The sequence below is a fragment of the Bradyrhizobium iriomotense genome, from assembly GCF_030160715.1.
Lineage (GTDB): Bacteria > Pseudomonadota > Alphaproteobacteria > Rhizobiales > Xanthobacteraceae > Bradyrhizobium > Bradyrhizobium iriomotense.
On sequence record NZ_BSOW01000008.1, the window covers coordinates 170970 to 226690 of the forward strand.

Consider the following 55721-nt stretch of genomic DNA (forward strand, 5'->3'; position numbering starts at 1 on the left):
CGATATCCCTGATCAGAGTGCGAATGAGCGGGCGGCCAGACAGCCGCCCGCTCGAGATCATCAGCGATAGATGCGCTTCAACTGCCGTTCTGCTTCCGCAACCGCACCCTTGGCGTCCTTCGTGCCGGTGCAGTAGTTGGCGAACATGTCGACGACGATGAAGTCGGCGATTGCGGTTGCCGCCTTCTCGCCCACCGTACCGATGCCGGACGCCGGCAGGGTGCGCTTGGATGCCTGCGCGAACACGGCGTTCTTTGGATCGGCCGTCCAGACCGGCGCGCTTTCATACGCATTCAGGGTCTGTGTCAGGTAACCCTGCGCCCCATCCAGCCACTTCTCGTAGTTTTCCTTCTCCAGCATGAAGGCGATGAAGGCCTTCGCCGCGTTCGGGTATTTGGTGAAGTTGAAGGCGAGGATCGGCAGAGCAAGCTGCAATTCGGACGGCTTGCCGACCGGCCCGACGGGGTGCAGCGCGTGATAGGTATCTTCGGCAAGCTCCTTCTTGGTGGGGTCGGTCTTGGCCGCGACATAGATCGAGATGCCGTTGAGGGTGCAATAGAGCTCGCCGGCCAGGTACGCCTTGTTGTTCGAGGAGTCGTTCCAGGACGGGGTCCCGGGGATGAAGGTTTCCGAGAGCGCCTTGCAGTACTCCAGCGCCTTCACGGTCTCGGGCGAGTTGATGATGATCTTGTCGTTCTGGTCGACTGTGTAAGCGCCGTGGCCCCACAATATCCAATGCAACCAACCATTGGCGTCGCCGCTGGCATGCCCGAGAGCGAAGCCGGCAGGCGTGTTGTTCGCCTTGAGCGCCTTGCACATTTCGAGGAAGCTGGGAAAGTCCTTCGGGAACTCCTTGAAGCCGGCCTTGTCGGTCGCCGACTTGCGGTAGGTCATGTAACCGCCATTGGTCGCGACCGGAATGCCCAGCCAGTCGTCGCCAAGCTTGCAGGTCTTGGCCGCCGCATCCGTCCAGCCGCCGTATTTCTTGCCGAGATAATCGGCAACGTCATTCATCTTCAGCACTTTGGTCGGGAAGAGCTGCGGCAGCGTGTGCAGACCCCAGGCGAGATCGAGCCCGGAGCCGGTATTGGCCGCAACGGATGCCTTCGGCTGCACGTCCTCAAAGGACTCGCTGAACACGTTCATTTCGGTGCCCGTCGCCGTCTTGAATGCCGCGACCATCGCGTTGAACGCATCGTCTTCCGCCGGCACGAAGCGCTTCCAGCGCATCACCGTCAGCTTGGCGCCCGACTCGGCCTTCCACGGCGATTCCGCCGCCCAGGCTTTCGCGAATTCGAACAGTGCAGGCCCAGTCAATGCGCCGGTTGCAGCCAGCGCCGTTCCGCCTTGAAGCAGTGCCCGGCGGGTAAAGTCTCGCATGTCGTCCTCCCAATGAAACTTTTTTAGTTCTTTGAAGTCTGGCCTACGCGTTCAGCCGTTTTCCTGTCCCCTCGTCGAACAAATGCACCAGCGACGGATCCGGCTTCAGCCGGACCTTGTCGCCCGGATTGAACTGATGCCGCTCGCGAAACACGGCAACGACCTGCTCGCCGCCGAGCTTTGCGAACACCTGCGTTTCCGAACCGGTCGGCTCGACCACGACGATCTCGGCTTCAGCGCCGTCGTCGGCGATCGTGAAATGCTCGGGCCGCACGCCGTAGACCGCGGGCTTTCCGTCGGACGCGGTCGGCGCGCTCTTGAGCGGCAGCTTGACGCCGTTCGGGCCCTCGAAGGTCGCCACCCCGTTTGAGCGCACATGGCCTTTGAGGAAGTTCATCGCCGGCGAGCCGATGAAGCCCGCGACGAACTGATTTTCAGGCTTGTCGTAGAGCTCGAGCGGCGTGCCCATCTGCTCGACGATGCCGTCGTGCATGACCACGATCTTGTCGGCCATGGTCATGGCCTCGATCTGGTCGTGGGTGACATAGACGGTCGTGGTCTTGAGCCGCTGGTGCAGCTCCTTGATTTCGGTGCGCATCGCGACGCGCAGCTTGGCATCGAGGTTCGACAAGGGCTCGTCGAACAGGAACACCTGCGGGTCGCGCACGATGGCGCGGCCCATGGCGACGCGCTGGCGCTGGCCGCCGGAGAGCTGGCGCGGATAGCGATCGAGCAGCGGCGTCAGCGCGAGGATCTCGGCGGCGCGCTTGACGCGCTTGTTGATCTCGTCAGAGCCCGCGCTGCGCAGCTTGAGCGAGAAACCCATGTTGTCGGCGACGGTCATGTGCGGATAGAGCGCGTAGTTCTGGAACACCATCGCAATGTCCCGCTCCTTGGGCTGGACATTGTTGACGACGCGCTCGCCGATCGAGATCGTGCCGGAGGTGATGTTCTCGAGGCCTGCGAGCATGCGCAGCAGCGTCGACTTGCCGCAGCCGGAGGGGCCAACAAGAACGACGAACTGACCGTCCTCGATCGGAATCGTAACGCCGTGCAGGACTTCAAAATTGCCGAACGATTTCCGCACGTCGCGGATGTGCACAGACGACATCTAGATCCCTCCTCACTGGTCCGCAGCGCCCAACAAGCACCGCTACCGCCTTTTCTTCTGAGGCTCCACCCAACGAGGCCCCATTTGCAAGGCGGCATTGTCCGCAGTTTGCGCGGTTTTGGCAATTTGTCTTTGGTTAGTCTGAGCTGGTAGCGCTGTCAACGTTCCTTTGTTTGCAGGGAGGGCTGTGCTAAGAGCAACAAATGGGACGAAAACGCACCAAATCGGGCAAGATCCGGCTGGCGGAGGTCGCCGAGCTCGCCGGAGTGAGCCCAATCACCGCGTCCCGCTTTTTCCGAAATCCCGAAGCATTGTCGGTCGCCAAGCGAGCGCGAGTCGAGAGCGCGGCGCGTGAGCTCGGCTATGTGCCAAATCTCGCGGCACGTGCATTGGCCTCGCAGCGCACGGAAGTGATCGCGGTCCTGATCCCCTCCCTCACCAACAACGTTTTCTCCGACGTGCTGCGCGGCATCTACGATGCGTCCGAAGGCAGCCGCTACTCGATCCAGCTCTCCAACACCCGCTACAGCATCCTCCAGGAGGAGAAGCTGCTCCGCCTGTTCCTGGCGCAGAAGCCGGCCGGGCTTATCGTCACGGGCATCGACCAGACGACCGAATCGCGCGCGATGCTGGAGGCAGCCGATTGCCCGATCGTGCAGATCATGGAGCTTGGGCCCGCCCCCGTCGACATGATGATCGGCTTTTCACACTATGATGCGGCGCGCGCGGCGATCGCGCACCTGTTCGCGCAGGGCTGCCGCCGGGTCGGCTTCGTCGGCGCGCGGATGGATCCGCGGGTGCAGCGGCGGCTCGACGGCTATGTCGCGGCCATGAAGGACGCCGGCCTGTTCGACCAGCGCCTGGTCGTGACAACGGCGACGCCGACCTCGGTGACGCTGGGTGGAACGCTGTTTGCTGACCTGCTCGCGCGGGAGCCGAACATCGATGCGGTGTTTTGCGCCAATGACGACCTCGCGCTCGGCGTGCTCTTCGAATGCCGGCGCCGGGAGATCACCGTCCCCGATCAGATCGCCATCATCGGCTTCAACGACCTCGAATTCATGGCGAGCGCGGTCCCCACCCTCACCAGCGTGCGCACCAACCGCTACGAGATGGGCCGGACTGCCGCCACCATGCTGATCGAGGCGATCGAAGGCCGCCGTCCGGAACAGCCGGTGCTCGATCTCGGCTTCAAGGTGATCGAGCGGCAGAGCTCGCTTGCGCAGCGCGCCGACAGCCAGCCGGCACTTTCCGGAATGGTGGCGGGTCGAACAAAATGATAGCGTTACCAAGCACCCATGACTAGTATCGCACTTGTGAGGAAACGACCGCCATCAGGCGAGCTGCGGAACGCGGGCTTGCGCTGTTGGGCATCGCACAAGCCGACACGACCGACCGACGCCTGTGCGTTCGCATTCTAGGAGATACCAATGACAAAAAAACCAACCAACGGGCACGCGCCCACAACCAATGGCAGCCGCCGGCGCCTTCGCTCCCAGGAATGGTTCGACAACCCGCATAACCCCGGCATGACCGCGCTCTATATGGAGCGCTATCTGAATTTCGGCCTCACCCGCGAGGAACTCCAGTCCGGCAAGCCGATCATCGGCATCGCGCAGACCGGCAACGACCTCTCCCCCTGCAACCGCCACCACATCGAGCTCGCGCACCGCGTCCGCGAAGGCATCCGCATGGCTGGCGGCATCGCGCTGGAGTTTCCGACCCATCCGATCCAGGAAACCGGCAAGCGGCCGACCGCGGCGCTCGACCGCAACCTCGCCTATCTCGGCCTCGTCGAGGTGCTGTTCGGCTATCCCCTCGACGGCGTGGTCCTGACCACCGGCTGCGACAAGACGACGCCGGCCTGCATGATGGCGGCGGCGACCGTCAACCTGCCGGCGATCGTGCTGTCGGGCGGCCCGATGCTGAACGGCTGGCATGACGGCGAGCGCACCGGCTCGGGCACCATCGTCTGGAAGTCGCGCGAGCGGCTCGCCGCCGGCGAGATCGACTACGAGGAGTTCATGGAGATCGTGGCCTCGTCCGCACCGTCGGTCGGCCACTGCAACACCATGGGCACGGCCTCGACCATGAATTCGCTCGCCGAGGCACTCGGCTTCTCGCTGCCGGGCTGCGCGGCGATCCCGGCGCCCTATCGCGAGCGCGGCCAGATCGCCTATGAGACGGGCAAGCGCATCGTCGAGATGGTCTGGGAGGATCTGAAACCCTCCGACTTCCTGACCCGCAAGGCGTTCGAGAACTGCATCGTGGTGAATTCGGCGATCGGCGGCTCGACCAATGCACCGATCCACATCAACGCGCTCGCCCGCCACATCGGCGTCGAGCTCTCGATCGACGACTGGCAGAAGTACGGCCATGACGTGCCATTGCTCGTCAACCTCCAGCCGGCCGGCTTCTATCTGGGCGAGGAATTCCATCGCTCCGGCGGCGTGCCGACCGTGGTGCGCGAACTGATGAAGCACAAGCGCATCCATGAGGACGCGCTCACCGTCAACGGCCGCGGCATCGGCGAGAACTGCGCGAATGCGCCCAAGCCCGACCAGGACGTGATCTGGGCCTACGACAAGCCGATGGTGAAGGATGCCGGCTTCCTGGTGCTGCGCGGCAACCTGTTCGATTCCGCGATCATGAAGACCTCGGTGATCTCCAAGGAATTCCGCGACCGCTATCTGAGCAACCCGAAGGACCTGAACGCGTTCGAGGGACGCGCGGTCGTGTTCGAGGGGCCGGAGGACTATCACGAGCGGATCGACGATCCCTCGCTCGACATCGACGAGCGCTGCGTGCTGTTCATCCGCGGCACCGGCCCGATCGGCTATCCCGGCGGCGCGGAAGTCGTGAACATGCAGCCGCCGGCGGCGCTGATCAAACGCGGCATCCACTCCCTGCCCTGCATCGGCGACGGCCGGCAGTCCGGCACGTCGGGTTCGCCCTCGATCCTCAACGCTTCGCCCGAGGCGGCCGCCGACGGCGGGCTTGCGATCCTGCGGACCGGCGACAAGGTGCGCATCGACCTCAACAAGGGCAGCGCCAACATCCTGATTTCGGACGAGGAAGTGAAGAAGCGCCACGCCGAGCTGAAGGCCAATGGCGGCTTCAAGCATCCGCCGAACCAGACGCCCTGGCAGGAGATCTATCGCAACACCGTCGGCCAGCAATCGACCGGCGCCTGCATGGAGCTCGCCACGCGCTACCAGAACGTCGCCGGCACGTTCGGCGTGGCGCGGGATAATCACTAACAGCGCGTCATTGCGAGGAGCGAAGCGACGAAGCAATCCAGACTGTCTCCGCGGTGAGATTTCTGGATTGCTCCGCTTCGCTCGCAATGACGGCGCAATGGGCAGACTCAAGGTGAGGAGAAAAACAAAATGGCAGACCGCCTGAAGGGGAAGCGCGCTGTTGTCACCGCTGCGGCGGCGGGCATCGGGCGCGCATGCGCAATCGCATTCGCGCGTGAAGGCGCAACCGTCATCGCCACCGACATCAACGAAGGCGGCATCGCTACCTTAAGCAAGGACGGCGTCGCCGAGACGGCAAAGCTCGACGTTCGCAACACCGCCGACGTCAACGCCTTCGCCAAGCGCATCGGCAAGATCGACATCCTGCTCAATGCGGCGGGTTTCGTGCACAACGGAACCATCCTGGATTGTTCGGAAGAAGACTGGGACTTCTCGTTCGACCTCAACGTCAAGTCCATGCACCGGACCATCAAGGCGTTTCTACCGGCGATGATTGCGGGCGGAGGCGGCAGCATCGTCAACATCTCGTCTTGCGCAGCGCTGAGGCCGCCGGCCAACCGATATGTCTACAGCGCGTCCAAGGCGGCGGTGTCGCTGCTGACGCGCGCCGTTGCGCTCGACTTCATCACGCAAGGAATCCGCTGCAACAGCATCTGCCCCGGCACCGTCGAGACACCCTCGATGCTCGACCGCGCCGCCGCCGTCGGCCCGCAGGGCAAGGAGATGTTCATCGCCCGCCAGAAAATGGGCCGGCTCGGCACCGCAGAGGAAATCGCGGCCACGGCGGTCTATCTTGGCAGTGACGAAAGTGCGTTCACCACCGGCGTCGACCTCGTCGTCGACGGCGGCTTCATGCTCTGACTAATCCTCATCCCGAAGTGGCGCAGAGCGCCGCCTCGAGGGATGGGCCACGGGCTTCATGGTTCCAGACGCGCGCTGAGGGCGCGCTCCTCGCCGTGAGGGAGAGAAGAAGGAATTCTGGCATGAACAAGATCGACCTCAACGGCCGCTGCGCGATCGTCACCGGCGGTGCGCAGGGCTTTGGCCGCGCCATCGCCGAGCGTTTCGTCGCCTCCGGCGCCAAGGTCGCGATCTGGGATTTTGACGCTGATCTCGCCGAGAAGACAGCCAAGGCAATCGGCGGCGACGTTCGCGTCATCAAGGTCGATGTCGCCGACACGGCCGCAGTCGACCAAGCCCGCGACGCGACCCTTGCCGCCTTCGGCAGGATCGACATCCTCGTCAACAATGCCGGCATCGCCGGCATCAACAAGACGGTCTGGGAGACCGATCTCGAGGAATGGCGCAAGGTGATGCGCATCAACCTCGACGGCCCCTTCATCTGCTGCAAGGCGATCGTGCCCACAATGCTCAAGCAGAAATACGGGCGGATCGTGAACATTGCCTCGATCGCCGGCAAGGAAGGCAATCCGAACGCGGCGCACTACTCGGCTTCCAAGGCCGGCCTGATCGCGCTGACGAAGTCGCTCGGCAAGGAGCTTGCCGCGCACGACATCCTGGTGAATGCCGTGACGCCGGCGGCCGCGAAGACCGCGATCTTCGACCAGCTGACGCAGCAGCACATCGATTTCATGCTGTCGAAGATCCCGAAGGGCCGCTTCGTGCTGGTGGAAGAGCTCGCCGCGATGGTCGCCTGGCTGGCTTCGGAAGACTGCGGGTTTTCGACCGGTGCAGTGTTCGATATCTCCGGCGGCCGCGCCACCTATTGAGGCTGTCATGATCCGGGAAGGCGGATGCCTGTGCGGCGCGGTGCGGTTCAAGGCCGAAGGCGAGCCGCTGAACGTTCGCGTCTGCCATTGCCGCAACTGCCAGAAGGCCATGGGCTCCCCCTTCTTTGCCCGCGCGCTGTTTCCACAGACCGCGCTGACCGTTGAGGGAGAGACTGGACGCTATCCATCGTCGGAGAACATCGATCGTGTTTTCTGCAAGCGCTGCGGCACGCGGCTGTTCTCCTGGCGCCGCAACGGCACCGCCGCAGGCGTAGCGCTTGCCACCTTCGACGACCGCAACGCCTTTTCGCCGACCGAGCACATCTGGGTGTCGGAGAAGTTGAGCTGGCTGAAGCTCGACGACGGCCTGCCGCAATTCCCCACGACCGTCCCGGCCTGACCGCAAACTGTCGAGGAGCCGCGCCGACGGTTCGCCACCGGGCTGAATCGTGATAGTTCGGACCCTCAGGGCGCCACGAACTGGAACACCTCCGCTTGAACGTCTCCCTCTATGACCTCTCCGTCTGGGTGATCCCCCTGGTGATCGCCATCACCTTCCACGAGGCGGCGCACGGCTTTGTCGCCTACCGGCTCGGCGACAACACCGCCTGGCAGCTCGGCCGCGTCAGCTTCAACCCGCTCCGGCATATCGATCCGTTCGGCACCATCATCCTGCCGGCGATGCTGCTGTTTGCGCATTCGCCGTTCCTGTTCGGCTATGCCAAGCCGGTGCCGGTGAATTTTCGCAATCTGAACAACCCGAGGCTCGACATGGTCTGGGTGGCCTTGGCTGGCCCCGCGACCAACATTCTGCTGGCGCTGCTTGCGGCCCTGGCATTCCACGCCCTCCCCCTCGCGCCAGCAAACGCGGCGCAATGGATTTTCGACAATTTGAAGAATTCGCTCCTGATCAACGTGGTGCTGGCCGTGTTCAACATGATGCCGATACCGCCGCTCGACGGCGGGCGGGTCGCGGTCGGGCTCCTGCCGCGGCCGCTCGCCCTGCCGCTGGCCCGGCTCGAGCCGTTCGGGATGCTGATCCTGATCGCAATCCTGATCCTGCTCCCCCTTGCAGGTTCGCAGTTCGGTCTAAATCTTGATGTTATCTCGGCAATACTGCGAACGTTGACCGGATATGTGATTCAGGCCGTTCTCTTCCTGACCGGCAACGCGTAGTTGAAGCAGGACAAACCCAGAGAACCCGAAGGGCCAGAGGCCACCTTGGTCAAAGCTGCCGACATGCTGATCGCGCGACGAGCCGACACCCGCGCCCGCGCCGATTTCGCCACCTGGAAGATGATGGCCAAGCTCAACGGGTTGTCCGCGCTGCCTCCAGAGGCCCAGGAGTTCCTCGCGAGCTACAAGAGGCTGCTGGGGCAGATGAACGAGGACGAGGCTACCGAGGCCACCATCGCCTCGGTCTACAAGGCCTACTATGCCGAAATGGGCGGCGCCGGAACTCCGCCCGATGTTCGCCCCCGGGCCAGCGAGCCCGTGAAGGACAATGTTACCGCCTTCCGCCGCCCGGCGCCCAAACCGAAGAAGGCCGGCACGTTCGGGGTGGCGGCGTTCGGTGGAACCGAGAAGCGGCCACTGCCGGTGGCGCTGATCTTCGCCTGCTTGGTCGTGGTCTACGTCGCGATCCGCTACTACTGGCGCTGAGCCGACTTTTTCTTCGTCTCTCGCGGCGGGAAGGTCACGTCGAGCGTGCGCTCGAACTTTTCGTCCGTCAGTCCGGCCGGCGGTTGCGGCACGGGGTCCGAGCGACGGATCATCGAGACCGCCGCCGTATCGAAGGCTGCGTCTCCCGAAGACTCCACCACGTCCACTGAAAGCACGTTACCCTTGCGGTTGAGGACGAGGGTGACCTTGACCTTCTGGGACTTGGGTTCCTTGCCCTCCGGGTAGACCTGGTGCAGCTTGAAGTGCGCGCTGATCTTGCGGTTCCAATCGGCAGTCAGCTTCAGGATGTCCTTGCCGATCCCGAGCACCGGCGCCATGGCCTTCTCGGCCTCACGGGTCGCATCGTCAAGCTTCTGTCGCGCCGAAGCGATCGACAGCGGCGTTGCCTCGGCAGCCGGCGTCTCGATGGCCGCTACTTTCTGGCTCTCCTCGTCCGGCTTTTTCGCGTTGTTGTCGGTGACGACCCGGTCGGCGTCGTCGACGTCCTGGTGCTGGTCCTTGGGAAGGTCCGTTTCCTTCACCTCCGCCTTTTGTTCGGGCATCGCCCGCTGTTCCTGCAAGGCCTCGCTGTCAGGTCCGGGCGGAAGTTCGGACTCGGGAGCATCGGGAGAAGCCATCTCGACGGCGAATTCCGCACCGGCCGCGCCCAGACCATCGTCGCCACCATCCGTCCGCAAATTCGCCAGCGCCAATGCAGCGCCACCCAGATGGAGCCCGAGCGCCGCCACTGCGGCCCAAACCCACAGCCGCCGGGATGGTCTTGGTTCGATCTCGAGATCGGACATGGCAACGGCCTCTAGGGCTTCGCGGGCTCTGCCACGGGCGCCCCTGGAGAAACCGGGACACCTTCCAGCGTAACCAGCTTCACCTTGGAATAGCCACCCGAACGCAACAGCTCCATCACGCCCATCAGTTCGCCATAGGGCACCGTGCGATCGGCGCGCAGGAAGACGTACTTGTCCTTGCTCATGTCCGACAAGCCGTCGAGCGAGGCGGCCAGGTTGGCGCGCGTGACCGGATTCTCCCCGATGGCCAGCGTCAAATCGGGCTTGATGCTGACATAGGTCGGCTTGTCCGGCTTCTTCTGCGGCGTGGCAGTGGAGGTCGGCAGATCGACAGGCAGGTCAACCGTCGACAGGGGCGCTGCAACCATGAAGATGATCAGCAGCACCAGCATGACGTCGATGAACGGCGTGACGTTGATCTCATGCGTCTCCGAGAAGTCCGCATCGTCGTCGAGATCATTGTCTGCGATCGAAGCGCCCATCGCCTACTCCGCCGCTGCGCGCGAATGAACGCTGCCGTGGCTGCGGTCGAGGTCGCGCGAGAGCAGCCGCGCCGCCGCACCCGAAGCGCGGCTGACGAGCTCGAGATAACCCTTCGTCATGCGCGCGAAGTGATTGTAGATGATCACCGCCGGGATCGCCGCGACGAGACCGATCGCGGTCGCCAGCAGCGCTTCTGCGATGCCGGGCGCGACGACCGCAAGGTTCGTCGTCTGCGACTTCGAGATGCCGATGAAGCTGTTCATGATGCCCCAGACGGTGCCGAACAGGCCGACGAAGGGCGACGTGGCGCCGATGGTCGCGAGCACGCCCATGCCGATCCGGATCCGCCGCGACTCCGCGCGGGCGATCTCGGCAAAGCTCGAGGCGGCGCGTTCCTTGATGCCGGCGTCGCTCGAAATCCCTGCGGACGCCCTCGCCTCACGCAGCGCGGCCGCAAGGAATGACGGCAGGATGCCTTCCTTGGCGCCGAGCGCAAACTGGGCCTCTGCAAGCGAGCGTGCGTCGGCGATCTTCTTCAGGGCCGAACGCAGCCTGCCCTGCGCCAGCGTCAGCTCGATCGATTTCGCGATGAAGACCGTCCAGGTGACGAGGGACGCGAAGGCAAGCCCGATCATCACCGCCTTCACGATGATGTCCGCCGACATGAACATCACCCAGGGCGACAGCTCCTTCATCACGGGCATCACGGGCGCAGTCGATTTCTGCGCACGGCTGGCATCGGCCGACGCCGCCTCGGACGCAGGCGCGGCGGGAGCAGCCGTCGCCGCCGGTGCGACGGGCGATGGCGCCGCCGTCGCTGCCGCCGGAGTGGCCGGCTGGGATGCGGCCGGCGGCGTTGCCGTCTGCTGCTGCGCCGAAACGGGGACTGCGAGGGCGATCACCGCGATCATCACGGTTGCGGCAAAGCTTGCTCGGAAGGGTGTGGTCTTCATACTTCGGCCCAGTAGCGAATGAGGTTGTGATAGATACCCGTCAATTTGACCGTTTCGGGGTCGTCGCGCCCAAGCCGCTGCGCCAGCGCCTGAATGGCAGTATCGAGGTCAAAGATCAGGCTGCGGGCCTGGTCATCCCGTACCATGCTCTGCAGCCAGAAAAAAGACGCCACCCGCGCGCCCCGCGTCACCGGCGTGACGAGATGCAGGCTGGTCGAGGGGTACAGCACGCAGTCGCCTGCCGGCAACTTAACTTCGTGCGAACCGTAGGTGTCCTCGATCACGAGTTCGCCACCGTCATATTCCTCCGGCTCGGCGAGGAACAGCGTGACCGACAGGTCGGTGCGGATACGAAGGCCGGTCAGGCGATCGCCGCGGATCGCATTGTCGACGTGCAGACCGAAATGGTGCCCGCCGCTCGCCGCATAGCGGTTGAACAGCGGCGGGAAGATCTGGAGCGGGATCGCCGCCGCGAGGAAGCGCGGGTTCGACGCCAGCGCCGAGATGATGCGGTTGCCGAGCGTGCGCGCGACCTCGCTGTCCGGCGGCAACTGCTCGTTGCGCTTGACCATTGCCGACTGCGCACCCGCCGTCGAGCGGCCATCCTCCCACTCGCTTGCATCCATGATGCGGCGGAAATCCGCCACATCATCTTTGCTCAGGACGCCGGGTAAGCAGGTCAGCATGATCAGAACTTGGCCGAAGTCACGATGTAGAACGCCCGCCCCGGCGCCACCGCCACGAATGGCGTCGCACTGCGATAGAGCGTGTCGTAGTAGAGCTTGTTGGTCAGGTTCTGCGCATAGAGCTTCATGGTCCAGTGCTGGTCGATCTTCTTCTCGACGAACGCGTCGAAGCGCCAGTAGCTCGGGATCAGCGTGCCGGTGTTGGCGCCGAAGGTGCCGCCGTAGACCTTGGAGCGGAACACCGCCTGCCCGCCGACTTCCCAGTCGCCGTCGAACTTGTACTTGGAGAGCAGGCTGAACGACTGGTGGGCGACGTTGGCGAGCGGCAGGCCGACATTGCTCGCAATGTTGCTCTTGGTCACCTTCGACTCCATCAGCACGATGCCGCCGAAAATGCTCCAGCGGTCGGTGAGCTTGCCGCTGGCCTCGATGTCGATACCCTGGATCTGGTACGCCGCGTTCGACGTCAGCGTGCTCACGCCATTCACCGTCACGGTTTCGCGGGCATTGTCCTTGGTGGTCTGGAACAGTGCGCCGCTCACCAGGAGGTGGCGGTCGAACAGCTCCCACTTGGTGCCGACTTCGGCAGCCTTGTTCTGCTCGGGCCCGAGGATGACGCCGCCCGGCACGGCCCCGCCGTAGTCCGCGGCGGTACCGTCGAGCTCGGAGCCGAACGGATTGGTCGAGGTCGCGTAGGCAGCGTAGAGACTTCCGATCGGAACAGGCTTGTAGACGATGCCGCCGTTGTAGTTGACGAAATTCGAGCTAACCCGGCTCGATTTCGCTGCGATCGACGAGGTCAGGTCGTAACCATCATAGCGCACGCCGCCGTTCAGGATGATCGTGTCTTCCCAGTTCGCGGTATCGAGAACATAAATTGCCTTGCTGTCGACATTATAGCGGGTCGGGTCGCCGCCCAGCACAGGGTTGAAGGGGCCGGTGTTGTAGGTATAGCTCGGCGCATAGATCGACTGGTTCGGCAACGCGCCGTTGCTGTTGAACCCCGAGCCGAACGCCTCCGACGCAAGCCCGTTGTAGCGGCCAATCCCGACGCGTTCGTTGGAAACCTCAAGGCCCGCTACCGCCGTGTGCTTGACCGACCCGGTGTCGAACTTGAAGGTGGCATCCTCCTGGTTCGCCACGACGTCGACCCACTGGTTGCGGCTCTGCGCGCTCGCAGTGAACGTCCATTTCGTCGGATCGGGATTGGTTGTGATAGGCGACTGCGGCAGCGTACCGATATAGGCCAGCGTCGACTGCTCCATACGGGTTCGGCTGGTCAGCGTGATGTTGTCGGTGGGCTTGTACTCACCCGTCAGCGTGCCGAAATCCTGCCGAGCGGTCTGCCAGTCGCGGTTGATGAAGCCGTACCAGTTCTGGCGCGGGATCCCGGCCTCGGTGACCGGCACGTTGCCCTGCTTGTAGTAGGGCACGCCGAAATCCGGCAAACCGCTGAGATCGGTATGCACGTAGTTCGTCGTAATCTTGATGTCGTTGGTCGGCGTGTACTTGGTCGAGATGAAGCCGCCCCAACGATCGTCGGTCACGTAGTTGCGGCCGGCGACGTTGGCATCCTGGAACAGGCCGCCCGTGCGCACCGAGAAGGTCGGGCTGATGACCTGGTTGACGTCGAGGGTGACGCGCTTGGTGCGGTCGGTGCCAAACGTGGTTTCTGCATTGGTGAAGTTCTGGTCACCTGCCTGCTTGGTCACGATGTTGATGGCGCCGCCCGCGGTGCCACGTCCGGCGTAGGACGAAGCAGGTCCCCGCAGGATTTCGAGCTGCTCGGTGAAGAAGTTCTCGCGGATGCTGACGGCGGGATCGCGAATGCCGTCGATGAAGACGTCATTGCGCGCATCGAAGCCGCGGATGAAGAAGCGGTCGCCGAACGCGTTGCCGCCTTCGCCCGAGCCGAGCGTCACGCCGGCGGTCGAGCGGCCGATCTCCTTCAGAGTCGTGGCGTTCTTGTCTTCCAGCACTTCCTTGCTGAGCACGGTGATGGTCTTGGGCGTGTTCAGCAGCGGCTCGGGAAACTTGCCCGAGGCCTGCACGTGATCGACCTTGTAGGGAGCTGCCGGGTCGGCATAGGGGTCGCGGTCCGGCGCGCCCGTGCTCTGGGACGGCGCGGCTGCGGCCTGCTGCGCCTGCTGGCGCTGCGCCGCGCGGCGAAGCGCATTGCGCGCGCGAATCTGCTCAGGCGACGGTTTCGAGGCGGCGGGCCGTGGGCGCTCGACCGGCGCATCGACGCTGACCGGCGGAAGATTCGATTGCTGCGCCTCGGCAGGGCCCGAGAACGATGCCACTGCGATCAATCCGGCGACCGCCGATGCCGCCTTGCTCGAGCCGCCTTCGAGCCTCTCGTCGATGAAATCGATTGCCGCGAACGATCGCAGCGACTTCGGTGCAACCACCTGCCCCATAACCACACGCCCCATTGTCATGATCGCTCATGCGCGTCATTCGCGATGAACGTTGGGCGTTGGTATCGGCCGCAAAATATGCGGTCAATGTGGGCAGGCCCGTGAAGACGTTTGAATACTTCCAGATCAAAACGATTCTAATCTGGAGTTTGAAATCGTTCTAAGATGGCAGTTTGTAACCGTTCTAAAGAACTAGAAACATCCCGCCTGGTTGCATCGATTGCCGCCAATCAATCGTTGCTCGGCGGCTTCATCAGCGAGAACAACTCGTCGACGGTCTGCTGTGCGATCGCGCGCACGCGATCGGTGTTCTCCATGCCTGCGATGTTGACGCCCTTCACGACGGCTTTGATCTCGTCGCGAAAGTCGGTGAGGAAGCGCAGGGGATCACGCTGCTCGTTGGCGACGCGCGCGATCAGGCCCGTGACCAGAATCTGACACGCGATCATCTTGCCGTTCAGCTCGTCCATCATGCGCTTCCGTTGTGCGGCGCTGATATGGACGACGTCGCATGGGCTGACAACGGAAATACCGCGCGATCAGTTTAGAACCGTTCTCGCGCATGACCGGAATTCGCACGACCTGACCGATCGCAGGTCTGGGCCGATCGGCTCAGTGCAGACGATTGCTCACACCCGGCGCGAGCATCGTAAATCTTATGCACGCTCATCGATCTGATGTCTTGCGAGCACGGCTGTTCACGAACTGCGCACGCCGCCCGGATCGGATGCAAAGCTTTCCAATTGTTTAGGATTCTCAACCGACAGTGTTGTTTACACTGGAACTTGGCGTGTATTATACAAGCCTGCACGCCGGAACCCTTTCAAAGACCCATAATTCAATAGTTTGGGCAAACGAGCTGATACGAAGCCGATATGAAAAAGTCGCGGCCGATCCTGTGGATTTCCCTCATCGCAGTCGTCGCCGTCGGAGGCTACTTCGGCTGGCAACGCTTCTACGGTCCGGACGCCGCGAAGTCCCAGACCGCACAAAAAGGCCCGCCGCGGCCGGTCGCAGTTCCTGTCACCATCGCACCGGTTCAGCAGGCCGATTTTCCAGTCTATCTGACCGGGCTCGGCACGGTTCAGGGCTTCAACACCGTACAAGTACGGACTCGGGTGGATGGCCAGATCGACAAGATCGCCTTCACCGAGGGCCAGATCGTCAACCAGGGTGACCTTCTGGTCGAGGTCGACCCCCGCCCCTTCCAGGCCGTGCTCGACCAGGCCAAGGCGAAGAAGGCGCAGGACGAGGCGAACCTCGCCAACGCCAATCTCGACCTCCAGCGCTATACCAAGCTCGGCGAATTCGCGACCCGGCAGCAGACCGACACCCAACGCTCCACCGTCGCCCAGCTCACCGCGCAGATCGCCGCCGACGAGGCCGCGATTTCCAATGCCCAGACCCAACTCGATTACACCCAGGTCAAGTCGCCGATCACGGGCGTCGCCGGCCTGCGCCAGGTCGATATCGGCAACATCGTCAATGCCTCGACCCAAACCGGAATCGTCACGATCGCTCAGATCGAACCGATCGCGGTGATCTTCACCGCGCCCGAAGACCAGTTGCCCTATATCAACGAGGGCCAGAAGTCGGGCGCGCTCAAGGTGATCGCGCTGACCACCGACGGCAAGAAGACGCTCGCCGAGGGCAAGCTCGCCGTCATCAACAATCAGGTCGACACGACCAGCGGGACTATTCGGCTGAAGGCGGTGTTCGACAACAAGGACCACACGCTGTGGCCGGGCCAGTCGGTTTCGACGCGTCTTCTGGTGCGGACGCTGAAGGACGCCACGGTGGTCCCCGACGACGCGGTCCAGCATTCGACCAACGGTCTCTACGCCTATACCGTCAATCAGGAGAACAAGGCTGAACTGCGCAAGCTCAAGGTCAGCTACTCCATCGATGGACGCTCGGTGATCGATGAAGGACTTAGCGTCGGACAGCAGGTGATCACCGGCGGTCAGTTCAAGGTGCAACCCGGAAGCCTCGTCTCGACGGCGGTCGCAAGTTCGAATCCGGGCCAGAACAAGGTTCGACAGGAATGAACGACGGCGGGATTTCGGCACCTTTTATCCGTTATCCCATCGGCACCTCGCTGCTGATGGCCGGCATTCTCTTTGTCGGCCTCGTCGCCTACCCCCTGCTGCCGGTCGCGCCGCTGCCGCAGGTCGACTTCCCGACCATCCAGATCACCGCGAACCTGCCCGGCGGCAGCCCGGAAACGATGGCCTCCTCGGTCGCGCAGCCGCTGGAGCGCCAATTCGCCCAGATTCCCGGCATCGCCCAGATGACGTCGACGAGCTATCTGGGCACGGCCTCGATCACCATCCAGTTCGACCTCAATCGCAGCATCGACGGCGCGGCCAACGACGTGCAGGGCGCCATCAACGCGGCCAGCGGCCAGTTGCCGAAAAACCTGCCCTCGCCGCCGACCTATCGCAAGGTCAACCCGGCGGACTCGCCGATCCTGCTGTTATCCGCGACATCCGAGACGTTGCCGCTGACGACCGTCAGCGATTCGATTGACGCCCAGCTCGCCCAGCAGATCAGCCAGATCTCGGGCGTCGCGCAGGTCTTCATCGGCGGCCAGCAGAAACCGTCGGTCCGCGTGCAGATCGATCCGGCGAAACTGGTCGCCAAGGGCCTGTCGCTGGAGGACGTCCGCAGCGCCATCGCGATCACGACGGTCGACAGCCCCAAGGGCAATATCGACGGCGAGAAACGCGCCTACACCATCTACGCCAACGACCAGTTGCTCCAGTCCAAGGACTGGAACGACGTCATCATCGCCTACCGCAACGGCGGCCCATTGCGAATCCGCGATATCGGCCAGGCCGTCACCGGGCCCGAGGACGCCAAGCAAGCCGCTTGGGCCAACGGCAAGCGCGGCGTGTTCCTGGTGGTGTTCAAGCAGCCTGGCGCCAACGTCATCGAGACCGTCGACCGGATCAAGGCAACCCTGCCCCGGCTGGTGGCGGCGATCCCGCCGGCGGTCAAGATCGAGGTCATCAGCGACCGCACCACGACCATTCGCGCCGCGGTCGAGGACGTCCAGTTCACGCTGCTTTTGACCATCATCCTGGTGGTCATGGTCATCTTCGTCTTCCTGCGCAGCTTCTGGGCGACCGTCATTCCCACCGTCACGGTTCCGCTGGCGCTGCTCGGCGCGTGCGCCCTGATGTGGGTGTTCGGCTATTCGCTCGACAATCTGTCGCTGATGGCGCTCACGATCGCGGTCGGCTTCGTCGTCGACGACGCCATCGTGATGCTCGAGAACATCACGCGCTACATCGAAAACGGCGATTCGCCGCTCGCCGCCGCCTACAAGGGTGCCAAGGAGATTGGCTTCACCATCGTGTCGATCAGTATCTCGCTGGTTGCGGTGCTGATCCCCCTGCTGCTGATGGGCGGCATCATCGGGCGCCTGTTCCGCGAATTCGCCGTCGTGCTCGCGATGACGATCTTCGTCTCGATGTTCGTGTCGCTGACGCTGACCCCGATGATGGCCTCGCGCTTCCTTCGCGCCCATGGCGAAGTGCATCACGGCCGCTTCTACCAATGGAGCGAGCGCGCCTTCGACGCGATGCTGCGCGGCTATGAATACGTCCTCGACCACGCGCTGAGCTGGCGGCGCACCACGCTCGCCATCTTCTTCGCCACCCTCGGCCTGTCGGTCTACCTGTTCATCCTGATCCCGAAGGGCTTCTTCCCGCAGCAGGACGTCGGCCTGATCACCGCGACCTCCGAAGCCTCGCAGGACATCTCCTTCAAGGAGATGGTCAAGCGCCAGGAGGAACTCGGCAAGATCATCATGGCCGATCCCGACGTCGCATCCATCGCCATGTCGATCGGCGGCAGCGGCCGGGCCGGCAACAACGGCAACCTGTTCATCACGCTGAAGCCGCGCAACGAGCGCGAGGCCTCGGCGCAGCAGATCATTGCGCGGCTGCGCCCCAAGTTCGACAAGGTTGAAGGCGCCCGTCTCTATATGCAGGCTGCCCAGGATGTCCGCCTCGGCGGCCGCCCGACGCGCACCCAGTTCGAATTCACGTTGCAGGACGCCGATCTCGGCGAGCTCAACGAATGGGCGCCAAAAATCCTCGCCAAGATGCAGACGCTGCCGGAGCTGCGCGACGTTGCGACCGACCAGCAGACCCAGGGCACCACGGTTCAGCTCAAGATCAATCGCGACACCGCCTCACGCTACGGCATCCAGCCGCAGCTGATCGACGACACGCTTTACGACGCGTTCGGCCAGCGCCAGGTCACGCAGTACTTCACGCAGCTCAACAGCTATCACGTGATCCTCGAGATCCTGCCGGAGATGCAGGGTAATCTCGACAGCCTGAACAAGCTGTACCTGAGATCGCCGCTCACGGGCGACCAGGTGCCGCTGTCGACGTTTGCGACCTGGACGACCGATCCGGTGCGCCCGCTCTCGATCAGCCATCAGGGCCAATTCCCGGCGATCACGATCAGCTTCAACCTCGCACAGGGCGTGGCGCTGGGACAGGCCACGGAAGCCGTGCAGAAGGCGATGGCCGATCTCGGCGCGCCGGCGACGCTGAATTCGAGCTTCCAGGGCACCGCGCAGGCGTTCCAGCAGTCGCTCGGCACCGTGCCGCTGCTGATCCTGGCAGCCCTCGTCGTGGTCTATCTGATCCTCGGCATTCTCTACGAGAGCTACATCCACCCGATCACGATTCTCTCGACCCTGCCTTCGGCCGGCGTCGGCGCGCTCGCGATCCTGATGGCGGCAGGGTTCGATTTCAGCCTGATCGCGCTGATCGGCATCATCCTGCTGATCGGCATCGTGAAGAAGAACGGCATCATGATGGTCGACTTCGCGATCGCAGCCGAGCGCGACGAGCACAAGACGCCGGCGGAATCGATCCGCCAGGCCGCACTGCTCCGCTTCCGCCCGATCATGATGACGACGATGGCGGCCCTGCTCGGCGGCGTGCCCCTGATGCTCGGGCACGGCACCGGTGCCGAAATCCGCCAGCCGCTCGGCTATGCCATGGTCGGCGGCTTGATCGTCAGCCAGGCCTTGACCCTGTTCACGACGCCCGTGGTCTATCTCTATCTCGACGAGTTCTCCAACTGGTTCTCCGGCTGGGGCCGTTCCAAGGAGAGCGAGCACGAGACGACCGAACACGGCACGGTCAAGGAAGCAGCCGAGTAAGCCAGCCTCGCATTCCCACCGCCGGCACGTTCTCTTCTTTCAAGCCAAAGCGATACGTCATGTCCATGCGCTCCAATCTTGCCGCCCTCCTGTCGGTTGCCTTGCTGTGGAGCGGATCCGCACACGCCCAGGGCACCAAGTCCAAGGCTGCTCCGCCCCAGGCCGCACAGCCCGCAGCTCCCGCCGCACAGCCGCAGGCCGACGTTGCGCCGGCGCCGCAAGCAGGCTGGGCCGCGCGCTGCACCAGCGCGAGCCGTGACGCGCCGCTGGAATGCGCGATCGAGCAGAACGCGGTGCTGACCAAGACCGGGCAGCTCATCGTGCTGATCAACATCCGCGTGCCAGCAAACACCCGCACGCCAGAGGCGCTGATCCAGCTGCCGCTAGGCCTCAATATCCCCGTCGGCGCCAAGCTCCAGGTCGACGAGGGCAAGACGGTCGACCTGCCGATCCAGACCTGCGAGAATCGCGGCTGCTACGTCTCGACACCGGTTTCCGCGGAACTGCTCGCGGCGCTGAAGTCCGGCAAGCAGCTGAAGGTCTCCTTCCAGAACATGGCCAAGGAGAGCATCAGCATTCCGATGCCGCTGACCGATTTCGCGGCCGCCTACGACAAGATCAAGTAGCGGGCCGCGTCCGTCTCACCCTGCCCCCAGATAGGCCTTCTGGACCTGCGGATCGTTCGCCAGCGCCGTCGCGGTACCGGACAGGACGCTCTTGCCGACCTGCAACACCGTTGCGAAATCGGAGACTTCGAGGGCGAGCTCGATCGACTGCTCGGCGAGCAGGATGGTCAGGCCCTCGCGGTGCAGGCGGCCGAAGGTTTCGTACATGGACTCCACGACCGCCGGCGCCAGCCCGAGCGACGGCTCGTCCAGCATCAACAGCTTTGGATCGCTCATCAGCGCGCGGCCGACCGCGAGCATCTGCCGCTCGCCGCCGGACATGGTGCCGGCGCGCTGGTTGCGGCGCTCTTTCAGCCGCGGAAAGATCTCGTAGACGCGCTCGAGCAGCGCCGCCTTGCGCGACTTGTCATGCAACGGCGTCGCGCCAAGCAGGAGATTGTTCTCGACGCTCTGCTGCACGAACAGCCGCCAGCCCTCCGGGGACAACGCAAGCCCCTTGCGCACGATCGCAAAGGCGCGTTGGCCCGCGATCGCCTCGCCGCGAAAGCTGATCGTGCCGGCATGCACCGGGATCAGGCCTGCGATCGCATTCAGCGTCGTGGTCTTGCCGCCGCCATTGGAGCCGAGCAGCGCGACGATGCTGCCTTCGGGCACCTCCAGCGATACGTCGGACACGCCGATCAGGTCGCCATAACGCACTTCGAGGTGCTCGATCCGCAGCAGAAGCCCGCTCATGTGGGGCCGCCCATCAGTTCGATCGGTGTGTGGCCGGCGGCCGCTTTCGCGGCGCGCGTGCCGAGATAGGCCGCGATCACCGCCGGGTTGGCCGTTACCTCGCGCGGGCTGCCGCGCGCGATTTCCTTGCCCTGGTGGAACACCATCACCCGGCTCGCCAACGACATGATCACTTCCATGATGTGCTCGACGATGACGAGCGTGATGCCGGCGCGATGGATGTCGCGCACGAGATCGATCGCGAGCTTGACCTCGTGGGCGTTGAGGCCCGCCATCGCTTCATCGAGCAGCAGGACCTTCGGCTCGGTCGCTAGCGCACGAGCAATCTCCAGGCGCTTGCGGCCTGGCGTGCCGAGCGAGCGCGCCGGCGCATCCGCGAGCCTGATCATCCCGACCCGCTCCAGCACCGCGCGCGCCTTGGTCTCGGCCTCAGTGCGATGCGCGGCGCGAAGGAACGCGCCGATCATGACGTTCTCGAGCACCGTCATGCCCTCGAACGTCTGCGGCAACTGGAAGGTACGCGCAAGCCCGAGCTGCGCGCGCTGCTCGGGCGCGAGATCGGTGATGTCGCGCCCCTCGAACAGGACACGGCCTGCGGTCGTCCTGAGATCGCCGGTGAGGCAGTTGAAGAAGGTCGACTTGCCGGCGCCGTTCGGCCCGATCAGGCCGAGGATATCGCCCTGCTCCAGCGTCACGGAGGCATCGTCGACCGCCTTGAAGCTGCCGAAGGCTTTTGTGATGCCGCGCGCTTCAAGGAGCATGAGGCGCTCCCGCTTCGCTCGCGGGCTTGGACCGCCGCTTGAAGAGGCTCAAAATGCCGCCGGGCTGGAAGCGCGCGATCAGTACGATGATCGCGCCGTAGACCACGAAGGTGAGGCCTGCGCCCTTGCCGCCAAGCACGCTGTTGGAGATTTCCTCCAGCGGCACGAGGATTGCGGCGCCGACCAGCGGACCGAAGAGAAGTCCTGCCCCGCCGAGCGCAGCCATGATCAGGATCTTCACGGAGATCAGGATGCCGAGGCCTGACTCGGGGTCGACGAAGCCGAACATCATCGCATAGAGCGCCCCGGCGACACTCGTCAGCGCCGCGCTCAGCATGAACGCGTAGAGTTTGGTGCGGCGCGCTGGCGCACCGAGCGAGCGCGCGGCACGTTCGGAGTCCTTGATCGCACGCAGATAGAATCCCATCCGGCTGTTAGCCATCCACCAGGTGATGACGAGCGTGATCGCAAGGACCAGGAGAAAGAGATAGTAGTAGGGCAGCGACGAGATGAACGAGAGATCGAAGATGTTGCGGGCCACCGTCGGGCCGCTCAATCCCACGGCCGCGCCAAGGTAATCCGTATTGGTGACGATCAGCCGCATCGTCTCGGCAACCGCAATCGTCGCCATGCTGAAATAGTGGCCGGACAGACGCAGCGTCGGCACGCCGATGACGGCCGCCAGCACCACCGCAATCACGATGCCGCCGGGAATGCCGAATAGCGGCGACAGCTCGAACTTGGCGTAGGCTCCCATCGCCGCATAGGCGCCGCAGCCGAAGAACACGACATGGCCGACCGAGACCTGGCCGGCATAACCGCCGACGATGTTCCAGGCCGAGGCCGCGATTGCATAGAGCAGCACCAGCGCGCCGAGGCGCTGCTGGAACGGCGAGGACAGCAGCAGCGGATAGGCAATCGCGACCGCTGCTAGCACCGACAGCCAGAGCAAGCGCCGCATCACATCTTCCCCATCAGGCCCTGCGGCCGGAACCACAGGAAGAACAGGAACAGGATGTAGACGACGATATCCTTGTAGACCGCGCCGATCAGATAACCCGACAGCGACTCGATGACGCCGATCAGAAGGCCCGCGACCAGCGCGCCGGGCACGCTGCCGAAACCGCCAAGCGAGACCGTGACGAAGGCAACGATGCCGAGCGTCTCGCCCACCGTCGGCACGATGTAGAAGAAGTTCGCGATCAGCGCACCGGCGAGCCCCGTCGCACCCGCCGCGATCGCCCAGGCGATCGCCTGCATGGTGTCCGGCCGGATGCCCATGAGCTGGGCGGCGGTTGCATCCTCCGCCACCGCCAGCATTTTCGAGCCGAGCGAGGTGCGCGTCAGCAACAGGTGCAGTCCGAGCGTCACGAGCAGCGCGACGACGCCGGCAAGCAGCCGCGATGCCTCGAGGCGCAGCCCCGCCACCGCATACGTGCCGCCGACGATATTCTGCGGCAGCGACTTGAAGTCGGCACCGAACCACCAGAACACGGAGTAGCGCAGCAGCAATGCGAGGCCGAAGGTGCCGAGGATCTGCGCCAGCATCGGCCCCTTCATGATGTCGCGGATCAGGCCGAAATAGACGACGACACCAAGCGTCGCCAGCACCAGCACGGCCAGCGGCGCGCCGACGATCGGCCCGCCGCCCATCAAGGTGTAGACGACATAGGCGACGTACATGCCGAGCATGACGAAATCGCCATGCGCGAAATTGACGATGTTCATCATGCCCCACACCAAAGTGAGGCCGGAGGAAAACAGGGCGTAGACGGCACCGAGCAGGAGCCCGCCGACGATCACCTGCACGAGGACAAAGGACATGAGCCGCGCTGCTCTATCAAGCCGACAAAAAAGGCGGGACCGCCGTCCCGCCTCCGAGATCGTCACCAGCCCTTGTAGGACATTACCGGCGCCTTCTCGGCATTGCCCTTCGGCCACACCGAGACGTAATTCTCGCCGTCCTGAAGCTGGATGATGTAGGCCGACGCCAGCACGTTCTGCCCCTTCTCGTCGAACTTCACGCCCTTGTAGCCCATGATGAGCTGCTCGGGCTTGATATCCGTCGCCTTCAGCGCCGCCTGGATTTTCGCAGGATCCGTCGAGCCCGCGCGGTCGATGGCGTCGACCAGCACGAAGAAGCCCTGCATCTCGCGCCCGACCGTGTCTTCCATCTCCTCGCCGCTCTTCTTCTTGTACATGTCGGCGATGACGGCGCTCGGCGAGCCGGCGGGGCCGACGGCCCAGGACGAACGGTTGAACACGCCCTGCGAGAGCTTTCCAACCGCCTTGATGAAGGACGGATCGGAATAGCCGGCATCGTCAGCCAGCAGCATCGGCGGCTTGTAGTCGAGCGACTGCATGGTCTTGGCAAACAGGATTGCGTCCGACGTGTAGGAGATCATCAGCACGACGTCGGGCTTCTTCTCCTTGAGCTGGAGCACCTGCGCCTGCACATCGGTGGCATTCACGGCGTAGGCCACGTCAATCACGCCGGTGCGCCCCTTCGCCTTGAAGCCGGTGGCGATCGTGTTGGCAACGGAGGCGCCGTATTCGGTGTTGTCATGGACCAGCGCGATGGTGTCGGTCTTGGCTCCGGCCGCCTTCATGTCGGTCAAAAATTCGTCGTAGATGCGAACGAAATCCGGCGCGATCGGCGTGGTGCGGAAAAACCATTTGAAGCCGCGCTCGGTGAGATTGGCGGCGACCGATTCCGGCGTCAGGTACGGAATGCCGTATTTCTCTGCGATCGCGCTCGAGGTCAGCGTGATGCCGGACTGGTAGGCGCCGAGGATCGCGACCACCTTCTCTTCCGTGATCAGACGCAGTGCCTGGTTTTGCCCCGTAGCCGGGCTACCCTGGTTGTCGGCGATGACTATCTCGACCTTGGCGCCGCCAAGGCCTGCGAGCCCGGCGTTCTTGGCGAGCGGCAGCTTGTCGAGCTCGGGATGGGCGTTGTTGATGATGTCGGTCGCGACTTCGAGCGCAGCCTTGGCATGCGCACCGATCGACGCCGTGCTGCCGGACATCGGCAAAATGACTCCGATCTTGACAACCTTGTCCTCAGCCTGCGCGCCTCCCGCAAGCACAATAGACATCGCGGCCGCGCAAAGCAGCCGGGTAGCGAGCTTAAATGTCATGAACCAGACCTCCCAAGGGTTTCCCCGACCAGATTTTTAAGGCTGGAAGCTTTCGGCGAGCGGCCTGCTTCCGTTTGATTTTTCCTGGCGCGCGGAGGATGGCATGCCAGTGTGGAACCAGCAAGGTACAACGCGATTGCACAATGCCGCATTGGCAGATGCCGGATGACATCGGCGCGCGAAGCGCGTCGGTTCGCGCAACCTGACATTGCAGCAGATGCCGTGCCGCGTGCTTTCGTCATTGCGAACGCAGCGAAGCAATCCAGTCCCTCCGTGGAAAGATTCTGGATTGCTTCGCTACGCTCGCAATGACGGAAGTATGGTGCGCCGCCGTCGCTCACATGAGATCGGTTAGGCCGGTATCGTGCGCCGCACCTCGATGAAGGTTTCGAAGCCGCCGAAGATCAAGCGCTTGCCGTCGAAGGGCATGCCGGCGTTCTTCAGGCGGGGATCCTCCATCACCTTCTTGTTGATGGCGTCGCGGCTTTCCCGATCGCGGTAGACGATCCAGGACAGCACCACGATCTCGCCCTCCTTCGCCATCACCGCGCGCGGAAACGAGGTCACCTCGCCATAGGGAACGTCGTCGCCGATGCATTCGACATAATCGAGCGCGCCGTGCTCCATCCAGACCTCGCATGCCGTTCGCGCCAACACCTTGTAGGCGTCGATCTTGTCCTTTGACACGGCGAGCACGAAACCATCGACATAGGGCATCACAGGTCTCCTTCTGGGAATTGCGTGCCCTGAGGACGATTGAGGAAGCGACGTCCCGACCCCGGTCGCGGGATTTGAGGATGGGACAAACCGTCGCGACCGCCGCCGCCTCGCCCAACTGCACCGGCCGCGATTTCGATCACGTGGTCGCGTGCGAAAATCCCCTCCACAGCAGCGCTTGCAAGCCTGGAGGCGAGCGGGTAGAAACCCACCACGCCTGAGCTGTGATTTGCGCCGCGTGCGCCTCCGGCCGCCGCCCGACAGTTCAATAAACAATTGAATTCGTTAGGCAATTCCATTGGGGAATGGTGTAACGGTAGCACAACAGACTCTGACTCTGTTTGTCTTGGTTCGAATCCAGGTTCCCCAGCCAAAAGCGAACATTCAATAAAAACAAGCGGTTACGGCAGCGTGCTGAGCCGACGGATCACCTCCGCGCAACGCCTCGCCGTGTGCTACCTCGACAGCCATGAGGGCTTCCGCTCGATCAGATCGGCGAGATCACGCAGCGTGACGACATTGGAGCATTAGGCGCGTATCGTTTGAATGAATGCTTGGTCGTCCATGTGCTTCCTCCCTCCCGGTCCGGACTGACCGTGCGGATACGAAGCCACGATCGAATCGAGAGATTCACGACTTGAACTTGCTTCAGTCGAGTTATTCGGATTAGTAGAACCTTCCAGCATTGGTGCTGCAAGTTTACAAGGGCTTCACCGGCCACTATTCTATAGCGCGATATTTTCAGTGATTTCAGCAGGCGTACCATGCTGTATCACGCGGCGACCTTGCTTTCGTTAGCATCTCTTTTTGTGCTCGGCCCTGCATGCGGCCGCGGATTGTTGTTGCTCATCGACAGACGTCGGGTCTGGCCCAAACCCCTGCACCAACTCGCGCTCGGACTTTGCACCATGGTTGCAATTGGCATTCTGATAGGTGCCTACGGCCTGGTCTGGAAAGTAAGTCCCCAGTCGGTAGCCTGGTTTTCCTGGTTCGAAAGGGATGTATTTCCGTATGACGATGGGTTTCCGACCATTTACCGGATAAAATCGAGCGCTAGCTGAATTGGCTCCTAAAGCGCGATTGAGATGAATCGTGATCGCGCTTTAGGTTGTTGTTTGAGCATGCTTCGGCCGATGCGCAGCTAGGGCTCGAACTCGGGCTGTAGATATCGAGGCTCAGAAATAGGTCGCTTCAACCGTTCCGAACGGACCGAAATCCGCGACATAAGTCTCGCCCGGCTTTGGCCGCAGCATGCCGGTCAGCGTACCCGTGCTGACGAACTGTCCAGCCTTCATGCCGATGCCGGTGCGCGACAATTCATTGGCGAGCCAGGCAAGCGGCACCATGGGATGATCAAGCGCCTCCGTCGCCGTGCCCTTGCGGCGCAGCGTGCCATTGCAGGTCAGCTTGACCTCCTGCCCGGCGATGTCGCGCGACCGCCAGTCGGCAATCGCAGCGCCGCAAACGATGGTGCCGGAGCCTGCGCCGTCCGCAAGGATCGCAGGCAGCGGCGGAAACGCAGCGTCATGGACGAAGCGGCATTCGGCAAGCTCGATCCCGGGATGCAGCGATACGATTGCCTCGGTGACCTCCTCCAGCGTGTAGGGCTTTTCACGGGGCGGCAGATCGGTGCCCAGCCGCGCCTGGTACTCGACCTCGGGAATCGGGCTACAGAGCCTGGCGTGCTCGAGGCGCGCGGGGGATTGCACGATCATGGGCGCGAAGACCCGGCCATAGATCGGTCAGTCCGTGCGCAACTGCCGCTGCAACCCCTCCTTCATCGCGGCGATCTTCCAGCCGGCAACCTTCCAGCCGAGCTCTTCCTCGACCATGCGCGCGATACGATAGGCCGTCGGCTTGTCCGGCGGCACGAGGCGAGGATCGAGACCGCTTTGCTGGCGCCGTTCGCGGCGCAGCGTCGCGAGCAGGCGGACGAGTTCGCGTTGGTCGGCCGGACCCATCCTCGTCACTTCACCAGCAGCGCTATCGCGCGCGATAGCGGCACGGGCGCCTCGCCCAGCAAGAGATCGATCGCCTCATCTTCCCCGCGACAGGTGGGCGCCAGCGCGTCGGAGGGCCGGGCCGTCGCTTCACGATGAGCCAAGCCGGCGTGAATGGTCATGGGCATCCTCCCTCGCGCATTTTGGGGCCCGGCCAGACCGGGCCAGCTTTGGCGTATGACTTGACATGATGGTGCGCAAACGACTTCTTGGCCCGGTGGGTTGAGCCAAAGTCAAAGCGGATCACCCCGCGGGTCCCCTGCCCCTCGCGCGCCTCATCCCGTTGTTTACCCGCCGCCATCGACCGGAAGCGACCAATGGCATCACGACGACTACCCCCTCTCCACGCAGTGCGAGCCTTCGAGGCCGCTGCGCGACACCTGTCGATCACGCGCGCGGCCGACGAGCTGAACGTTACGGTCGGAGCCGTCAGCAGGCACGTCCGCGCGCTCGAAGCGCGCATGGGCACGACGCTCTTCCTGCGTGGACCACGCGGCCTCGCCTTGACCTCGGCGGGCAAGGCCTTCGCGGATTCGACGCGCGAGGCGCTGGACCGCATTGCGGATGCAGCCGAGGGCCTGCGCCTCAGACGATTCCGACGCCTGTCCGTCGGCGTCTACGGATTCTTCCTGTCACGCTTTCTCCTGCCGAGATGGCCGAGCCTCAGGACGACGCATCCCGAATTGGAGATCGATCTGCACACGAGCGCCAATCCCGTCGACCTTCTTGCCAGTCGCTACGATGCGGTGATTGCCGTCTCGGACGGACAACCCCGCGCCGGACTCGTCACCCGGCCCTTGCTGCCGATAGCCACCGTACCGGTGTGCTCGCCCGAGCTTCTGAAGGACGGTGCCCTGGATTTCGCGTCTGTTCCACTCCTGCACAACAGACCACGGCCCGACGATTGGCGGCGTTGGCTGGATCATGCGCACCTTGCCGACGTGCCCGTCCAGGGCGGGAGCAGCTTCGAAAATCTCGGTTTGGCGATCGAAGCTGCGGCTGCCGGACTTGGCGCCGTCATCGCAATTGAAAGCCTGCTTGCCGCCGACCTCGTGCAGTTCAATCTGGTCAGAGCGCATCCTGTCGTCCGTCCAACGCGGCGTCACTTTGTGCTCGAATACGAACAGCGCATGGCGAACGACCCGGCCGTCGCGGCGTTTGCGGGGTGGCTGTGTGACGTCAGCAAGCAGCACGGGGCCAGGAAGCCGGCGGCCAGGAAGGCCGCGCGGACCACGGCCTGATCGACTCCAGAGTGTTGAGTTTCACTCAAGTAGCCCTCAAAAAAGCTCGTTTGCCAGCCTGAACCCGCTCTGACACAGACGCTTCCATCAAGATCATGATGGGGAAGCGTTTGATGAGGCGGGCATTCAGAACACTCATCGCAGGCCTTGCAATCTGCAGCAGCGCGCCTGTTCATGCGCAGATGTCCGGCGATGTCGTGAAGATCGGCGTGCTGACGGACATGTCAGGCATCGTATCGGACGCGACGGGCGAAGGCTCCGTCGTCGCGGCACAATTGGCTGCGGAAGAGTTCGGCAACCGCGTGGCCGGCAAGCCGGTCCAGATCGTCTTCGCTGATCATCAGCTCAAACCCGACGTGGGCGCAAACATTGCGCGCAAATGGTTCGAGCAGGAAGGCGTCGACGCCATCGCGGACATACCGAACTCGGCGGTCGCGCTCGCCGTCCAGGAGGTTGCCCGGAGCCGTTCGCGCGTCATCCTGTTCTCTTCGCCGGGGACCACGGCGCTCACCAACCAGTTTTGCTCTCCGACCAGCCTCGCCTGGACGTACGACACCTACGCGCTCGCACGTGGAACGGCGAAAGCGGTCGTCGAGGGCGGCGGCAAGACCTGGTATTTCGTCACCGCCGACTATGCTTTCGGCCATCAGCTCCAGAAGGACGCTGGTGCGGTGATCCAGGCCAACGGCGGCAAGGTGCTGGGAGCCTCCGCTCACCCGCAAGGCACCACCGACTTCGCCTCCTTCCTGCTCCAAGCGCAGGCGTCCAAGGCGAACATCGTCGGGCTCGCCAACGCCGCCGGCGACACGATCGCGACCATCAAGCAGGCCGAGGAGTTCGGCCTGTCGGCCAGCGGCCAGAAGATGGCCGCCATGCTCCTGCTCCTCACCGACGTCCACTCGCTGGGCCTCCAGGCGACACAGGGGACGTTCCTCACCACGCCCTATTACTGGGATCTCAATGACGCGACCCGCGCATGGTCGGAAAAGTTCGCAGCCCGGCGCAAAGGGCAACGGCCGACCTTCATGCAGATCGGCGTCTATGAAGCGGTCCGTCACTATCTTCAGGCCGTGGATGCGATCGGCAGCGACGAGGCCGACAAGGTCGTGGCGAAGATGCGTGCAACGCCGATCGAGAGCGTCTTCACGCACGGCGCAATGATTCGCGAGGACGGCCGCGTGGTGCGAGACATGTATCTGGCGGAGGTCAAGACTCCGAAGGAGTCCAAGGGAGAATGGGACCTCTACAAGATCCTCCGCACCATCCCGGCCCAGGACCTGACCATCCCACTGGCCGACAGCACCTGCCCGCTCGTGAAACGCTAGAGCGGAAGCTCAAAATCAAGGCATCCTAAGGAGCAATCATGACGACGTCCGAAAACGAGTGGCAATATCCCTACGGCAGCAAGCAGCGCTACCACCTCCAACACGTCCATCTCTTTGCGTCCAACGTCGATGCGACCATCGACTTCTACAGGTCATGGTTCGACGCCGAAGTGATGTGGGACGGCGACGTTGCCGGCGCGCGCAACGTCTTCATCAAGGTCGGTATCGGCGCCCTGCATCTCTACGACCAGCTCCCGCGCGGCGAAGGCAAGAACGCGGTCCATCATCTGGGCATGCAGGTCGTCGGCATCGATGAGCTGTACGAGCGCATGAAGGCTGCAGGCCTCCATATTCCCAATCCCATCCGCCGCCTGGGCGGAGGCGGCGGCTATTTCATGCTTGGCGCGCCTGACGGCGTCGTCATCGAAATCTTCGAGCCCGGCAAGCTGCGTGAACCGGTGGTCCGCGAGTATTATGGCTTCGGGGAATAAGACCGGTGGAAGCAAACGCTGATCCGGCAACCATTGCAGATCTCGTGGCGGCCCAGGCCGCCCGCGATCCCGCGAAGATTGCCCTGACCTTCGTGGATGTTGCGACGGACGGCACTTATCGGACCGAGCTGCGTTCCTACGCGGACCTGCAACGGAACGGCGCTGCCCTTGCAAAGCGACTGGCCGGACTCGGCTTGCGAAGGGGCGATGCATTCGCCCTCATGATGGCGAACCATCCCGAATTCGTCGAGGCCATGCTTGCGGCCGCGTTGCTGGGCGCGGTGTTCGTACCAATCGATCCCAGGACGATCGGCGAGAAGCTTTCCTTCATGCTCGAGCACGCTCAATGCCGTGGCGTGGTCTGCTCGTCCGACTGCGCCGCCGCCATCGCCGATCTGGGTCACACCGCCCTCTCCTGGGCGGTGACCCTTGGAGAGCCCACAAAGGCCGCAGCAATCGCGCCGGCGAGCCTCGGCTACGCAGCCGCGATCAAGGACGGTGGCTCGCCCGACCGGATCGATATTTCAGCCGCAGAGACCATGATGCTGATGTTCACATCCGGGACGACAGGCAATCCAAAGGCCGTCGTGATCTCCCATGGCGCCTATATGAGCCGGGCGCGCGGCATGCACGGGATCGATCTCGGCGCCGACGATGTCCTCTACACCGGCCTGTCGCTGACGCACATCAACGCACAGGGCACGCTGCGCATCGGCCTGACATCAGGCCTGCCGGTCGTCATCAGCCGCAAGTTCAGCAAGCGGCACCTTTGGCCGATCTGCCGCAAATTCGGCTGCACCGTGTTCAATCTCCTCGGCGGCATGATTCCGGAGATCTACAGCATCCCGGAGAGTCCTGACGATGCCGACAACCCCGTCCGCCTCATCATCAGCGCCGGCATGCCGGCTGACCTCTGGCGCGAGTATGAGCGCCGCTATGGCGTGACGATCTGCGAGATCTACGGCTCGACCGAGGGCGGAGGTGCACTCACAAATCCGTCCGGCGCCGGTCCGCTCGGCAGCCTTGGCAAGCCGCCTCCCGGGCTCGAGGCCGCGATCTTCGATGATGACGGCAGGCGCTGCCCGCCCCTTCAGCCCGGCGAGCTCAGATTTCGGCGCATGGATGGAGAGCCCATCAGGGTTTCCTACTTCCGGAATCAGCAAGCAAGCTACGACAAGACGATCGACGGCTGGTTTCGGACGGGCGACGTCGTGCATGAGGACGAGAACGGCTGGTTCTTCTTCCACTATCGGATTGGCGGCGGCGTTCGGCGCAACGGAGATTTCATCAACACGGCCCTCGTCGAAGCGGCCCTCATCAAGTCGGGCCTCGTCTCGGATGTGTTCGTCTATGGCGTTGCGACCCCCCGGAACGTGGCCGGCGAAAAGACGCTCGTTGCAGCCGTCGTCCCGAGCGACGCAGACTTCGACCAGACTGCTCTGGTCGAATATTGCGCAACGAAGCTGCAAAAGCGGGACATCCCCGAGATCATCCAGGTGCTCCGCGAGATTCCAAAGACCATCTCCGAAAAGCCGATCGAACGCGCCTGCATCGAGCGGCTGCATCAGGATGGCCTGCTGAGCTGAATTTCTAGAGCGTGATCCGGAAAAGTGTGAAGCGGTTTTCCGAAAAGATCATGCGCAAACAACAACCTAAAGCGCGATGGTGATTCATCCCAATCTCATCGCGCTTTAGGATTGCGTCGACGAGGCCGCCCTCGCCCTACTTCCTGTTCTCCTCACAGAACTTCAGCGCGCCCAGCACCTCGCCCGCGCGCGGGATCTGCATTTCGATGCTGTCCTCGTCGTCATCCTCGAAATCGACGGTGAGGCGCTTTGCCTTCGACAGCTTGTCGAGGATCGACTGGTTGAACTCGAAGATGCCGCGCACGGTGGTCTTGTCCATGACCTCCCACTTGGCGCTCTTCATGATGTCGGCGTCGTCGGTGCCGAAGTCGGCCTTCAAGATCTCGCCGACCTTGTCCCACTCCCAGCCGTCATAGATCATCACGATGACGATCGCCTTGTCGGAGTAGGACAGCACGATCACATAGTCGCGGTTCTCGTCCTCCTTGTCCTTGTAGCCGCGGCTCGCATTGCAGTGTGTATCCTGCGAGCGCTTCTCGATCGTCCAGTCGCCGACCTTGGATTGCTGCGCCAGCGCGGGTGTCGCCGAAAATCCCGCAAGCAGCGCGATCGCGAAAAGCAATTTCTTCATATTGTCCCCCCAGCCATTTCCCCGGAACAAGCTGACCATCTCTGCGGGAGAGCCGCAAGGGGTTCGACAACCCCCAACGGACGGCACAACCTGTAATAGCGTGGTTAACGGGTACGAAGGTCCGGCCGCCTGCGGAGTACCCAGCGGTTCCGACGAAACCCTTTCCCAAAACCACGAAACACGCCTGAAACAGACCGCCCCCTATGCTGGTCGCCAAAATCATACAGGGACGGCCACCATGCAATTCTTCCTCGAGCTGATTTGGGACTATTCTTGCGGCCAATATCTCGTTGCCCTGCCTCCGCAGGAGGACGAGCTATGATCGAGCTGATCTCCGCCTTCCTCGCTCTCTGCAGCATCGGCGTTTTCGCAGCGCACGCGCTCGACGCCTACCGCACCTCACACTACTGAGACGGGGGCGCGCCTTTTAAGCATGATCTCCGCGCAAACGCGTTCCGCGTTTGTCGCGAGGGAAAACCGCTTCACACATTTCCGGATCACGCTCTAACGCGCCCCCTCCCCATCGATCTGCCGCCCCATCAGCGCGATCGCCTTCTGGTAGACGCCGGCGGCGTTCCAGGCCTCGATTGCGGCAAAATTCGGCTCGCCCGGCTGGTAGCCGGCGCCGGCACGCCAGCCATGGGCTTTTAGAAAATTCGCGGTCGAATTCAGCGCGTTCGCGGCAACGTCGAGATTCCCGGTGCCATAGGCCAGGATGTTCTTGGGCATGAACTGGGTCTGGCCGACCTCGCCATGCATCGAGCCGCGCTGCGCGGGCGACAATGCGCCGCGGTCGATCAGCTTCAGCGCCGCATAGAGCTGATCGGTGAAGAACTCCGGACGGCGGCAGTCATAGGCGAGCGTCGCGATCGAGGACAGCATGTTCTGATTGCCGCGCTGGCTGCCAAAGCCGGTCTCCATGCCCCAGATCGCGATCAGCGGCCCCGGCGGCACCCCATACCGCTGCTGGATCGAGGCGAACAGTGCTCCCTGCGACTGCTTGAGCGAGCGCCCGCGCGCCACGATGGTCGAGGCGCCGCGCTTGGCCAGGAATTGCTCGAGGGAGAGCGAAAAACTGTGCTGGCTGCGATCGGCCGCAATGGTCGCGCTGGCGTAATTGGCCTGCATCAACGCGCCGACGCCGGTCGCGCCGATGCCCTTGCCACGGGCCTCCTCGCCGAACTCGCGCTTCCAGCCTTCAAAACCGCCGGGCCCGTTGCCGCATTGCGCGGCGTCGGCCGCCCCGAGATGTGCGAACAGTGCCATCGCGCCGAGCGCGGCCGTCGCAATGATTCTGCCCCTGTTCATTTCATTCCTCTGTTCGGGGCATGCGCCCCGCTCGCAACCAACCGACGGCCGGGATTCGACTGCCTTCACGGCATGATCCTACGCCAGCACCGATCGCTCAAGCCCCGCCGCGCGCAAACAACGCGCGGCGCGACACTTGACATTCGCGCGGTCATCAGCCGAGCAGGAAATCCATCATGATGCCCTGGTGCTGCTGATACATGTCGGTGCCGGTCGCCGTGACGCAGCCGATCTTTCGCGCGGCTGCGATGAAGGGCGAGACCTCCGGCTTGGTGATGACACAGCCGCAATAGGTCGACGGCGCGAGTTTTGCGACGTCGACCGGCACTGGATCGCCCTCCATCATGCCGGCGGGCGTGGCGTTGGCCACGAAACCGAAACCTGTGGGATCGGTCGAACCCGCCAGCGCGCGGCCCTTGCCGAGCCTGTTGAGCTGATCGATCAGCACGTCGCGCCGCTCGATTGCTGTGTCATGAATGGCGATCTCGCGGACGCCAGCCTCGACCATCGCGAGCGCAATCGCCGAGCCGGCACCGCCGGCACCGACCAGCAGTGCGCGCATCCCGTCAGGGTCGATCCCCTTGGCGCGCGCCGCACCGACGAAACCGAGTCCGTCCACCATGTCGCCATGCCAGGCGCCATCCGCCCGGCGGCGCATCAGGTTCACGGTGCGCAGGAAATGCGCGCGATCGGTGGCGCTGGCGCAGGCCTGGTAGCAGGCGAATTTATGCGGAATGGTCGCGACGATGCCGTCGAGATTCTTCAGCCGCCTCGCCACCCCGAGGAAGTCGGACAGATCGGCTGGCGCGACCTGGACGGGGACGAGGATGCCGTCATGACCGCGTGCTGCGAAGGCGGCTGTGAGCCCCGCGGGCGCGCGCACCTGGGCGATGGGATCGCCGACGATGACATAGAGCCGCGTCGCGCCGCTCAGCGTCGCGATGTTGGATGCGCCGGCTGTGCCGGTCTTGTGATTGCCCGGTGACATCGATGCTTCCTCCGCGGCGGACGGCCGGTATGCAGAAGGCCCTTGCCGCAACCTGGTAGCTAGTTCAGCACCTCGACGGTCGCCGAGCGGCCGGCGACCAGGGCGATGTTGTCGGGAATCTGGTCGAGCGCGATCCGCACGGGAACGCGCTGCGCCAGGCGTACCCAGCTGAAGGTCGGGTTGACGTTGGCGAGCAAATTCGCGCCCGCGGCGCGGTCGCGATCCTCGATGCCGGCGGCGATGCTTTCGACATGGCCGGTGAGCTTCACCGGATCGCCCATCAGGCGAACCTGCACCTTGTCGCCGATGCGGATGCGCGCGAGCTTGGTCTCCTCGAAATAGCCTTCGACATGCAGCGTGTCGCTGTCGACCAGCGCCATCACGCCCTTGCCGGCCGTCACATAGGCACCCGGCCGCAGGTCCATGTTGGTGATAATGCCGTTCACCGAGGCGCGCACGTCGCTACGATCGAGATTGAGCTGGGCCAACGCGCGGTCGGCGACCGCCTGATCGTAGGCCGCCTTAGCCTGCAACTGCGTGGCGAGCACCTGCTCCTGCTTCTGCTGCGAGACCGCGTCGGTGGTGAGCGCGCTGTAGCGCTTCAGGTCGGCATTGGCCTGATCGAGCGTCGCACGATGGCCGGCAAGCGCGGCGTCGGCCTGTTGCAGCGCCAGCGCAAAGCGTTCCCGATCGATGCGGAACAGGACGTCACCGCGATGGACCTTCTGGTTGTCCTTGACCAGAACCTCCGTGACGAAGCCCGACACGTCGGGCGCAACCTGGACAACGTCGGCACGGACGCGCCCGTCGCGCGTCCACGGCGCCTCCATGTAGTAGGCCCAAAGGCCGCGACCGACGGCGATCGCCGCAACGACGACAAGCACCGTCAAGGCAACCCGTCCGAGCCAGGCGAAACTCCCCTTCATGGCAGAAACTCCGAAAGATACACGACGCCGCCGAGAATGCAGACGAACAGCGCGAAGTTGAACAGCGCCCGATGCCAGACCAGCCGGTAGAGGCCGAACCGCTGCATCAGCCTGCGCAAGAGAGCGCTGAGCGCAAAGGCCACGATGAGCCACAACAGCAGCGCCGGAACCAGCACGCCGTAGATGTCGATCTCGTACCTCATGCCGCAAAGCTCTCCCCTCGCTGCGGACGATAGGCCGGCGCCCCCGGAAACAGTCCGCGCCGGATGCCGACGAGCCCAAGCAGCGCGTCCTCCCGAGCCTGCGGGTTGGGATCCTCGACGGCCGCAGCGAGCGCAGCGTCGATGCGCGCGAGCAGCTCGGGCGGCATGCCTCCGCCGGCATAGCGGCGAAATGCGGCGGCGAGCTGATCCAGCATGTCGTCGAGAACGAAGAGCGTGGATGCGGCGAGGCCGTAGCGTGCCCGCCTAAGGTGTATGATGTTGAGCCCGATGCGAAGCTGCGCCAGGCTCTCTGTGTCGCGACGGTCGGCCTCCGAGACGAAGGCGATACGCTGCACGAGCAGTCCCATCCGGTGCAGCATCAGACCTGCGAACTCCGCGCGGTCGTGCTTGCCGCGACGCTCGGCGGCGACCGCCAAAGTCTTCCAGCTCGACAGCACCAGGCGCTTGGCGACCCACTCCGCCCCCACCCCGCGCGCGATCCTGGTCACGACCTCGGCGACGACGATGCCGGTGAAGAAGGCAATAGCCGAATTGGCGTAAGCGCCAAACTCCGCGCTGTAGGTCGACTGTAATGCGAGCAGCGTCGCCGTGTTCACCGCGAGCGCCGAGCCGGCGCCGGCCGTGGCCGGCCGCCCGATCAAGAGACCGTAGATCAGGAAGGTCGGTGCCAGCGCGACGATCAGGACCTCGATATGGGAGATCGCGGGCACCACCGCGAACAGATAAATCGCAACGACCACGATCGCGACCAGCGACCACAGGCCAAAGCTGCGGATGAAGCGCGCGGGATCGTCTTGCGCGGCGAAGAAGCAACAGGCGACAGCTGCCATCATCGGCGCCGAGGCGCCGTCCGGCCAGCCGGTCCCGATCCAGAAGGCGCAGCAGATGAGAATAGCGACGACGGCACCGGCCGCCGACCATAGCGCGAGGCCGCGGTCGCGATGACGCACGGCCGCAGCCCCAGCCTCGGGATGGAAGACGAGATCGACCGTGGAAATCCTGCGGCCGGCGGCGATCGCCTCGCTCAGCGCGCGGCAGTCACAGGAGAGATCGACGAGCTCGCGCAATCGCGACAGGAGGCTGGTCGTGATGATCCGCTCCCAGGAGGCGTTGCCGTCGAGCGCGGCCTGCCGCGCCTCGATCGTGGCGCGGATCGGCCCAGCCGGCCGCCGCGCGTCCTCCGAGACCCAGGTGCCGATATCCGCAAGCAGGCGGTTCAGCTCGGGCTGCGCCTTGAGACCCCGTTCGCCAAGCGCGTCCAGCCGATCCTCGATCGAGGCGATCACCGGCAAGAGCATCAACATCCGCAACCGGATTTCACGCAGGCCAGAGACGGCCTCGACGTCCGCAAGGCGGTCATAGCCGAGATGGACCGCAAGCGTATCGATCTCGACGATGTCGGTGGCAAGGCGCAGTCGGAGCGTGCGGCGTGCTTCGTCGGGGCCGCGACCGAGCAATGTGTCGTGGCTCAGGCGGCGCGCGTCCCTCAGCCAGTGGTCGACGCGCGCAGCGACGGCCGGCGCGACGCTGCGGGGAAAAACGAGGGTCGAGACCAGGCTCGCACAGATGATGCCGAGCGAGATCTCCTCCACGCGCGCAATCGCAGTGTCAAAGATGTTTCCGGGGTCGGAGACAGAAGGAAAGCCGATCAACGCAACCGTGTAGCCGGCCAGCATGAAGAGATAGCTGCGCGGCGTGCCGTCGAGCAGCGAGACATAAAGGCAGAGACCGACCCAAAGCGCGATTGCGAGGCAGAGCAGTTCCGGCGCGTCGACGAGATTGGGCACCATAGCCACCGTCGCCGTGGCCCCGACGAGCGTCCCGATCACACGGAAGAACGCCTTCGAGCTGGTCGCGCCGGCGAGCGGCTGCGAGGTGATGTAGACGGTTGCCATCGCCCAATAGGGCCGCGGCAGGTCCATCCATAACGCGATGACGAGTGCCAGCATCGACGCCGCGAACGTCTTCAAGGCGAAGATGAGGTCCGCGTGGCGGACCAGGAAGGGCTCATCAGCGCGCATGACTATTTCGCCTCTGAACCAGTCTTCGCGTCATGCAGGCGGCTGGCGCGCTGCTCGATGCGCTGGAGCGTCGCGAAGGTTATCGCAAGTTCCTCCGCTCCGATATCCTTGAGGAGGTTCGCCCGCACGCGGCGCAGAATGCGGTTGGTTTCCTCAACCTTGGCTTTGCCTGTTGCCGTAAGGTGTAGCGTTTTGGCACGCCGGTCGGTCGGATCCTCGCGGCGTTCCACGAGTCCCTCGGCCTCGAGCAGATCGATCAGCCGCACCAACGAAGGTCCCTCGATCCCCAATTCGTCGGCGAGCACGCCCTGGCGCACTGAAGTTCCCTGCCGCGACAGCAGCAGGAGCGGAATCGCGGTCGCATAGGACAGGCCGTAATTGGACAGCGCCTGGTCCGACTCGCGGCGCCAGATGCGGCCCAGGCGCGTGACGAGCCGGGCGATCTCGGCATGGATATGAGCCTGCGAGGGAGCCATGCAAATTAGATAGGACGCAAACTATTAGCTGACAACTATATAGGTGAGGATATTTCGAGCAATCACGGGAAAGCGAACGAGATCGACGCATCATGAACGCGGGTTCCACGACGGACGCAGGCCAGGCGCTGCACGGCGCCGGCACCCTGTCGCTTGTCCCGACCTTCGTCGTGGTGGCCGTGGATGCCACGGGATTGGGGATCATCCTGCCCCTGCTGCCGTTCTACTCGCAGCGGCTCGGTGCAACACCGTTCATGCTGGGCATGCTGATCTCGGCCTACGCCGTCTGCCAGCTCATCGCCGGACCGGTGGTGGGCATGCTCTCGGATCGCTATGGCCGCCGCAAGGTTCTGCTCGTCAGCCAGATCGGCACGTTCGTCGGTTTCGTTCTGCTCGCGCTCGCAACCAACCTGACCGTGGTCTTTCTCGCCCGGATCATCGACGGTCTGACCTCGGGAAATATTTCGGTGGCGCATGCCTATGCGGCCGAGCACAGCGCGCCATCGACGCGCAAGCAGGCGCTCGGGATGACCAGCGGAGCGATCGGAACGGGACTGCTGCTGGGCCCTGCACTCTCCGGCTTCCTCGTGCATTACGGTGACACTGCGCCGGTGTGGGCCGCCGCGGCACTATCGCTCATCAGCATTTTGGCAACCGTCGCCCTGCTGCCGCCCGACCACCCCGCTTCCGAGCCGCTCTATCATCACCGCGTTCCCGATGCGGAGGTGACGCGCGCGATCGTCGGAATGCGTCATGCCTGGCGTCTGCTCGGTCTCCTGATCGTGTTTTTCTTCGTCAACTCGATGTTCCTGTCGCAGATCGGCCTGTTCCTGTCGGCGCGTTTCTCATGGGACGGACACCCCTTCGGCGCGCGCGAGCTCGGCTGGGTGTTCGCCTACGCCGGGTTCATCAACATGGTCGTCCAGGGCCTGCTGATCACGCGCGCGAACCACTTCGTATCCGACCGCGGGATCGTCCTCCTCGCATTCGCCTGCATGGCGCTCGGATTTGCCGGCCTTGCGATCGGAAACGGCAACAGCCTGCTCGCACTATTCTTGACGCTGATCATCATCGGCACCATGTTCGCGCGCAGCACGCTGACGGCGGAGCTGTCGCGCAGCACCGCGATCAACCGCCAGGGCATGATTATGGGCCTCAACCAGTCGCTGATGTCGGGCGCCAACATCACAGCGCCGCTCCTCAGCGGCGCGCTGATCGGTCATCGGCTCTTCGTCGTCTGGGCGCTTGCGATGGCAGCCATCGCAGGTCTCGGCGCAGCACTGGCCAGTCAGTTGCTGGCGTCCCCGCGAGCGCGCTAGCCGCAGACGTGCGCACTTCTCGCGTCGGGTGCCAGCTCCTTTGCTGCGGCACTTGCGTTGTCGCGGCTCGCCACACTATGTCGCGCCCCGCGCAGTTGTCATTGCGTCATCACCCACAATCTCGCCGGATTGACGGAACATTCGTTCGGCGCCGGCGCGATAGTGCCCGGTCTCGCCTCTGACGACTCATCGCTCAAGCTACTCAGCGTCCGCAGCGCCGACCATTTACCGGTGCGAGACGATGGCGCATCGATCGGGGAGATGAGGCGAAGTCGGGCGCCTGCCGGCGTTCGACGTTACTCAGTTGTGACAAGGAAGTTAGAGATATGTGTCAAGCAGCATCAAAGGCCGCGGCGGGTTCGAGCGCGAACTGGCGACGAATATTGCCAGGCATCACAGGCCTCGCCATGCTCGCGGGCGTCACGTCGGCCCACGCGCAGAGCACCGGAATCGCCGTCTGCGACGAGTTCCTGACCAAATACGACAGCTGCGTTGCTTCCAAGGTCCCCGCGGAGCAGCGCGCGACTTACAAGTCGCAGATCGACCAGATGCGCAAGACGTGGATCGACCTGTCCAAGAATCCGTCGACGAAGGCGACCATGGAATCGACTTGCAAGCAGACCATGGATACGACGAAGGCCTCGCTCACAGCTTTGGGCTGCACATTCTGATCAGTACGTGTTGTCGAAAGGAGTGGCGCCGAGCCGGCGCCACTTGCTTGCGCGCGAACGCGCGACACACAGCTTATCGCGTTTTATACTGCGCCGAACGACTCGGGGACGCGCTCCTTCGCGTCAATCCAGATCCCCGGCTGCGAATGCTCGCGGATGTGATTGACCAGGAAGTCGGAAAACACCCGGATCTTGGCGGGCAGCCTGACGCGGTTCTGGTAGGCGATGTTCATGGTGAGCAAGGGCAGCTCCCAGTCCATCAATAGCGGCACGAGCTGGCCTGAGGAAATATCGCCCTGCACGATATAGAGCGGCTGGATCAGGATGCCGAGGCCTGCGAGCGCCGCGCCGCGGATCACCTGGCCGTCATTGCTGTCGAGCGTCGGCGCAATGCGGATGGTCTGGGCCGCATTGCCCTTGCTGAGCCGCAGCGAATAGGGATCGTTGGCGAGGTTGTAGATCAGCATGTCGTGGCGGGCGAGATCCGCCGGATGCTGCGGCTGCCCCTGCCTTGCGAAATAGGAGGGTGCCGCCGCCAGCACGCGTCGCATCTGGCCGATGCGGCGGACGATGATGTTGGAGTCGGGCTCATGCTCCCTTGTGCGGATCGCGACGTCGATGCCCGCTTCGATGAAATCGGGATAGCGATTGGCGGCGATGATCTGCACGCTGAGTTTTGGATAGAGCGCGCGGAACGCCGGCAGCATCGGCGCCAGATAGATCATCGCGAACGACAGCGAGCTCGTGACCCGCAGCATGCCCTTCGGCGACAGCGCGCGGTCCGAGACGGCGTCTTCTGCTTCCGCGAGCTCGTTCAGCAGTGTGCTGCATCGTTGCAGAAGCTCTTGCCCTGCTTCCGTCAGCCATTGCCGGCGCGTGTTCCGCTCGATCAGCCGGACCGCGAGCCGCTCCTCCAGCGCGCTGAGATGCCGGCTTGCCGCCGCGTTTGACATTCGCAGCGTCTCTGCGGCCTTGGAAAGGCTGCCGAGTTCGGCCGTTTTGGAGAAGACCTCGAGCTGGAGAAGGCGGTCCATTTTTGCACAAATCGGAAAAGAGACTTACGATTTTTGGCCTTTATTTCCGATTTCTGCAAGGCAAAATAGCTCCAATAAGCAATATTAGTGGCGAGGAAATCAGGAAATGTCGGGCCCGATCAGGCACATCGTGATGTGGCGGCTACGCGGGGAGACGCCTGCGGAGCGCTCCGCGGCCCGGCTCAAGGTCAAAACCCTGTTCGAGGGCCTGCGGGGCCGGATCGACGGCCTCACCCATATCGAGGTCGGCCTCGACGTCAGCGATGTCGACTACGCCTGCGACGTCGTGCTGTTCTCCGAATTCGCCGACCAGGCCGCGCTCCAGGCCTATGCAACCCATCCGGAGCACCTGCGCGTACGCCAGGAGCTCGGCGACTTGCGGATCGGCCGCTTCCAGGTCGATTATCCCATCAAAGAGACCGGTGCATGATCGGTTCGTTCACCTTCGAAAACCTCCCCTGCCGCGTCGTGTTCGGCAGCGGAACGGTTGCGGCGGCCAAGGCCGAGGTCGAGCGGCTGGGCGGCAAGCGGGCACTGGTGCTGACGACGCCGCAGCAGGAGGCGCAAGGCAAGGTCCTCGGCGCTGCACTCGGCCCGCTCTATGCCGGCCTCTTTGCCGGCGCCACCATGCACACCCCGGTCGAGGTCACCGCGCAGGCGCTCGCGGCGATGAAGGCCTGCGAGGCCGACTGCGTCGTCTCGCTCGGCGGCGGCTCGACCACCGGCCTCGGCAAAGCGCTGGCGCTGCGCACCGGCGTCAACCAGCTCTGCATCCCCACCACCTATGCCGGCTCGGAGATGACGCCGATCGTCGGCCAGACCGAGAATGGCCTCAAGACCACGGTGCGCGATGCGGCCGTACTACCCGAGACGGTGATCTACGATGTCGACCTGACCTTGACGCTGCCGGTCGGGCTTGCCGCGACCTCCGGCATCAACGCGATCGCACATGCGGTCGAAGCGCTTTACGCGCGCGACACCAATCCCGTGACCTCGCTGATGGCGGAAGAAGGCATCCGTGCCCTCGCCCGTGCCCTCCCCGCCATTGCCGCGAGGAGTGACGACCGCGAGGCCCGCACCGAGGCGCTCTATGGCGCCTGGCTCTGCGGCGTCTGTCTCGGTACCGTCGGCATGGCCTTGCATCACAAGCTCTGCCACACGCTCGGCGGCACGTTCGACCTGCCGCACGCTGAGACCCACACCATCGTGCTGCCGCATGCGCTGGCCTACAACGCGCCCGCCGTGCCCGATGCGATGACGCGCATCTCGCGCGCGATCGGCGCCGCCGATGCATCGCGGGGACTGTACGACCTCGCGAAGCGGCTGAATGCAAAGCTGGCGCTGCGCGACATCGGCATGCCGGAGGGCGGCATCGACAAGGCGGCCGACCTCGCAGTCACCAACGCCTACTGGAATCCGCGCCCCCTCGAGCGCAACGCCATCCGCGACCTGATCGCGCGCGCCTGGGCCGGCGAGCCGCCGGCAGCAACCCAAGCGGCGGCTTGAAGCGATGCGGCGCACGCTGATCAAATCGGCAACCATCATCAGCATGGATGATGCGATCGGCGATCTCCGCATCGGCGATGTGCTGGTCGAGGACAACCGGATCGTCGAGGTGCGTCCGAATATCGACCTCGGCAGCGGCACAGCCGAGACCGAGATCGTCGACGGCACCAGGCGTATCGTCATCCCCGGGCTGATCAACGCGCATATGCACACCTGGCAGACGGCATTGCGCGGTTTTGCCGCCAACTGGACGCTGCTCGAGTATTTCAGCCGCATGCATGCGGGGCTGGCGACGGTGTTCCGGCCCGAAGACATCTACATCGCGACCCTCGTCGGCGCGCTGAACCAGATCAATCAAGGCACCACAACGCTGGTCGACTGGTGCCACAACAATCCGACGCCTGACCATACCGACGCCGCCGTGCGCGGCCTGATCGAGAGCGGCATCCGCGCCGCTTTCTTCCACGGCTCGCCGAAGCTTGAGCCCAAGCCGGGCGAGCCGCATTTCTCGGAGATCCCGCATCCGCGCCGCGAGGTCGAGCGGTTGCTGGCGGGTCCCCTCGCCGATCGTGACGGCCTCGTCACGCTCGGACTTGCCATCCTGGGCCCGCACTATTCGACGCTCGACGTCGCCATGCATGATTTCCGCCTGGCGCGGGGGGCTGGCCTGATCGCCTCGATGCACCAGGGCGGCGGTCCGGCCAAGACGCCGGGCGGCTGGGAGAAGCTGGTCGAGGCAGGTCTCGTCGGCCCCAACGTCAATATCGTCCACGGCAACGACCTGCCCGATGATCTACTGACCCGCCTCGTCGATCTCGGCGTCTCCTTCTCGGTGACGCCCGAGAACGAGATGATCCAGGGCCACGGCTTTCCGATCACAGGACGGCTGCTGCAGCGCGGCGTCCGCCCCACGATCGGAATCGACCTCGAATCCGTGCTGGCCGGCGATCTCTTCTCCGCTGCGCGCATCGCGCTGTCGATGCAGCGGGCGCTCGATAACGCCGAGACCCGCAAGAGCCACGGCACCATTCCCGCGACGACGACGATCCCTGTGCGCGAAGCGCTGCGCTGGATCACGCTGGAGGGCGCCCGCATGCTCGGCCGCGACGGCCAGATCGGCTCGCTGACGCCCGGCAAACTTGCCGACCTCGTCATCATCGATGCCTCCGATCTCAACCTCGTCCCGGTGCACGATCCGGTCGCCACCGTCGTGATGCAGACGAGCCTCGCCAACATCGAGGCCGTCATGATCGGTGGCGTCTGGAAGAAATGGAACGGCCGGCTGCTGGCTGACGGGCTGGAGACCAAGAAGGAGCTGCTCGCACGATCCGGGCGGCGGCTGGTGCAGGACATCGAACGACAGGGACGCGCCGCCTGAGGCGCCAACGGACGACAAGAATGACAGACGCTTCGAAAAACATTGCTTTCATCGGCATCGGCAAGATGGGTCTGCCGATGTCGGTGCTCGTCGCCAAGGCTGGTTACGCCGTGACCGCGTTCGACCAGAGCGCGGCGCGGATCGCCGCCGCACGCGAACAAGGCCTGTCGATTGCGGAATCCGCCGCCGAAGCCGTCAGGGGCCGAACCGCGGTCATCACCTCGCTTCCCGATGACGCAGTGCTGCACGCCGTCATGCTCGGTGCAGGCGGCATCATCGGCGTGATGGCGCCGAACTCCATTCTCATTGAAACCAGCACGGTCAGCGCAGAAGCCTCCGCCGAGGTCGACGCCGCCGCAAAAGCCCGCGGCATTACCTATCTGCGCGCGCCGGTCTCCGGCAATGCGAGCATCGTTCACACGGGCGCGCTGAGCTGCTTCGTCTCAGGGCCAAAGGACGCCTTCGAGGCCACAAGACCGCTGTTCGCAGCGTTCACCCGCGCGCAGACCTATCTCGGGCCCGGCGAAGAAGCACGCTACGCAAAGCTCGCGGTCAACCTGATGATTGCGGTGTCGGCGGCCATGATGGCCGAGAGCCTCGCGCTCGCTCGAAAGGGTGGCATCGCCTGGCAGGACATTCTGAAGGTGCTCGACGACAGCGCGGTCGCTTCGCCCATGGTGAAGTACAAGACCGCGCCGCTCAGGACACGCGATTTCGAGTCCAGCTTCTCCTGCAAGCAGATGGCCAAGGACCTCGATCTCATCCTCGGCGCCGGTCATGCCGTCGGTGTGCCACTCCAGCTCGCAGCGCAGGTGCGCGAGACCTATGGCTCACTGGTCGCGCAGGGCGATGGCGAGACCGACTTCATCGCGACCGTCAAGCATCTGGAACGGCTGTCCGGGCTTGGCGAACCGAAACTCTGATCGACGGAGGCAATGTTGCGTAACTTCAACGAGAACACGATCACCGACGCGGTGTTGGAGCGGATCAAGGACGCCACCGATCCGCGGATCAAGCAGGTGAGCGAGGCGCTGGTGCGCCACCTTCATGCCTTCGTGCGCGAGGTGCGGCCGACCCAGAAGGAATGGGAATACGGCATCGACTTCCTCACCCGCACCGGCCACATGTGCGACGACAAGCGCCAGGAGTTCATCCTGCTGTCGGATACGCTCGGCGTTTCCATGCTGGTCGACGCCATCAACCATCCCGTGCCGGAGGGCGCGACCGAGACCACGGTGCTCGGCCCGTTCTTCGTGCAGGCCGCCCCGGAGAAGGCCAGCGGCGAGGACATCTCCGGCACCATGGAAGGCGATCCGATGCTGGTCACAGGCACCGTCTCGGCCGTGGACGGCCGGCCGCTCGCGGGCGCCGTGGTCGATGTCTGGCATTCCGACGACGACGGCTATTACGACGTGCAGCAGCTCGACAAGATCGGCGATCTCGCGATGCGCGCGCGCTTCCACACCGACCAGAACGGCCGTTTCCATTTCTGGTCGATCAAGCCCGCCGCCTACCCGATCCCGCATGATGGCCCCGTCGGAGAGATGCTGGAGGCCCAGGGCCGACATCCCTGGCGTCCGGCGCATGTGCATTTCATGATCTCCGCGCCAGGCTTCGAACAGCTCGTGACACACGTGTTCGTCGCCGGCGATCGATACCTCGACAGCGACGTGGTGTTCGGCGTCAAGGACAGCCTGATCCGCGAGTTCGTCCGTCATCCGGCCGGCAGTGCGCCTGATGGTCGCATGGTGGACAGCGACTATTTCCATCTCAACTACGATTTCGGCCTGAAGCAGGTTGCGAGCAGCGCGCAGGCCGCCTAAGGCGAACGGCAGCGGAGTGGACCGCCAGAGTCCGGAAAGCAGGGAAAGACAGGGAGCAAGGATGGGACCGCGGGTCAGCACAGCAACATTGGCCGATCGCCTCACAGGCATGATCGGCCCGCGCGCGAGTATCGCGCGCGGCGTGCTCGATCAGCATGGGCAGAGCGAGTCGCACTATCGGAACCTGCCGCCGGACATCGTCGTATTCCCCGAGACGACCGCGGAGGTCGCCGGGATCGTTAAGCTGTGCGCGGGCGCCGGCATGCCGATCGTCCCGTTCGGCGCCGGCACCTCGCTTGAAGGCAACGCATCCTCGGTCGCGGGCGGCGTCTGCATCGACTTCGCACGGATGAACAAGGTGCTGGCGGTGCACGAGAGTGACATGGATGTCGTGGTGCAGCCCGGCATCACCCGAAAGCAGCTCAATGCGGAGCTGCGCGGCAGCGGCCTGTTCTTTCCGATCGATCCCGGCGCTGACGCATCGATCGGCGGCATGACGTCCACCCGCGCCTCCGGCACCATGGCGGTGCGTTACGGCACCATGAAGGACAATGTCATGGCGCTGGAGGTCGTGCTAGCGGACGGACGCGTGATCCGCACGGCGCAGCGCGCGCGCAAATCGGCCGCCGGCTACGACCTGACGCGCCTGTTCGTCGGTGCCGAGGGTACGCTGGGAGTCATCACGGAAATCACGCTAAAACTGCATCCATTGCCGCAGGCGATCTCGGCCGCCGTGTGCAGCTTCGACACCCTTCATAACGCAGTCGACACCGCGATCGCCGTAATCCAGGCGGCTATTCCAGTAGCGCGGGTCGAGCTCGTCGACGACGTCATGATGCGCGGCATCAATGCCTATTCAAAGCTCGGCTATCGCGAAGCGCCGACGCTGTTCTTCGAGTTCCACGGCTCGGAGACGGCTGTCGCCGAGCAGGCCGAGGTCGCACAGGCGATCGCCACCGAACATGGCGGCCACGGCTTCGCATGGGCAAAGGCACCGGAGGATCGCAGCCGGCTCTGGCACGCGCGCGACAACACGCTCTATGCCGGCCTGGGCCTGCGGCCGGGCGCACGCGCCGTGATCACAGACGTCTGCGTACCGATCTCGCGGCTTGCAGAATGCCTGACGGAGACGCGACGGGACGCCGATGCGCACGGCTTTACCGCCCCGATCGTCGGTCATGTCGGCGACGGCAATTTCCACATGCTGATCCTGATCGATCCTGACAATGCCGACGAGGTTGCCGGCGCCAGGGCGCTGCAGGCGCGCATGGTTACACGCGCCATCGCGATGGACGGCACCTGCACCGGCGAGCACGGCATCGGGCTCGGCAAGATCGACTATCTCACCGACGAACTCGGCGAGGCCGTCGACGTGATGCGGTCGATCAAGACGGCGCTCGACCCCAACGGCCTGATGAATCCCGGGAAGATTTTTGCCAGCGGAGCGCACGCATGAGCTCGGCGTCGACCATCGAGGCCCCCTCGCCCGCACCGCTCCTGGAGCTGCGCGGCATCAGCAAGGAATTTCCGGGCGTCAAGGCGCTGGACGACGTGTCCTTTGCCGTGTTTCCCGGCGAGGTCCATATGCTGCTCGGCGAGAACGGCGCCGGCAAGTCGAGCCTGATGAAGGTGCTGTGCGGCGCCTACCGCGCCGACGCCGGCGAGTTCTACTACAAGGGCGACAAGGTCGCGATCGCCTCGACCGCCGACGCGCAGAAGCTCGGCATCGCCGTCATCTTCCAGGAATTCTCGCTCGTCCCCCATCTCGACATCGCGCAAAACATCTTCCTCGGCCGCGAACCGAAAGGCCGCATTCCCGGCACGATCGATCGCCGCAAGATCCTGGCCGACGCCAAACGCGTGCTCGACACGATCGGCTTCGATATCGATCCTTCCACAACTGTCGACAAGCTCGGCGTCGCCCAGCAACAGATGGTCGAGATTGCCAAGGCGATCAGCCAGAACGCGCGCATCCTGGTCATGGACGAGCCGACCGCGGCGCTGTCCGACCGCGAGACCGACCTCCTGTTCGCGCTGATCGCCCGGCTGAAGGCCGATGGCGTCTCCATCGTCTATATCTCGCACCGCATGGCCGAGGTGTTCGCGCTCGGCGACCGGATCACGGTCCTGCGCGACGGCCGACGCATCGACGGCGTCCGCCCTGCCGACGTCACGCCGGACCAGCTCGTCCGCATGATGGTCGGTCGCACCGTCGACATGAGCTATCCGCGCAACTTCGCCGACAAGCCCGGCGAGGTGCTGCTCAGCGTCAAGGGCCTGACCTCGCCGACAGGTATTTCCGATATCGACATCGAGGTGCGCCGGGGCGAGATCGTCGGCCTTTGCGGCCTCGTCGGGTCCGGCCGCAGCGAGGTCGCGCGCGCGATCTTCGGCGCGGACCCCGTGACATCAGGCGAGATCGTCTTCGACGGCAAGACGATCTCCGGCGAGCCCGACGTCGCGGCGCGCCGCGGCATTGCCCTGATCCCCGAGAGCCGGAAGAGCGAGGGCCTCGCACTGCTCCGCTCGGTCGGCGACAATCTCGTGGTCTCGGCGCTGAGAAAGCTGTTCCCGAGCGGCCTGTTCGACCAGCGCAGCGCGCAGCGCACGTCGGATAGCCTGATCCGGCAGCTCAGGATCGCGACCCCGAGCGCCCGCCAGGCCGTCGGCCTATTGTCCGGCGGCAACCAGCAGAAGGTCGTGATCGGCAAATGGCTCGCTGCCGGTGCCAAGCTCTTCATCTTCGACGAGCCGACGCGCGGCATCGACATCGGCGCAAAGTCCGAGATCTTTGCCCTGATCGACCGACTGGTCGCCGAGGGCGCGGCGGCGCTGATGATCTCGTCCGAGCAGGTCGAGATCTGCCATGTCTGCGACCGCGCCTATGTGATGCGCGAGGGCCGCATCGCCGGGCATCTGGCGCGCGCCGAATTAACCGAGGAGAACATCGTGCGACTGGGGATGCATCATGCGTGAGGCCGCGGTCGTCTCTCAACCAAATCCGCTGCAACGCATTCCCGGCGTCGCCATCGTGCTGGTGCTCCTGATCGCGCTGTTCGGGGCGATCGCGCCCGGCTTCCTGTCGGTCGCCAACCTCTCCAACGTGCTGGTGCAATCGACGATCCTGACCATGCTGGCGCTGCCGATGACGTTGATCATCATGACCGAAGGCCTGGACCTGTCGATGGGCGCGGTGCTGACGCTGACCTCGCTCTGCGTCGCCATCGTGTCGCTGGCGACCAAATCGATGCTGCTTGGCCTGGCCGCCGGCGTGCTGGTCGGTGCCGCCTTCGGCACCGTCAATGGCTGGCTGGTCGCCATCCTCGGCATTCCGCCGTTCGTCGCGACGCTCGGCACGCTTGGCATGGCTCAAGGCCTGTCGCTGATCGTCTCTGACGGCCAGAGCGTGGTCGGCATCCCCCACAGCGTGCGTGATATCTACTCGTCCACGCTTCTCGGCGTGCCCGTGCCGATCGTGATGGCGCTCGTGACTTATGCGGCGTTTCACGCCCTGCTCTATCACACCCGCTTCGGCACCTACATCTTCGCGCTCGGGGGCAATCCCGAGGCGCTGAGATATGCCGGCCTCTCGCCGAACCGGCTCCTGATCGCGGTCTACGCGATCGGCGGCACCATGGCCGGCGTCGCCGGCCTCTTGATGACCGCGCGCATGAATTCCGGCCACCCGACCGCCGGCCTCGGCCTCGAATTCGACGCCATCGCGGCGGTCGCGGTTGGCGGCACGTCCTTTGAGCGCGGCAACGGCTGGTTGCTCGGCACCGTGCTCGGCGTCATCGCCGTCGGCGTCTTGCGCAACGGACTCAACCTGATCTCGCTGCCGTCCTCAGTGCAGGTCGCAAGCGTCGGCGTCCTCGTCATTGTCGCGCTGTTCCTCGACGGCATCAGGAGCCGCGCATGACCGACATCACCAAGGAGGCCATCTCGCCGTCCCGCTCCTTCCTGTCGCAAGATGCGATCCAGGTGTTCTATCGTTTGCTGGCGGCGCTGCTGATCTGCGCGGTGCTCGCGGTGCTCAGCGATTCCTTCCTGAGCCTCGGCAACATCCTCAACGTGTTGCGGCAGGCGAGCCTGACCTTCTTCATCGCCTCGGGCCTGACGCTGGTGGTGCTGACCGCCGGGCTCGATCTCTCCGTCGGCGCGAATGTCGCCCTCTCGGCCTGCCTCGCCGGCACGGTGATCCATCAGACCGGCTCGCCGGTGCTGGGCGTGCTCACCGCGCTGGTGGCCGGTGGCATCGTTGGCCTCCTCAACGGCGTCATGGTGACGGCGCTGCGCATCCCCTCCTTCATCGCCACCTACGGCATGCTCTGGGTGCTGAACGGCCTCACCTATTGGTACATGGCGGGCGAGACCATCCACGGCTTCCCCGCGGGCTTCCGCCAGATCGGCAGCGGCTATCTCTTCGGCCTGCCGATCCCGGTCTATCTGCTGCTGATCTTCCTCGCGATCGGGACGGTGTTTGCACAGCGGACGATCTGGGGCCAGGAGATCTATGCGATCGGGGCCAACCCGGTTGCGGCGCGGCTCTCCGGCATTCCGGTCGTGCGCCGCCTGCTGCTGGTTTACGCCGTCTCCGGCACCATGGCGGGGCTTGCCTCGATCATCTTCCTATCGCGGCTCAATTCGGCCGAGGCCGATATCGGGGAAAGCCTGACGCTGCCCGCGATCGCGGCCGTGCTGATCGGCGGCACCTCGCTGTTCGGCGGCGTCGGCACGGTGTTCGGCACCTTCGTCGGCGCGCTGATCCTGACGCTGGTGCTCAACGGCATGAACATCCTGTCGGTCAGTGCCAACTGGCAGCCACTCGTTACCGGCATCATCGTCATTCTCGCGGTCTGGCTCGACATGAAGGCCCGCCGCCGCGCGCAATGAGTTCTTCTGCAAAATCCAACAAACCACAATGAGGGATGGAGACCAAATGAAACCGAAACTGGGCTACCTTGCACTGCCGCTGCTGATGGCCGCCGCGTTCACGACGCAGGCGCGCGCCGACGGCGAGACCATCGCCGTCTTCACCAAGAACCAGACCAACCCGTTTTTCCAGACCGTGCGCGTCGGTGCCGACAACATGGCGAAGGCGCTGAACGCCAAGACGCTGCAATATATTCCGACCAAGCCGGACTCGATCCCCGAGCAACTCAGCCAGATCGAAGACGTCGTAGTGAAGAAACCGAGCGCCATCGTCTTCACCCCCGTCGACTACAAGGCGATGGTCCCTGGGGTCGAGAAGATCAACGACGCCAAGATCCCGCTCGTCAACATCACCGACCGCTCCGCCGGCGGCAAGTTCGTGTCCTTCGTCGGCGCCGACGACTACAGCCTCGGGCTCGAGACCGCGCGCTTTCTCCTGAAGACGCTCGGCGGCAAGGGCAACATCGTCATCATCGAGGGCGTCAAGGGCTCGCTGACCAATGTCGATCGTATCAGAGGCTTCAACGATGCGCTGAAGGAAACTCCCGGCGCGAAGCTCCTGGCCTCGCAGCCCGGCAACTACCAGCGGCTCCAGGCGCTCCAGGTGATGGAGAACCTCATGCAGTCGAACTCGCAGATCGATGGCGTGCTCGCGGCCAACGACGCCATGGCGATCGGCGCGATCGAGGCGCTGGACGGTGCGAACCGGAAGGCGCAGGTGATCGGCATCAACGGCACCAAGGAAGCGATCGATGCCATCAAGTCCGGCAAGCTGCTCGCAAGCGGCGACTATAACGGCTTTGCGCAGGGCTGCCTCGGCACCATGATGGCGATCCGCAACCTGCGCGAACAGCCCGTCGTCGCTGAGATCGTGCTGAAGCCCACCGTCATCACCAAGGACAATTTCGGGCCCTTCGACGTGCCGCTCGAGCAGCGCGCGTGCCCGACCTGGGAAGAGGCGCAAAAGCTCGGCGCGAAGTAGACTTTCACTTTCGAAAATCGGGACGGCCGTTCAGCTGCGGCCGTCCCAAGACATCGTCTGGAGACACCATGCTGTTTGCCATTCACGCCCTCGACCGCGCCGGCGCGCTGCCGACCCGGCTCGCCAATTACGACGCGCACAAGGCGTTCCTGTCGGACACCTCAAGCTTCGGCGTCAAGATCGTGATGTCCGGTCCGCTCGTCTCCGACGACGGCGAGAAGATGATCGGCAGCCTGTTCCTGATCGATGCACCGGGACGCGCCGAGGTGGAGGCCTTCAACCGCGCCGATCCCTTCGCCGCGGCCGGCATCTGGGAGAAGGTCACGATTACCTGCTTTTTACGCCGCCAGGGTTGAGCCCGGCTCTCACCTCAACTTACTTGCGGCGCGCCCCGCAGAGGGTTGCGGGGCCGCGCTGATTGGCCCTTCCATCAAAAATCGAAAAACAACCCCATGCAAAGGTGCGAGACGGCTGCCGGATCGCACACTACGGATTTTACGAAATAGCTTGACGCGTCGGGCAAAACACCGGCAATGTGCCATCGTCGTACAATCCGTAAGTGACGGATCGTCTCCGCGGAAACGGGGGACAGCCGAACCTGCGGAGGCTCCCCCCTCAAGTCCCCCCTCCCACCGCGCCCTACGCGTCGATGCCGCGCTGAACCAGGATACGCTCGGCGCTGTCGTTCCAGACGTCCATCTTGGTGATCTTGCCGCCCTTCACCACGAAACGGTCGACATAGCGGTTGCCCTCGAAGGACGTGCCATCGTGCCATTCGCCGTAGAGCGTGCCGACGCTGTAGACCACGGTTTCGCCCTCGCCGGGGCAGACGTCGAAACGGTCCATCTTCTTCTTGACCCATCGATAGCGCTTGGCGTTGAAACCGGCCGGCCCCCGCGGATGATCGAACTCGCGTCCGCCGGTAAAGGTGATGACCGTGCCGGGCGCCATGTAGACCGCCGCGGCCTCCGGATCCGGGATCATCGAGGCCGTCAGATAGGCTTCGACAATCTCGGCGTCGGACATGGTCTTGCTCGGGGCTTTTTCGGCAACGGACATGGCGGCTTCTCCGAAGGATGCGGGATACTAGCCCCGAGTGGTGGGAATGCATGCATATTTTTTGAACATGCCCCTCGCTAGATTGCCGCAACTCTGGAGGCGCCTCGCACGGCACACTCCTGTACGCTCACGCCGCAAAGTGCTGGTGCCATGACGACGCAAACCGCCCTCGACCTGATCTTCCGCAACGCGCTGATACGCGGCGCCATCGCACCCGCAGATATCGGCGTATCCCAAGGCAAGATCGCCGCGATCGAGCCACGCCTTCGGGCCGATGCCGTCGAGATCGACCTCGAAGGCCGGCTCGTGCTGCCCGGCTTCGTCGACACCCACATCCACCTCGACAAGGCCTGCCTGCTCGGCCGCTGCGGACACGAGCACGGCAATCTCAGCGAGGCCATACGCGCGGTCTCGGCGATGAAGCGCGATTTCACGATCGAGGACGTCTATACGCGCGGCGCAAGAGTGCTGGAACGCGCAATCGTGCACGGCACGACGCGGATGCGGACCCATGTCGAGATCGATCCGCGGATCGGCCTGCGCAGCCTCGAGGCGGTCAAGGCGCTGAAGCGCGACTACGCCTGGGCGCTCGATCTGTCGCTGTGTGTCTTCCCGCAGGAAGGGCTGACCAACGATCCCGGAGCCGAAGAGCTGTTGATCCAGGCGCTGCGCGACGGCGGCGACGTGATCGGCGGCTGCCCCTATACCGACACCGATCCCAACGCGCATCTCGCCCGCATCTTCGATCTCGCGCAGGAGTTCGACGTCGATGTCGATCTCCACCTCGACTTCGACCTGGATCCATCCTGGTCGCATCTCGACGAGGTGTGCCGGCAGACCGAACAGCGCGGCTATCAGGGCCGCGTTGCAATTGGCCATGCCACCAAGCTGTCTGCGCTGCCGCCGGAGCGCCTGAAGCCGGTGGTGGAGCGTCTCGCAAAAACCGGTGTCGCCGTCACGGTGCTGCCCGCGACCGATCTCTATCTGATGGGCCGCGATGCCACGCACAACGTGCCGCGCGGCATCACGGTCGCCCACAAGCTCGTTGCAAGCGGCGTGCTGTGCTCGGTTGCGACCAACAACGTACTCAATCCCTTCACGCCGTTCGGCGATGCCTCGCTGCTGCGGATGGCGAACTTCTACGCCAATGTCGCGCATGCATCGGTCGGCGAGTTCGACACCTGCCTCGACCTCGTCACCGAGCTGCCGGCCCGGCTGATGAACCTGAAGAACTATGGCATCAAGGTCGGCAATCCCGCCGACTTCGTTGTGCTCGATACGCGCGACAGCCGCTTTGCCATTGCCGAGCTGCCCGATATCACGATGGGCTTCAAGAACGGAAGGCCGGTGTTCGAACTGCGTCAGGCCGTTCTGTTTCCACCGTCAGACCGCGGCAAGCCGCGCGCCGTCATCCCTCACGCGTGATCTTCGCCAGGATACGATCGGCCTCGGTGCGCCAGTCGGCGCTGCGGGCAAACTCCTTGGTGCCCTTCGTGCCGAACAGGCCCTCGTCGGCGAGATCGGCGACCCAAGCCTGTCGCTCGGCGGTGCCTTGCGCCGACCATGGCGTCAGCCCCGCCTCGCGCACGGTCTCGACGACCTCGCGCACTTCCTCGGCGCGGCGGCGGCCGTGCTCGATCACGCGCTGGAAGAAATAGGCGCCCTGCTTCTCCCAGTCGATCGCGGGAAAGGTTTCCGTGAGCGAGGCCAGCACCGCATCCTCGACGCCGTAAGCGCGCGCGGTGGTAAAGCTTTCGATGACCATGGCTTCGAGCCCCTTGATCATGATGCTGCGGCACATCTTCACGGCCGAGGAGACGCCGAGCTTGTCGCTCGCAACCTTGGCGGCAAATCCGATCGAATTGAGCAGCGGCTCGAGCTCGCGCGCGCCGGGGCCACCGAGCAGCAGCGGCACCTTGATGCGATAAGGCGGCACCGAGGTCATCACCGCGCCCTCGACATAACGTCCGCCGGCGTCGTCGATCAGCTTGGCGGCGCGCTGCTTGGCGCCGGGCGAGGCCGAGTTGAAGTCGAGGAACCATGTCCCCCGGTTGATCGCAGCGGCGCAAGCCTTTGCCACCGGGACGGCCTGACTCGCGGTCACGGCCGAGACGATGAAGTCGCATTTAGCCGTCAGATCGG

55 protein-coding genes and 1 tRNA gene (1 of these 56 only partly in view) are annotated in these 55721 nt (G+C 64.1%); 29 read left to right on the plus strand and 27 right to left on the minus strand.

Features of this window, described 5'->3' with window-relative positions:
* Positions 1-60: 60 nt before the first annotated feature.
* Complete coding sequence (locus QQL28_RS13800) at positions 61-1380, minus strand: ABC transporter substrate-binding protein (protein ID WP_284265866.1); 1320 nt, start codon at positions 1378-1380, stop codon at positions 61-63.
* Between the two features lie 43 nt (positions 1381-1423).
* Entirely contained in the window at positions 1424-2491 is a 1068-nt protein-coding gene (locus tag QQL28_RS13805; protein WP_284265868.1) for an ABC transporter ATP-binding protein, read from the minus strand.
* A gap of 203 nt (positions 2492-2694) precedes the next feature.
* On the opposite strand from QQL28_RS13805, the gene gntR reads away from it, so the two are divergent.
* The 7 genes from gntR to QQL28_RS13840 all read left to right on the plus strand — a co-directional run bounded on the left by gntR (position 2695) and on the right by QQL28_RS13840 (position 9143).
* Entirely contained in the window at positions 2695-3771 is a 1077-nt protein-coding gene (gene gntR / locus QQL28_RS13810) for an HTH-type transcriptional regulator GntR (RefSeq protein ID WP_284265870.1), read from the plus strand.
* 150 nt (positions 3772-3921) lie between these two features.
* Positions 3922-5751, plus strand: a complete 1830-nt coding sequence (locus QQL28_RS13815; protein ID WP_284265872.1) for an IlvD/Edd family dehydratase — start codon at positions 3922-3924, stop codon at positions 5749-5751.
* Between the two features lie 129 nt (positions 5752-5880).
* Entirely contained in the window at positions 5881-6612 is a 732-nt protein-coding gene (locus QQL28_RS13820) for an SDR family oxidoreductase (protein WP_284265874.1), read from the plus strand.
* A gap of 122 nt (positions 6613-6734) precedes the next feature.
* Positions 6735-7481 (plus strand): SDR family NAD(P)-dependent oxidoreductase, encoded by a 747-nt coding sequence (locus QQL28_RS13825; RefSeq protein WP_284265876.1) that lies wholly within the window; start codon positions 6735-6737, stop codon positions 7479-7481.
* Positions 7482-7488: 7 nt separating this feature from the next.
* A complete protein-coding gene (locus tag QQL28_RS13830) occupies positions 7489-7881 on the plus strand; it encodes a GFA family protein (protein ID WP_284265878.1) in 393 nt (130 codons plus the stop codon).
* 95 nt (positions 7882-7976) lie between these two features.
* Positions 7977-8657 (plus strand): site-2 protease family protein, encoded by a 681-nt coding sequence (locus QQL28_RS13835; RefSeq protein WP_284265880.1) that lies wholly within the window; start codon positions 7977-7979, stop codon positions 8655-8657.
* Between the two features lie 63 nt (positions 8658-8720).
* Entirely contained in the window at positions 8721-9143 is a 423-nt protein-coding gene (locus QQL28_RS13840; protein WP_284266180.1) for a hypothetical protein, read from the plus strand.
* On the opposite strand, the gene QQL28_RS13845 is transcribed toward QQL28_RS13840, so the two are convergent.
* The 6 genes from QQL28_RS13845 to QQL28_RS13870 form a co-directional block, all read right to left on the minus strand.
* On the minus strand, positions 9131-9949 hold the full coding sequence (locus tag QQL28_RS13845) for an energy transducer TonB (RefSeq protein WP_284265882.1): 819 nt from the start codon (positions 9947-9949) through the stop codon (positions 9131-9133). The two genes, QQL28_RS13840 and QQL28_RS13845, sit on opposite strands and share 13 nt — an antisense overlap.
* Positions 9950-9960: 11 nt before the next feature.
* Positions 9961-10431: a TonB system transport protein ExbD gene (exbD, locus tag QQL28_RS13850; RefSeq protein ID WP_284265884.1), complete on the minus strand. Its 471-nt coding sequence runs from the start codon at positions 10429-10431 to the stop codon at positions 9961-9963.
* Between the two features lie 3 nt (positions 10432-10434).
* A complete protein-coding gene (exbB, locus tag QQL28_RS13855) occupies positions 10435-11385 on the minus strand; it encodes a tonB-system energizer ExbB (RefSeq protein WP_284265886.1) in 951 nt (316 codons plus the stop codon).
* The gene (locus QQL28_RS13860; protein ID WP_284265887.1) at positions 11382-12071 is read right to left on the minus strand and encodes a Fe2+-dependent dioxygenase; all 690 of its coding nucleotides are present in this window, start codon (positions 12069-12071) and stop codon (positions 11382-11384) included. Before QQL28_RS13860 ends, exbB begins: the two co-directional genes overlap by 4 nt.
* A gap of 2 nt (positions 12072-12073) precedes the next feature.
* Entirely contained in the window at positions 12074-14491 is a 2418-nt protein-coding gene (locus QQL28_RS13865; RefSeq protein WP_488798569.1) for a TonB-dependent receptor, read from the minus strand.
* A gap of 230 nt (positions 14492-14721) precedes the next feature.
* Positions 14722-14961 (minus strand): hypothetical protein, encoded by a 240-nt coding sequence (locus QQL28_RS13870; protein ID WP_284265888.1) that lies wholly within the window; start codon positions 14959-14961, stop codon positions 14722-14724.
* Positions 14962-15366: 405 nt separating this feature from the next.
* Here QQL28_RS13870 and QQL28_RS13875 point away from each other — a divergent pair, with 405 nt between their 5' ends.
* Genes QQL28_RS13875 through QQL28_RS13885 form a run of 3 tightly spaced genes read left to right on the plus strand, consistent with a single transcriptional unit; the run spans position 15367 to position 20305 of the window.
* Complete coding sequence (locus tag QQL28_RS13875; RefSeq protein WP_284265890.1) at positions 15367-16539, plus strand: efflux RND transporter periplasmic adaptor subunit; 1173 nt, start codon at positions 15367-15369, stop codon at positions 16537-16539.
* Positions 16536-19679: a multidrug efflux RND transporter permease subunit gene (locus tag QQL28_RS13880; protein WP_284265892.1), complete on the plus strand. Its 3144-nt coding sequence runs from the start codon at positions 16536-16538 to the stop codon at positions 19677-19679. The genes QQL28_RS13875 and QQL28_RS13880 overlap by 4 nt, the downstream gene beginning before the upstream one ends.
* Positions 19680-19738: 59 nt before the next feature.
* Positions 19739-20305: an invasion associated locus B family protein gene (locus QQL28_RS13885; protein WP_284265895.1), complete on the plus strand. Its 567-nt coding sequence runs from the start codon at positions 19739-19741 to the stop codon at positions 20303-20305.
* A 15-nt stretch (positions 20306-20320) separates the two neighbouring features.
* On the opposite strand, the gene QQL28_RS13890 is transcribed toward QQL28_RS13885, so the two are convergent.
* The 6 genes from QQL28_RS13890 to QQL28_RS13915 all read right to left on the minus strand — a co-directional run bounded on the left by QQL28_RS13890 (position 20321) and on the right by QQL28_RS13915 (position 25658).
* Complete coding sequence (locus QQL28_RS13890; RefSeq protein WP_284265897.1) at positions 20321-21040, minus strand: ABC transporter ATP-binding protein; 720 nt, start codon at positions 21038-21040, stop codon at positions 20321-20323.
* Entirely contained in the window at positions 21037-21801 is a 765-nt protein-coding gene (locus tag QQL28_RS13895; RefSeq protein WP_284265899.1) for an ABC transporter ATP-binding protein, read from the minus strand. Before QQL28_RS13895 ends, QQL28_RS13890 begins: the two co-directional genes overlap by 4 nt.
* On the minus strand, positions 21791-22762 hold the full coding sequence (locus QQL28_RS13900; RefSeq protein ID WP_284265901.1) for a branched-chain amino acid ABC transporter permease: 972 nt from the start codon (positions 22760-22762) through the stop codon (positions 21791-21793). The genes QQL28_RS13895 and QQL28_RS13900 overlap by 11 nt, the downstream gene beginning before the upstream one ends.
* Positions 22762-23625 carry a branched-chain amino acid ABC transporter permease gene (locus tag QQL28_RS13905; protein WP_284265904.1) on the minus strand — a complete coding sequence of 288 codons (864 nt, stop codon included), beginning with the start codon at positions 23623-23625 and terminating at the stop codon, positions 22762-22764. Before QQL28_RS13905 ends, QQL28_RS13900 begins: the two co-directional genes overlap by 1 nt.
* A gap of 62 nt (positions 23626-23687) precedes the next feature.
* Positions 23688-24941 carry an ABC transporter substrate-binding protein gene (locus QQL28_RS13910; protein ID WP_284265906.1) on the minus strand — a complete coding sequence of 418 codons (1254 nt, stop codon included), beginning with the start codon at positions 24939-24941 and terminating at the stop codon, positions 23688-23690.
* A 351-nt stretch (positions 24942-25292) separates the two neighbouring features.
* Positions 25293-25658: a DUF1428 domain-containing protein gene (locus tag QQL28_RS13915; protein WP_284265908.1), complete on the minus strand. Its 366-nt coding sequence runs from the start codon at positions 25656-25658 to the stop codon at positions 25293-25295.
* Between the two features lie 299 nt (positions 25659-25957).
* Between QQL28_RS13915 and QQL28_RS13920 the strand changes: the two genes are divergently transcribed.
* Positions 25958-26031, plus strand: a tRNA-Gln gene (locus QQL28_RS13920).
* An 802-nt stretch (positions 26032-26833) separates the two neighbouring features.
* Here the strand turns inward: QQL28_RS13920 and QQL28_RS13925 are convergent.
* The 3 genes from QQL28_RS13925 to QQL28_RS13935 are packed head-to-tail and all read right to left on the minus strand — an operon-like array spanning position 26834 to position 27780.
* On the minus strand, positions 26834-27373 hold the full coding sequence (locus tag QQL28_RS13925) for a 2-keto-4-pentenoate hydratase (RefSeq protein ID WP_284265910.1): 540 nt from the start codon (positions 27371-27373) through the stop codon (positions 26834-26836).
* Between the two features lie 27 nt (positions 27374-27400).
* A complete protein-coding gene (locus QQL28_RS13930) occupies positions 27401-27619 on the minus strand; it encodes a hypothetical protein (protein WP_284265913.1) in 219 nt (72 codons plus the stop codon).
* Between the two features lie 5 nt (positions 27620-27624).
* Positions 27625-27780 carry a hypothetical protein gene (locus tag QQL28_RS13935; protein ID WP_284265914.1) on the minus strand — a complete coding sequence of 52 codons (156 nt, stop codon included), beginning with the start codon at positions 27778-27780 and terminating at the stop codon, positions 27625-27627.
* A gap of 195 nt (positions 27781-27975) precedes the next feature.
* On the opposite strand from QQL28_RS13935, the gene QQL28_RS13940 reads away from it, so the two are divergent.
* The 4 genes from QQL28_RS13940 (at position 27976) to QQL28_RS13955 (ending at position 32301) form a co-directional block, all read left to right on the plus strand.
* Positions 27976-28899, plus strand: a complete 924-nt coding sequence (locus QQL28_RS13940) for a LysR substrate-binding domain-containing protein (RefSeq protein ID WP_284265916.1) — start codon at positions 27976-27978, stop codon at positions 28897-28899.
* A 113-nt stretch (positions 28900-29012) separates the two neighbouring features.
* Positions 29013-30224 carry an ABC transporter substrate-binding protein gene (locus QQL28_RS13945; protein ID WP_284265918.1) on the plus strand — a complete coding sequence of 404 codons (1212 nt, stop codon included), beginning with the start codon at positions 29013-29015 and terminating at the stop codon, positions 30222-30224.
* 38 nt (positions 30225-30262) lie between these two features.
* Positions 30263-30715 carry a VOC family protein gene (locus QQL28_RS13950; protein ID WP_284265920.1) on the plus strand — a complete coding sequence of 151 codons (453 nt, stop codon included), beginning with the start codon at positions 30263-30265 and terminating at the stop codon, positions 30713-30715.
* 5 nt (positions 30716-30720) lie between these two features.
* Positions 30721-32301, plus strand: coding sequence for an AMP-binding protein (locus QQL28_RS13955; protein WP_284265922.1), 1581 nt, complete (start codon positions 30721-30723; stop codon positions 32299-32301).
* A 136-nt stretch (positions 32302-32437) separates the two neighbouring features.
* On the opposite strand, the gene QQL28_RS13960 is transcribed toward QQL28_RS13955, so the two are convergent.
* From QQL28_RS13960 to QQL28_RS13990, 7 genes are all read right to left on the minus strand, one after another.
* Positions 32438-32932, minus strand: coding sequence for a hypothetical protein (locus tag QQL28_RS13960; RefSeq protein WP_284265925.1), 495 nt, complete (start codon positions 32930-32932; stop codon positions 32438-32440).
* A 504-nt stretch (positions 32933-33436) separates the two neighbouring features.
* The gene (locus QQL28_RS13965; RefSeq protein WP_284265927.1) at positions 33437-34240 is read right to left on the minus strand and encodes a lytic murein transglycosylase; all 804 of its coding nucleotides are present in this window, start codon (positions 34238-34240) and stop codon (positions 33437-33439) included.
* A 154-nt stretch (positions 34241-34394) separates the two neighbouring features.
* The gene (locus tag QQL28_RS13970; RefSeq protein ID WP_284265929.1) at positions 34395-35228 is read right to left on the minus strand and encodes a shikimate dehydrogenase family protein; all 834 of its coding nucleotides are present in this window, start codon (positions 35226-35228) and stop codon (positions 34395-34397) included.
* A gap of 59 nt (positions 35229-35287) precedes the next feature.
* Complete coding sequence (locus tag QQL28_RS13975; RefSeq protein WP_284265930.1) at positions 35288-36154, minus strand: efflux RND transporter periplasmic adaptor subunit; 867 nt, start codon at positions 36152-36154, stop codon at positions 35288-35290.
* Positions 36151-36357: a DUF1656 domain-containing protein gene (locus tag QQL28_RS13980; protein ID WP_254094511.1), complete on the minus strand. Its 207-nt coding sequence runs from the start codon at positions 36355-36357 to the stop codon at positions 36151-36153. The genes QQL28_RS13975 and QQL28_RS13980 overlap by 4 nt, the downstream gene beginning before the upstream one ends.
* Positions 36354-38399 (minus strand): FUSC family protein, encoded by a 2046-nt coding sequence (locus QQL28_RS13985; protein ID WP_284265935.1) that lies wholly within the window; start codon positions 38397-38399, stop codon positions 36354-36356. The genes QQL28_RS13980 and QQL28_RS13985 overlap by 4 nt, the downstream gene beginning before the upstream one ends.
* A 2-nt stretch (positions 38400-38401) precedes the next feature.
* Positions 38402-38875, minus strand: coding sequence for a MarR family winged helix-turn-helix transcriptional regulator (locus QQL28_RS13990; RefSeq protein ID WP_284265937.1), 474 nt, complete (start codon positions 38873-38875; stop codon positions 38402-38404).
* A gap of 92 nt (positions 38876-38967) precedes the next feature.
* On the opposite strand from QQL28_RS13990, the gene QQL28_RS13995 reads away from it, so the two are divergent.
* Entirely contained in the window at positions 38968-40194 is a 1227-nt protein-coding gene (locus QQL28_RS13995; RefSeq protein WP_284265939.1) for an MFS transporter, read from the plus strand.
* A gap of 383 nt (positions 40195-40577) precedes the next feature.
* Positions 40578-40865: a hypothetical protein gene (locus tag QQL28_RS14000; RefSeq protein WP_284265941.1), complete on the plus strand. Its 288-nt coding sequence runs from the start codon at positions 40578-40580 to the stop codon at positions 40863-40865.
* 83 nt (positions 40866-40948) lie between these two features.
* Here QQL28_RS14000 and QQL28_RS14005 read toward each other — a convergent pair whose 3' ends face one another.
* Positions 40949-41899, minus strand: a complete 951-nt coding sequence (locus QQL28_RS14005; RefSeq protein ID WP_284265942.1) for a LysR family transcriptional regulator — start codon at positions 41897-41899, stop codon at positions 40949-40951.
* 106 nt (positions 41900-42005) lie between these two features.
* Here QQL28_RS14005 and QQL28_RS14010 point away from each other — a divergent pair, with 106 nt between their 5' ends.
* The 11 genes from QQL28_RS14010 (at position 42006) to QQL28_RS14060 (ending at position 52876) form a co-directional block, all read left to right on the plus strand.
* Positions 42006-42329, plus strand: coding sequence for a Dabb family protein (locus QQL28_RS14010; protein ID WP_284265944.1), 324 nt, complete (start codon positions 42006-42008; stop codon positions 42327-42329).
* A complete protein-coding gene (locus tag QQL28_RS14015; protein ID WP_284265946.1) occupies positions 42326-43405 on the plus strand; it encodes a maleylacetate reductase in 1080 nt (359 codons plus the stop codon). The genes QQL28_RS14010 and QQL28_RS14015 overlap by 4 nt, the downstream gene beginning before the upstream one ends.
* A 4-nt stretch (positions 43406-43409) precedes the next feature.
* On the plus strand, positions 43410-44783 hold the full coding sequence (locus QQL28_RS14020) for an amidohydrolase family protein (protein ID WP_284265947.1): 1374 nt from the start codon (positions 43410-43412) through the stop codon (positions 44781-44783).
* A 20-nt stretch (positions 44784-44803) separates the two neighbouring features.
* The gene (locus QQL28_RS14025; RefSeq protein WP_284265949.1) at positions 44804-45706 is read left to right on the plus strand and encodes an NAD(P)-dependent oxidoreductase; all 903 of its coding nucleotides are present in this window, start codon (positions 44804-44806) and stop codon (positions 45704-45706) included.
* 15 nt (positions 45707-45721) lie between these two features.
* On the plus strand, positions 45722-46606 hold the full coding sequence (locus tag QQL28_RS14030; RefSeq protein ID WP_284265951.1) for an intradiol ring-cleavage dioxygenase: 885 nt from the start codon (positions 45722-45724) through the stop codon (positions 46604-46606).
* Between the two features lie 61 nt (positions 46607-46667).
* Positions 46668-48062: an FAD-linked oxidase C-terminal domain-containing protein gene (locus tag QQL28_RS14035; protein ID WP_284265953.1), complete on the plus strand. Its 1395-nt coding sequence runs from the start codon at positions 46668-46670 to the stop codon at positions 48060-48062.
* Positions 48059-49582 (plus strand): sugar ABC transporter ATP-binding protein, encoded by a 1524-nt coding sequence (locus QQL28_RS14040; RefSeq protein ID WP_284265955.1) that lies wholly within the window; start codon positions 48059-48061, stop codon positions 49580-49582. Before QQL28_RS14035 ends, QQL28_RS14040 begins: the two co-directional genes overlap by 4 nt.
* Positions 49575-50525, plus strand: coding sequence for an ABC transporter permease (locus QQL28_RS14045; RefSeq protein WP_284265957.1), 951 nt, complete (start codon positions 49575-49577; stop codon positions 50523-50525). The genes QQL28_RS14040 and QQL28_RS14045 overlap by 8 nt, the downstream gene beginning before the upstream one ends.
* Complete coding sequence (locus QQL28_RS14050; RefSeq protein WP_284265960.1) at positions 50522-51499, plus strand: ABC transporter permease; 978 nt, start codon at positions 50522-50524, stop codon at positions 51497-51499. The genes QQL28_RS14045 and QQL28_RS14050 overlap by 4 nt, the downstream gene beginning before the upstream one ends.
* 46 nt (positions 51500-51545) lie before the next feature.
* Positions 51546-52520 (plus strand): sugar ABC transporter substrate-binding protein, encoded by a 975-nt coding sequence (locus tag QQL28_RS14055; RefSeq protein WP_284265962.1) that lies wholly within the window; start codon positions 51546-51548, stop codon positions 52518-52520.
* A 68-nt stretch (positions 52521-52588) separates the two neighbouring features.
* The gene (locus QQL28_RS14060; protein WP_284265964.1) at positions 52589-52876 is read left to right on the plus strand and encodes a YciI family protein; all 288 of its coding nucleotides are present in this window, start codon (positions 52589-52591) and stop codon (positions 52874-52876) included.
* Positions 52877-53159: 283 nt separating this feature from the next.
* Here QQL28_RS14060 and QQL28_RS14065 read toward each other — a convergent pair whose 3' ends face one another.
* Positions 53160-53579 carry a nuclear transport factor 2 family protein gene (locus QQL28_RS14065; RefSeq protein ID WP_284265966.1) on the minus strand — a complete coding sequence of 140 codons (420 nt, stop codon included), beginning with the start codon at positions 53577-53579 and terminating at the stop codon, positions 53160-53162.
* Positions 53580-53729: 150 nt separating this feature from the next.
* Here QQL28_RS14065 and QQL28_RS14070 point away from each other — a divergent pair, with 150 nt between their 5' ends.
* Entirely contained in the window at positions 53730-55004 is a 1275-nt protein-coding gene (locus QQL28_RS14070) for an amidohydrolase family protein (protein ID WP_284265968.1), read from the plus strand.
* On the opposite strand, the gene QQL28_RS14075 is transcribed toward QQL28_RS14070, so the two are convergent.
* Positions 54988-55721, minus strand: partial view of a DUF1932 domain-containing protein gene (locus QQL28_RS14075; RefSeq protein WP_284265971.1) — the 3' portion only. It continues 190 nt past the right edge of the window; 734 of the gene's 924 nt are visible here — the last part of the coding sequence; its start codon lies beyond the right edge, outside the window — the gene reads right to left on this strand; it ends in the stop codon at positions 54988-54990. The two genes, QQL28_RS14070 and QQL28_RS14075, sit on opposite strands and share 17 nt — an antisense overlap.

Bases quoted from the DNA above. Each gene is read 5' to 3' on its own strand.
- exbD (WP_284265884.1), bottom strand. From the start codon at position 10,431: ATGGGCGCTTCGATCGCAGACAATGATCTCGACGACGATGCGGACTTC.
- QQL28_RS13940 (WP_284265916.1), top strand. From the start codon at position 27,976: ATGGCATCACGACGACTACCCCCTCTCCACGCAGTGCGAGCCTTCGAG.
- QQL28_RS13995 (WP_284265939.1), top strand. From the start codon at position 38,968: ATGAACGCGGGTTCCACGACGGACGCAGGCCAGGCGCTGCACGGCGCC.
- QQL28_RS14015 (WP_284265946.1), top strand. From the start codon at position 42,326: ATGATCGGTTCGTTCACCTTCGAAAACCTCCCCTGCCGCGTCGTGTTC.
- QQL28_RS13900 (WP_284265901.1), bottom strand. From the start codon at position 22,762: ATGCGGCGCTTGCTCTGGCTGTCGGTGCTAGCAGCGGTCGCGATTGCC.
- QQL28_RS13800 (WP_284265866.1), bottom strand. From the start codon at position 1,380: ATGCGAGACTTTACCCGCCGGGCACTGCTTCAAGGCGGAACGGCGCTG.
- QQL28_RS13845 (WP_284265882.1), bottom strand. From the start codon at position 9,949: ATGTCCGATCTCGAGATCGAACCAAGACCATCCCGGCGGCTGTGGGTT.
- QQL28_RS13950 (WP_284265920.1), top strand. From the start codon at position 30,263: ATGACGACGTCCGAAAACGAGTGGCAATATCCCTACGGCAGCAAGCAG.
- QQL28_RS13925 (WP_284265910.1), bottom strand. From the start codon at position 27,373: ATGATCGTGCAATCCCCCGCGCGCCTCGAGCACGCCAGGCTCTGTAGC.
- QQL28_RS13885 (WP_284265895.1), top strand. From the start codon at position 19,739: ATGTCCATGCGCTCCAATCTTGCCGCCCTCCTGTCGGTTGCCTTGCTG.
- QQL28_RS13825 (WP_284265876.1), top strand. From the start codon at position 6,735: ATGAACAAGATCGACCTCAACGGCCGCTGCGCGATCGTCACCGGCGGT.
- QQL28_RS14045 (WP_284265957.1), top strand. From the start codon at position 49,575: ATGCGTGAGGCCGCGGTCGTCTCTCAACCAAATCCGCTGCAACGCATT.
- QQL28_RS14035 (WP_284265953.1), top strand. From the start codon at position 46,668: ATGGGACCGCGGGTCAGCACAGCAACATTGGCCGATCGCCTCACAGGC.
- QQL28_RS14050 (WP_284265960.1), top strand. From the start codon at position 50,522: ATGACCGACATCACCAAGGAGGCCATCTCGCCGTCCCGCTCCTTCCTG.
- QQL28_RS13830 (WP_284265878.1), top strand. From the start codon at position 7,489: ATGATCCGGGAAGGCGGATGCCTGTGCGGCGCGGTGCGGTTCAAGGCC.
- QQL28_RS13890 (WP_284265897.1), bottom strand. From the start codon at position 21,040: ATGAGCGGGCTTCTGCTGCGGATCGAGCACCTCGAAGTGCGTTATGGC.
- QQL28_RS13805 (WP_284265868.1), bottom strand. From the start codon at position 2,491: ATGTCGTCTGTGCACATCCGCGACGTGCGGAAATCGTTCGGCAATTTT.
- QQL28_RS14065 (WP_284265966.1), bottom strand. From the start codon at position 53,579: ATGTCCGTTGCCGAAAAAGCCCCGAGCAAGACCATGTCCGACGCCGAG.
- QQL28_RS14040 (WP_284265955.1), top strand. From the start codon at position 48,059: ATGAGCTCGGCGTCGACCATCGAGGCCCCCTCGCCCGCACCGCTCCTG.
- QQL28_RS13985 (WP_284265935.1), bottom strand. From the start codon at position 38,399: ATGCGCGCTGATGAGCCCTTCCTGGTCCGCCACGCGGACCTCATCTTC.
- QQL28_RS14060 (WP_284265964.1), top strand. From the start codon at position 52,589: ATGCTGTTTGCCATTCACGCCCTCGACCGCGCCGGCGCGCTGCCGACC.
- QQL28_RS13870 (WP_284265888.1), bottom strand. From the start codon at position 14,961: ATGGACGAGCTGAACGGCAAGATGATCGCGTGTCAGATTCTGGTCACG.
- QQL28_RS13965 (WP_284265927.1), bottom strand. From the start codon at position 34,240: ATGAACAGGGGCAGAATCATTGCGACGGCCGCGCTCGGCGCGATGGCA.
- QQL28_RS13945 (WP_284265918.1), top strand. From the start codon at position 29,013: ATGAGGCGGGCATTCAGAACACTCATCGCAGGCCTTGCAATCTGCAGC.
- QQL28_RS14070 (WP_284265968.1), top strand. From the start codon at position 53,730: ATGACGACGCAAACCGCCCTCGACCTGATCTTCCGCAACGCGCTGATA.
- QQL28_RS13815 (WP_284265872.1), top strand. From the start codon at position 3,922: ATGACAAAAAAACCAACCAACGGGCACGCGCCCACAACCAATGGCAGC.
- QQL28_RS14055 (WP_284265962.1), top strand. From the start codon at position 51,546: ATGAAACCGAAACTGGGCTACCTTGCACTGCCGCTGCTGATGGCCGCC.
- QQL28_RS13990 (WP_284265937.1), bottom strand. From the start codon at position 38,875: ATGGCTCCCTCGCAGGCTCATATCCATGCCGAGATCGCCCGGCTCGTC.
- QQL28_RS13875 (WP_284265890.1), top strand. From the start codon at position 15,367: ATGAAAAAGTCGCGGCCGATCCTGTGGATTTCCCTCATCGCAGTCGTC.
- QQL28_RS13905 (WP_284265904.1), bottom strand. From the start codon at position 23,625: ATGTCCTTTGTCCTCGTGCAGGTGATCGTCGGCGGGCTCCTGCTCGGT.
- QQL28_RS13820 (WP_284265874.1), top strand. From the start codon at position 5,881: ATGGCAGACCGCCTGAAGGGGAAGCGCGCTGTTGTCACCGCTGCGGCG.
- QQL28_RS13860 (WP_284265887.1), bottom strand. From the start codon at position 12,071: ATGCTGACCTGCTTACCCGGCGTCCTGAGCAAAGATGATGTGGCGGAT.
- QQL28_RS14005 (WP_284265942.1), bottom strand. From the start codon at position 41,899: ATGGACCGCCTTCTCCAGCTCGAGGTCTTCTCCAAAACGGCCGAACTC.
- gntR (WP_284265870.1), top strand. From the start codon at position 2,695: ATGGGACGAAAACGCACCAAATCGGGCAAGATCCGGCTGGCGGAGGTC.
- QQL28_RS14020 (WP_284265947.1), top strand. From the start codon at position 43,410: ATGCGGCGCACGCTGATCAAATCGGCAACCATCATCAGCATGGATGAT.
- QQL28_RS13970 (WP_284265929.1), bottom strand. From the start codon at position 35,228: ATGTCACCGGGCAATCACAAGACCGGCACAGCCGGCGCATCCAACATC.
- QQL28_RS14025 (WP_284265949.1), top strand. From the start codon at position 44,804: ATGACAGACGCTTCGAAAAACATTGCTTTCATCGGCATCGGCAAGATG.
- QQL28_RS13930 (WP_284265913.1), bottom strand. From the start codon at position 27,619: ATGGGTCCGGCCGACCAACGCGAACTCGTCCGCCTGCTCGCGACGCTG.
- QQL28_RS14010 (WP_284265944.1), top strand. From the start codon at position 42,006: ATGTCGGGCCCGATCAGGCACATCGTGATGTGGCGGCTACGCGGGGAG.
- QQL28_RS13840 (WP_284266180.1), top strand. From the start codon at position 8,721: ATGCTGATCGCGCGACGAGCCGACACCCGCGCCCGCGCCGATTTCGCC.
- QQL28_RS13960 (WP_284265925.1), bottom strand. From the start codon at position 32,932: ATGAAGAAATTGCTTTTCGCGATCGCGCTGCTTGCGGGATTTTCGGCG.
- QQL28_RS13935 (WP_284265914.1), bottom strand. From the start codon at position 27,780: ATGACCATTCACGCCGGCTTGGCTCATCGTGAAGCGACGGCCCGGCCC.
- QQL28_RS13915 (WP_284265908.1), bottom strand. From the start codon at position 25,658: ATGCCCTATGTCGATGGTTTCGTGCTCGCCGTGTCAAAGGACAAGATC.
- QQL28_RS13910 (WP_284265906.1), bottom strand. From the start codon at position 24,941: ATGACATTTAAGCTCGCTACCCGGCTGCTTTGCGCGGCCGCGATGTCT.
- QQL28_RS13865 (WP_488798569.1), bottom strand. From the start codon at position 14,491: ATGGGGCAGGTGGTTGCACCGAAGTCGCTGCGATCGTTCGCGGCAATC.
- QQL28_RS13895 (WP_284265899.1), bottom strand. From the start codon at position 21,801: ATGCTCCTTGAAGCGCGCGGCATCACAAAAGCCTTCGGCAGCTTCAAG.
- QQL28_RS13975 (WP_284265930.1), bottom strand. From the start codon at position 36,154: ATGAAGGGGAGTTTCGCCTGGCTCGGACGGGTTGCCTTGACGGTGCTT.
- QQL28_RS13980 (WP_254094511.1), bottom strand. From the start codon at position 36,357: ATGAGGTACGAGATCGACATCTACGGCGTGCTGGTTCCGGCGCTGCTG.
- exbB (WP_284265886.1), bottom strand. From the start codon at position 11,385: ATGAAGACCACACCCTTCCGAGCAAGCTTTGCCGCAACCGTGATGATC.
- QQL28_RS13880 (WP_284265892.1), top strand. From the start codon at position 16,536: ATGAACGACGGCGGGATTTCGGCACCTTTTATCCGTTATCCCATCGGC.